The sequence below is a fragment of the Cycloclasticus sp. PY97N genome (assembly GCF_002443175.1).
GTDB classification, from domain to species: domain Bacteria; phylum Pseudomonadota; class Gammaproteobacteria; order Methylococcales; family Cycloclasticaceae; genus Cycloclasticus; species Cycloclasticus pugetii.
The window spans coordinates 57,672-115,342 of record NZ_CP023664.1; the positions used below are offsets into that span (position 1 = coordinate 57,672).

At 42.7% G+C, this 57,671-nt stretch carries 56 protein-coding genes (2 of these 56 cut by a window edge); 23 read left to right on the plus strand and 33 right to left on the minus strand.

Annotated elements, in window-relative coordinates; translation table 11 throughout:
- Positions 1–876, minus strand: the 5' portion of a protein-coding gene (locus CPC19_RS00300) for a type IV toxin-antitoxin system AbiEi family antitoxin (protein ID WP_016390425.1). Its footprint begins 54 nt before the window's first position; the window shows 876 of its 930 coding nt (coding positions 1–876); it begins with the start codon at positions 874–876; its stop codon lies beyond the left edge, outside the window.
- A 264-nt stretch (positions 877–1,140) separates the two neighbouring features.
- On the minus strand, positions 1,141–1,656 hold the full coding sequence (locus CPC19_RS00305) for an antirestriction protein ArdA (RefSeq protein ID WP_016390424.1): 516 nt from the start codon (positions 1,654–1,656) through the stop codon (positions 1,141–1,143).
- Positions 1,657–2,184: 528 nt separating this feature from the next.
- On the opposite strand from CPC19_RS00305, the gene CPC19_RS11865 reads away from it, so the two are divergent.
- Positions 2,185–2,361, plus strand: coding sequence for a hypothetical protein (locus CPC19_RS11865; RefSeq protein WP_016390423.1), 177 nt, complete (start codon positions 2,185–2,187; stop codon positions 2,359–2,361).
- A 155-nt stretch (positions 2,362–2,516) separates the two neighbouring features.
- On the opposite strand, the gene CPC19_RS00310 is transcribed toward CPC19_RS11865, so the two are convergent.
- The 8 genes from CPC19_RS00310 to CPC19_RS00345 are packed head-to-tail and all read right to left on the minus strand — an operon-like array spanning position 2,517 to position 12,384.
- Positions 2,517–4,124: a DUF2326 domain-containing protein gene (locus tag CPC19_RS00310; protein WP_016390422.1), complete on the minus strand. Its 1,608-nt coding sequence runs from the start codon at positions 4,122–4,124 to the stop codon at positions 2,517–2,519.
- Positions 4,114–4,338, minus strand: a complete 225-nt coding sequence (locus CPC19_RS12060) for an ABC-three component system middle component 7 (RefSeq protein ID WP_016390421.1) — start codon at positions 4,336–4,338, stop codon at positions 4,114–4,116. Before CPC19_RS12060 ends, CPC19_RS00310 begins: the two co-directional genes overlap by 11 nt.
- Positions 4,338–5,096: an ABC-three component system protein gene (locus CPC19_RS00320; protein ID WP_016390420.1), complete on the minus strand. Its 759-nt coding sequence runs from the start codon at positions 5,094–5,096 to the stop codon at positions 4,338–4,340. Before CPC19_RS00320 ends, CPC19_RS12060 begins: the two co-directional genes overlap by 1 nt.
- A 17-nt stretch (positions 5,097–5,113) precedes the next feature.
- Positions 5,114–6,742, minus strand: coding sequence for a type I restriction-modification system subunit M (locus tag CPC19_RS00325; RefSeq protein ID WP_016390419.1), 1,629 nt, complete (start codon positions 6,740–6,742; stop codon positions 5,114–5,116).
- Positions 6,739–7,878 (minus strand): AAA family ATPase, encoded by a 1,140-nt coding sequence (locus tag CPC19_RS00330; RefSeq protein WP_016390418.1) that lies wholly within the window; start codon positions 7,876–7,878, stop codon positions 6,739–6,741. Before CPC19_RS00330 ends, CPC19_RS00325 begins: the two co-directional genes overlap by 4 nt.
- On the minus strand, positions 7,875–9,155 hold the full coding sequence (locus CPC19_RS00335) for a restriction endonuclease subunit S (protein WP_016390417.1): 1,281 nt from the start codon (positions 9,153–9,155) through the stop codon (positions 7,875–7,877). Before CPC19_RS00335 ends, CPC19_RS00330 begins: the two co-directional genes overlap by 4 nt.
- On the minus strand, positions 9,148–12,165 hold the full coding sequence (locus CPC19_RS00340; protein ID WP_016390416.1) for a type I restriction endonuclease subunit R: 3,018 nt from the start codon (positions 12,163–12,165) through the stop codon (positions 9,148–9,150). Before CPC19_RS00340 ends, CPC19_RS00335 begins: the two co-directional genes overlap by 8 nt.
- A 45-nt stretch (positions 12,166–12,210) precedes the next feature.
- Entirely contained in the window at positions 12,211–12,384 is a 174-nt protein-coding gene (locus tag CPC19_RS00345; protein WP_035850715.1) for a helix-turn-helix domain-containing protein, read from the minus strand.
- A gap of 153 nt (positions 12,385–12,537) precedes the next feature.
- Here CPC19_RS00345 and CPC19_RS00350 point away from each other — a divergent pair, with 153 nt between their 5' ends.
- A complete protein-coding gene (locus tag CPC19_RS00350; RefSeq protein WP_016390414.1) occupies positions 12,538–13,071 on the plus strand; it encodes a hypothetical protein in 534 nt (177 codons plus the stop codon).
- A gap of 13 nt (positions 13,072–13,084) precedes the next feature.
- Here the strand turns inward: CPC19_RS00350 and CPC19_RS00355 are convergent, their stop codons facing one another.
- Both CPC19_RS00355 and mobC read right to left on the minus strand, forming a co-directional pair.
- Positions 13,085–14,437 carry a relaxase/mobilization nuclease domain-containing protein gene (locus tag CPC19_RS00355; protein ID WP_016390413.1) on the minus strand — a complete coding sequence of 451 codons (1,353 nt, stop codon included), beginning with the start codon at positions 14,435–14,437 and terminating at the stop codon, positions 13,085–13,087.
- Entirely contained in the window at positions 14,427–14,945 is a 519-nt protein-coding gene (mobC, locus tag CPC19_RS00360) for a plasmid mobilization relaxosome protein MobC (RefSeq protein WP_016390412.1), read from the minus strand. Before mobC ends, CPC19_RS00355 begins: the two co-directional genes overlap by 11 nt.
- 644 nt (positions 14,946–15,589) lie before the next feature.
- Between mobC and CPC19_RS00365 the strand changes: the two genes are divergently transcribed.
- The 3 genes from CPC19_RS00365 to CPC19_RS00375 all read left to right on the plus strand — a co-directional run bounded on the left by CPC19_RS00365 (position 15,590) and on the right by CPC19_RS00375 (position 18,137).
- A complete protein-coding gene (locus tag CPC19_RS00365; protein ID WP_016390411.1) occupies positions 15,590–15,775 on the plus strand; it encodes a hypothetical protein in 186 nt (61 codons plus the stop codon).
- A 349-nt stretch (positions 15,776–16,124) separates the two neighbouring features.
- Positions 16,125–17,414: a DUF6538 domain-containing protein gene (locus CPC19_RS00370; RefSeq protein ID WP_016390410.1), complete on the plus strand. Its 1,290-nt coding sequence runs from the start codon at positions 16,125–16,127 to the stop codon at positions 17,412–17,414.
- A 63-nt stretch (positions 17,415–17,477) separates the two neighbouring features.
- A complete protein-coding gene (locus CPC19_RS00375) occupies positions 17,478–18,137 on the plus strand; it encodes a hypothetical protein (RefSeq protein ID WP_016390409.1) in 660 nt (219 codons plus the stop codon).
- Positions 18,138–18,156: 19 nt separating this feature from the next.
- On the opposite strand, the gene CPC19_RS00380 is transcribed toward CPC19_RS00375, so the two are convergent.
- Both CPC19_RS00380 and CPC19_RS00385 read right to left on the minus strand, forming a co-directional pair.
- The gene (locus CPC19_RS00380; RefSeq protein ID WP_016390408.1) at positions 18,157–18,612 is read right to left on the minus strand and encodes a hypothetical protein; all 456 of its coding nucleotides are present in this window, start codon (positions 18,610–18,612) and stop codon (positions 18,157–18,159) included.
- A gap of 67 nt (positions 18,613–18,679) precedes the next feature.
- Positions 18,680–19,402: a hypothetical protein gene (locus tag CPC19_RS00385; RefSeq protein ID WP_016390407.1), complete on the minus strand. Its 723-nt coding sequence runs from the start codon at positions 19,400–19,402 to the stop codon at positions 18,680–18,682.
- 195 nt (positions 19,403–19,597) lie between these two features.
- Between CPC19_RS00385 and CPC19_RS00390 the strand changes: the two genes are divergently transcribed.
- The 5 genes from CPC19_RS00390 (at position 19,598) to CPC19_RS00410 (ending at position 23,187) form a co-directional block, all read left to right on the plus strand.
- The gene (locus tag CPC19_RS00390; protein ID WP_016390406.1) at positions 19,598–21,283 is read left to right on the plus strand and encodes a type IV secretory system conjugative DNA transfer family protein; all 1,686 of its coding nucleotides are present in this window, start codon (positions 19,598–19,600) and stop codon (positions 21,281–21,283) included.
- 182 nt (positions 21,284–21,465) lie between these two features.
- Positions 21,466–21,897, plus strand: coding sequence for a hypothetical protein (locus CPC19_RS00395; protein ID WP_016390405.1), 432 nt, complete (start codon positions 21,466–21,468; stop codon positions 21,895–21,897).
- Between the two features lie 4 nt (positions 21,898–21,901).
- Positions 21,902–22,297, plus strand: a complete 396-nt coding sequence (locus CPC19_RS00400; protein WP_016390404.1) for a hypothetical protein — start codon at positions 21,902–21,904, stop codon at positions 22,295–22,297.
- A gap of 12 nt (positions 22,298–22,309) precedes the next feature.
- The gene (locus tag CPC19_RS00405; protein ID WP_016390403.1) at positions 22,310–22,573 is read left to right on the plus strand and encodes a hypothetical protein; all 264 of its coding nucleotides are present in this window, start codon (positions 22,310–22,312) and stop codon (positions 22,571–22,573) included.
- A gap of 110 nt (positions 22,574–22,683) precedes the next feature.
- Entirely contained in the window at positions 22,684–23,187 is a 504-nt protein-coding gene (locus tag CPC19_RS00410; protein WP_016390402.1) for a DUF1643 domain-containing protein, read from the plus strand.
- 9 nt (positions 23,188–23,196) lie between these two features.
- On the opposite strand, the gene CPC19_RS00415 is transcribed toward CPC19_RS00410, so the two are convergent.
- The 7 genes from CPC19_RS00415 to CPC19_RS00445 form a co-directional block, all read right to left on the minus strand.
- Complete coding sequence (locus CPC19_RS00415; protein ID WP_016390401.1) at positions 23,197–24,468, minus strand: site-specific integrase; 1,272 nt, start codon at positions 24,466–24,468, stop codon at positions 23,197–23,199.
- A gap of 348 nt (positions 24,469–24,816) precedes the next feature.
- A complete protein-coding gene (rimI, locus tag CPC19_RS00420) occupies positions 24,817–25,317 on the minus strand; it encodes a ribosomal protein S18-alanine N-acetyltransferase (protein WP_016390400.1) in 501 nt (166 codons plus the stop codon).
- Entirely contained in the window at positions 25,317–25,985 is a 669-nt protein-coding gene (locus CPC19_RS00425) for a uracil-DNA glycosylase family protein (protein ID WP_016390399.1), read from the minus strand. The genes rimI and CPC19_RS00425 overlap by 1 nt, the downstream gene beginning before the upstream one ends.
- Entirely contained in the window at positions 25,982–26,716 is a 735-nt protein-coding gene (gene pssA / locus CPC19_RS00430) for a CDP-diacylglycerol--serine O-phosphatidyltransferase (protein ID WP_015005022.1), read from the minus strand. The genes CPC19_RS00425 and pssA overlap by 4 nt, the downstream gene beginning before the upstream one ends.
- A gap of 111 nt (positions 26,717–26,827) precedes the next feature.
- On the minus strand, positions 26,828–27,844 hold the full coding sequence (ilvC, locus tag CPC19_RS00435; protein ID WP_016390398.1) for a ketol-acid reductoisomerase: 1,017 nt from the start codon (positions 27,842–27,844) through the stop codon (positions 26,828–26,830).
- Positions 27,845–27,907: 63 nt separating this feature from the next.
- The gene (gene ilvN / locus CPC19_RS00440; protein ID WP_016390397.1) at positions 27,908–28,402 is read right to left on the minus strand and encodes an acetolactate synthase small subunit; all 495 of its coding nucleotides are present in this window, start codon (positions 28,400–28,402) and stop codon (positions 27,908–27,910) included.
- On the minus strand, positions 28,399–30,129 hold the full coding sequence (locus CPC19_RS00445) for an acetolactate synthase 3 large subunit (protein WP_015005019.1): 1,731 nt from the start codon (positions 30,127–30,129) through the stop codon (positions 28,399–28,401). Before CPC19_RS00445 ends, ilvN begins: the two co-directional genes overlap by 4 nt.
- A gap of 178 nt (positions 30,130–30,307) precedes the next feature.
- Here CPC19_RS00445 and CPC19_RS00450 point away from each other — a divergent pair, with 178 nt between their 5' ends.
- Positions 30,308–30,757, plus strand: coding sequence for a DUF4124 domain-containing protein (locus tag CPC19_RS00450; RefSeq protein WP_016390396.1), 450 nt, complete (start codon positions 30,308–30,310; stop codon positions 30,755–30,757).
- Positions 30,758–30,774: 17 nt separating this feature from the next.
- Here the strand turns inward: CPC19_RS00450 and CPC19_RS00455 are convergent, their stop codons facing one another.
- The 5 genes from CPC19_RS00455 to CPC19_RS00475 all read right to left on the minus strand — a co-directional run bounded on the left by CPC19_RS00455 (position 30,775) and on the right by CPC19_RS00475 (position 35,620).
- The gene (locus CPC19_RS00455; protein ID WP_015005017.1) at positions 30,775–31,404 is read right to left on the minus strand and encodes a thiol:disulfide interchange protein DsbA/DsbL; all 630 of its coding nucleotides are present in this window, start codon (positions 31,402–31,404) and stop codon (positions 30,775–30,777) included.
- A gap of 24 nt (positions 31,405–31,428) precedes the next feature.
- Positions 31,429–32,604: a c-type cytochrome biogenesis protein CcsB gene (gene ccsB / locus CPC19_RS00460; RefSeq protein WP_015005016.1), complete on the minus strand. Its 1,176-nt coding sequence runs from the start codon at positions 32,602–32,604 to the stop codon at positions 31,429–31,431.
- 9 nt (positions 32,605–32,613) lie between these two features.
- Complete coding sequence (locus CPC19_RS00465) at positions 32,614–34,602, minus strand: cytochrome c biogenesis protein ResB (protein WP_015005015.1); 1,989 nt, start codon at positions 34,600–34,602, stop codon at positions 32,614–32,616.
- An 88-nt stretch (positions 34,603–34,690) separates the two neighbouring features.
- Positions 34,691–35,302: a cytochrome c gene (locus CPC19_RS00470; RefSeq protein WP_015005014.1), complete on the minus strand. Its 612-nt coding sequence runs from the start codon at positions 35,300–35,302 to the stop codon at positions 34,691–34,693.
- A gap of 15 nt (positions 35,303–35,317) precedes the next feature.
- The gene (locus CPC19_RS00475; protein ID WP_015005013.1) at positions 35,318–35,620 is read right to left on the minus strand and encodes a cytochrome c; all 303 of its coding nucleotides are present in this window, start codon (positions 35,618–35,620) and stop codon (positions 35,318–35,320) included.
- Positions 35,621–35,777: 157 nt separating this feature from the next.
- On the opposite strand from CPC19_RS00475, the gene yihA reads away from it, so the two are divergent.
- Positions 35,778–36,380, plus strand: a complete 603-nt coding sequence (gene yihA / locus CPC19_RS00480; RefSeq protein ID WP_015005012.1) for a ribosome biogenesis GTP-binding protein YihA/YsxC — start codon at positions 35,778–35,780, stop codon at positions 36,378–36,380.
- Positions 36,381–36,608: 228 nt separating this feature from the next.
- Here the strand turns inward: yihA and polA are convergent, their stop codons facing one another.
- Positions 36,609–39,326 carry a DNA polymerase I gene (polA, locus tag CPC19_RS00485; protein WP_016390393.1) on the minus strand — a complete coding sequence of 906 codons (2,718 nt, stop codon included), beginning with the start codon at positions 39,324–39,326 and terminating at the stop codon, positions 36,609–36,611.
- A 145-nt stretch (positions 39,327–39,471) separates the two neighbouring features.
- Between polA and CPC19_RS00490 the strand changes: the two genes are divergently transcribed.
- From CPC19_RS00490 to CPC19_RS00525, 7 genes are all read left to right on the plus strand, one after another.
- Positions 39,472–40,149 (plus strand): TIGR00730 family Rossman fold protein, encoded by a 678-nt coding sequence (locus tag CPC19_RS00490; RefSeq protein ID WP_016390392.1) that lies wholly within the window; start codon positions 39,472–39,474, stop codon positions 40,147–40,149.
- A gap of 81 nt (positions 40,150–40,230) precedes the next feature.
- Positions 40,231–40,572, plus strand: a complete 342-nt coding sequence (locus CPC19_RS00495; protein ID WP_015005009.1) for a DUF2782 domain-containing protein — start codon at positions 40,231–40,233, stop codon at positions 40,570–40,572.
- 22 nt (positions 40,573–40,594) lie between these two features.
- Positions 40,595–41,539, plus strand: a complete 945-nt coding sequence (locus tag CPC19_RS00500; protein WP_016390391.1) for a homoserine kinase — start codon at positions 40,595–40,597, stop codon at positions 41,537–41,539.
- Positions 41,540–41,803: 264 nt separating this feature from the next.
- Complete coding sequence (locus CPC19_RS00510; RefSeq protein ID WP_016390389.1) at positions 41,804–42,316, plus strand: TRAP transporter small permease subunit; 513 nt, start codon at positions 41,804–41,806, stop codon at positions 42,314–42,316.
- On the plus strand, positions 42,306–43,682 hold the full coding sequence (locus tag CPC19_RS00515) for a TRAP transporter large permease subunit (protein WP_016390388.1): 1,377 nt from the start codon (positions 42,306–42,308) through the stop codon (positions 43,680–43,682). Before CPC19_RS00510 ends, CPC19_RS00515 begins: the two co-directional genes overlap by 11 nt.
- A gap of 94 nt (positions 43,683–43,776) precedes the next feature.
- Positions 43,777–45,912: a 5-histidylcysteine sulfoxide synthase gene (ovoA, locus tag CPC19_RS00520; protein WP_016390387.1), complete on the plus strand. Its 2,136-nt coding sequence runs from the start codon at positions 43,777–43,779 to the stop codon at positions 45,910–45,912.
- Positions 45,913–45,914: 2 nt separating this feature from the next.
- Positions 45,915–46,472, plus strand: coding sequence for an antibiotic biosynthesis monooxygenase (locus CPC19_RS00525; RefSeq protein WP_016390386.1), 558 nt, complete (start codon positions 45,915–45,917; stop codon positions 46,470–46,472).
- A 24-nt stretch (positions 46,473–46,496) separates the two neighbouring features.
- On the opposite strand, the gene CPC19_RS00530 is transcribed toward CPC19_RS00525, so the two are convergent.
- Positions 46,497–46,940 carry a group III truncated hemoglobin gene (locus CPC19_RS00530; RefSeq protein ID WP_016390385.1) on the minus strand — a complete coding sequence of 148 codons (444 nt, stop codon included), beginning with the start codon at positions 46,938–46,940 and terminating at the stop codon, positions 46,497–46,499.
- A 108-nt stretch (positions 46,941–47,048) separates the two neighbouring features.
- Positions 47,049–48,137, minus strand: coding sequence for a TRAP transporter substrate-binding protein (locus CPC19_RS00535; protein ID WP_016390384.1), 1,089 nt, complete (start codon positions 48,135–48,137; stop codon positions 47,049–47,051).
- A gap of 348 nt (positions 48,138–48,485) precedes the next feature.
- Here CPC19_RS00535 and CPC19_RS00540 point away from each other — a divergent pair, with 348 nt between their 5' ends.
- Both CPC19_RS00540 and CPC19_RS00545 read left to right on the plus strand, forming a co-directional pair.
- Positions 48,486–48,974, plus strand: a complete 489-nt coding sequence (locus CPC19_RS00540; protein WP_026362537.1) for a TIGR00645 family protein — start codon at positions 48,486–48,488, stop codon at positions 48,972–48,974.
- A gap of 17 nt (positions 48,975–48,991) precedes the next feature.
- Positions 48,992–50,032, plus strand: coding sequence for an aldo/keto reductase (locus CPC19_RS00545; RefSeq protein ID WP_016390383.1), 1,041 nt, complete (start codon positions 48,992–48,994; stop codon positions 50,030–50,032).
- Between the two features lie 51 nt (positions 50,033–50,083).
- Here the strand turns inward: CPC19_RS00545 and CPC19_RS00550 are convergent, their stop codons facing one another.
- Positions 50,084–50,356 carry a hypothetical protein gene (locus CPC19_RS00550; RefSeq protein WP_016390382.1) on the minus strand — a complete coding sequence of 91 codons (273 nt, stop codon included), beginning with the start codon at positions 50,354–50,356 and terminating at the stop codon, positions 50,084–50,086.
- A gap of 385 nt (positions 50,357–50,741) precedes the next feature.
- Between CPC19_RS00550 and CPC19_RS00555 the strand changes: the two genes are divergently transcribed.
- The gene (locus CPC19_RS00555) at positions 50,742–52,199 is read left to right on the plus strand and encodes an aldehyde dehydrogenase (protein WP_016390381.1); all 1,458 of its coding nucleotides are present in this window, start codon (positions 50,742–50,744) and stop codon (positions 52,197–52,199) included.
- Positions 52,200–52,250: 51 nt separating this feature from the next.
- On the opposite strand, the gene uvrD is transcribed toward CPC19_RS00555, so the two are convergent.
- Positions 52,251–54,416 carry a DNA helicase II gene (gene uvrD / locus CPC19_RS00560; protein WP_016390380.1) on the minus strand — a complete coding sequence of 722 codons (2,166 nt, stop codon included), beginning with the start codon at positions 54,414–54,416 and terminating at the stop codon, positions 52,251–52,253.
- A 136-nt stretch (positions 54,417–54,552) separates the two neighbouring features.
- On the opposite strand from uvrD, the gene CPC19_RS00565 reads away from it, so the two are divergent.
- Positions 54,553–55,170 (plus strand): bifunctional 2-polyprenyl-6-hydroxyphenol methylase/3-demethylubiquinol 3-O-methyltransferase UbiG, encoded by a 618-nt coding sequence (locus tag CPC19_RS00565; protein ID WP_016390379.1) that lies wholly within the window; start codon positions 54,553–54,555, stop codon positions 55,168–55,170.
- A gap of 22 nt (positions 55,171–55,192) precedes the next feature.
- On the opposite strand, the gene CPC19_RS00570 is transcribed toward CPC19_RS00565, so the two are convergent.
- Positions 55,193–56,023 carry a sterol desaturase family protein gene (locus CPC19_RS00570; protein WP_016390378.1) on the minus strand — a complete coding sequence of 277 codons (831 nt, stop codon included), beginning with the start codon at positions 56,021–56,023 and terminating at the stop codon, positions 55,193–55,195.
- Positions 56,024–56,158: 135 nt separating this feature from the next.
- Positions 56,159–57,671, minus strand: partial view of a phosphomethylpyrimidine synthase ThiC gene (gene thiC / locus CPC19_RS00575; RefSeq protein ID WP_016390377.1) — the 3' portion only. Its footprint extends 353 nt past the window's final position; only the last 1,513 of its 1,866 coding nucleotides appear in the window; its start codon lies beyond the right edge, outside the window — the gene reads right to left on this strand; its stop codon occupies positions 56,159–56,161.

Genomic DNA, 57,671 nt, shown 5'->3' on the forward strand with positions numbered 1-57,671 from the left:
ATCCAGTTTTCCGTTTTTGGCGACGACGCGCTTACCTGCTCCTAAGTTATAGTCCTTGACGTTTAGCTTGCTAAACCAAGGATAGGATTGGCGTTTAGCCAACCAGAAAAATAAGCGTTTAGCCTTGACGCTCCTACAAGCTTTTAAAAGCGTATCGAGCTTTCTAGGCGATAAATTCACTAAGCCTTGCATTAATTCATCAGCATGTTCAAAGCTAACCGCGTCTGGCAAATCTACCAGTAATTCCAACAACGCTTTTTCAGGGCATGAAAAATACACAGGGGGCAATTCCGCCTCCCATTCATGCTGCCTGATAAAGGTTTTGTCTTGTAACAGCCATTCTGGCCATAAGGTATTAGTGCTATGCCCCTCACATTCAACGGGCAGCGACAAACGCCCCAGCCATGATGGCAACTTGCCTTGTACATATAAATGAATATGCGGTGTGCTGCCTAACGACAAATACTGCGACAATCCTGATAATGACAATGCTGACAACCCACCAACGATGACCGAAGGCAGATTATCCGAGCTGTTCACATCCATACGCTGCATAGAGGCAACCACCCCTTCCCAGCTCAGTGAGCGGGAATACTGGCTATATACGCCAGTAGCCAGTAATAACAAGGTTTCTGTTTTTACTGCATTATCGATGGCATGGGCACTTAAGCCTTGTTCAGCCAGCCACTTTTTAGTCGCCAGCATGCCATAAGGTAGAAGCGCTTTAAGTGACTGTTTATAAGCCCCTTTTGCTACATCATCATGTGAAGTAGTGCTGTTAACCAAGCGTACAACCCTTTTTAGTTTACCATTAGCTTTATTTGCGGCGCTTAACGCCGTAAAAAACAATATATATAAACTAACACAATAAAACATGGTTTACCACCATTAAGTTTCACGGCGGTAAGCGCCGCAAAATACACAAAATATAAACCGAAACGGTTTAAAAAAAAGACGGTATCGGTATTGCTAATACCGATAGCCAGCATTATTTAAACTTTTGGGGCTCTGCTTGACGACAGCGGAGACAAGACAAGCGAAGTATGAGCGACACAGGCTGCAAGGCCTCTGAGCCCCAAAAGTGCGCCGTCAAAAGCAAGCTCCCGCCCCTTCAACAAGAAAGGGCAGAAGCTCGCCTGTTTAATGGTTCCAGAAAATATGTACTTCCTGATAGCCCGTTTCAATGGTGAATACATCGCCGCCTAGCTCCATGTCACGCCCCATTTTTTCATAGTCGATATAAAAAGCTAAATGTTCTGGGATCTGTGTGGTTTCTTCGGTTAGCTCTTCGGCATAGTCAGCCAGTGATGCATAACAACCACAATAATTGTCTTCAATCGCTTTTTGCGCATCGTCTATACTATCGCCAAAATGAGATAATAACTCGCCTGCAATCTCGCCATGTTCTTCAATAAAACAAGCCACTTCGTGTGCGCGCTCAATACCTTCATACTCAGAAACTGAATAACCCGCAAAGCCTTCATAATCATGAATGGCATATTCTTCGGCATCGTCTTCTGGGCTGTTGGCTAACAACTCGTTAATTTGCTCTTGAATATCGTCCAGCGCTTGCGTGGCATCAATCCAAACACCGTGTAACTTACCGTTGTTGTATGCGGCTAGGTCTGCAACATAAATTCTAATTTCTTCGCTCATTGTTTTGCTCCTTAATCTTAAAAAAACATCCCCTTTTGGGGTTGAAAACCCCAGAAAAAGAAGCGAGCTGGCGAGCGAAGATCACATGTTTTGGCGTAATCCAGACAGGGGGAACCACCCAGCCTGCACAAACCTGAACTTGAGAAGGTGCGGAAGGTTGGGGGATGTCTTGATGAAGACAAGTTATGTGATATTTTTACGTCTACCCAAAAGGGGAAACTAGAACACTAAATGCGAACACGAACGTGTTTTGCCTTTTTTCAGCGTAGCGAAACTCTTTATAAACAAAAGCAGCAGCGCTTTAGTGCTGATCCAAATAACCAATCAATCTTTACCACCAAATTTGAAAACGCGTGAACCCACGCGGCCTTTTTAGCATCCACATTAACGTGAATAGCGGTTTATTCCTGCAAGCATAAAATGCTTCTCCATTGCATTGCGACCACAGGTGCAGGCAACCACATATTCTCGACCACGCGGCTTTACAAAGGCCGTGGTTGTCACGGCCTCCAAATATAGGAGGTTACAATGAGATTAGTAACAAAATTTGAATTAGCAGCTAAAAGCACATATCAGCTTCACGGCTTACATAAAGAAGCTTTTATCGAGCTGATAAAAAGCAATGCACGTACGCTACAGCGCACTAATGCTTTGGCTTCACTGCAAAATATCGAGAATGAACTTGCTTTCAGATTAAAGCTATAACACAGATTTAACTACAAAATAAAACGGTATCTAAACTGCGTTTTTCATAGCTCGTTTTATTCATTCTGTTACAAACGTCCTTAGTCCTAGGACTAAGGACGAATTAACTTGACCTAAAGTCTAACAGGGGAGACCAGTACGGTTTTAGCTTAATACTATTTTCGCCAATCCTTTACATATAAAACGTTCTGATTAGACAGTTCTGTAACTTTTTTATCGCGCAATTTTTTCGTAGCATCTGAGCCATATTTTTGTATTTCATCAATAGCAATAAATGACTGCTTCTCAAATCCACCATAAATATCGACCATCCGCGCAACAACCTCATTTTCAACATTTTTAAACAGAACAGAGTCATGGATGATAAAAGGTAAAGAAGTAGTACCAAATATCGACAAATCAAATACAATTAGGTTCGAATACGCTTTACCTGTACCAGTATCTTCAATCGCTGAGAAATCATAGTTTTTTTGCTCCAATTTAAGGATTGGGCTTCTTCGTTTTTCGTTATATATCTTACTTACGAGCTTTCTAGCTTTATCATTTATAATGCTTTCCACAAACGATAATATTCTTGTTTTTTCTCCTGCAAGCGCTAATTTGGCTTCTTTAAGGCCGTTGTCAACTTGATCATCCGTTTCAAAAAAACGTATTTCAGCAGCGACAGCACCCCTGTCACTAGCTAAATTGTGGACTCTATCTACAATGATATCTGGCTTGTCCAAGCTAGCAAATGTTTGAGATAATTCGCCATCAAGATCTGAAAGAGAAGCGTCGATCTCGTCTAGCATTTCTGCTAACTCCCTTTCACTTTCTAATAGTTCTCTTTTTAATATTTTTGTTATTTTTGAGTGAAATTCCTCAACCTGAGAAACTCTATTTTGGTCTACCTCTGGGAAAAACCTAATCAACGAGCTGAAAGTTTTACTCTTAATATGTTTGTTGCTGTCTAGGTCAGAGCGAACTCGCACGAGACGTGTTGATATTTTAGCCCGTTCACGAAGCAGACCATCTTTTCTTGATTTAAGCTCGGAAACTTCACGGTTTACTATTTCAGATAAATTTACCGCATATTTAGCTAGATTATCCTTAATATCACGAATCTCTTGATCAATTTCGGAAACTCTATGAATATTCTCTTTGTACTGTTTTTTCGTAATCTTGGTTATAAGCTTTTGTTTAAACGCATTTCTAATTGCTGATTTTTCGTCGGTTAATTCTTTAACTTTTTTTGAAAGCAATTTTATTGAATCATAATGTTTATAAAGCTTTAAAAGATCATCTATACATTCAACTGCCTTTCGATTTTTATTATTATGGAGTGGCCTTTTTACGTCAAGATTTCCCTTATCCCAGACTCTTGAATATAAAGATACAATTGCTCTGAAAGTGAGGTCAATACCACCTAGTCCATACATTTTTTTTAATCGAGACCGGTAATCCTCAATAGATATTGGCTCTAATTCTTCGTAAGCGTCATCACAAATGTATACCAAATCAGAAGAGAAAGTCGCTCGCTTGAAATAATACGGCTGATCATCAAACCTAAAGCAAAAACAGTACTCATGCTCACCAAGCTCCTCAACAATATCCTTGTTATGTTCGAGAAGACTGTTGCCGCCGAAAACGAAATCGACAACCATTAGCAAAGATGATTTACCAATTGAGTTTGTTGCTTTTTCATCACCCAAAACTACATTTAGACCAGAATGAAAATTAATTTTATTCTCTCTAAACTTATCGCATACAACCTCAATCAACATAACGTACAAGCTCCCTCTTTACGTCTAACTCTATTCGTCCTAGCGAATAAAGAACATCAAGAGCCAAAATAAACTCTCCAATATCAACAAATTTTTTCAATCTTAAATCCAACAATTCCGAGACTGCGATCTCTTCTACGTCTTCAACTATGAGATGACATATTTTTCCGATTACTGAATCATCTAGCGAGGTGACTTTATTTGGAACTATCATTAAAAAACCTCGCAATTCTGAACATAAAAAGACGCCAGTATTTCTGTTGCCTCAGTCGATTTAGGCTTAGTTTTGACGTTCAACCAAGCCACAATGTTTTCATATATATCCTGCTGCGTAATACCCAAGCTCTTTTGCTTTATGTAATAAGCTTTAACTTGGCAGGATATCGCTTCAGACAGATCATCGTACTTCTGATCCAATGCAGACAGCGATTGTTTTACAAAAAAATAATAATCTCTAACATTGTTTTTTATTTTTCTTTTCGTGAGATTTGTAATCGTGGAATCTAACTTTTCATCAATAGTTTTAGGAGTAAAATCAATTTCAGCGTTTAGATCAACATCAGGATTACCATAAAGAGCAGTAATTACTTCGGATATTTGTTCTTCAATTTTGTATTCTTTCCAAATTTGCTCTTGGTTAGTTTGAGCAATAAGGCGCTTCTTAATTGCTAATAGGTGCCTATACTCTTCCGATGTTCTCGGTGTATCAAAACGCCCATGGCAAGTTTTGCAAAGAGGAATGATATTCTTCTCATCATTAACATCATCAGAAAGACGCTCTTCATCTTTCAATAATTTGATTTCTTCTAGCGTTGGATTAAGAGGATAAATATGAGCAAGCTCATAATCTTTATAGCTACGGCCTTTCTTCTTATAATAAAGCGATTCAACGCAAAGAGGACAAACCCTGCTGACCTGAGTCACAAGGGCTGTTTGCTGAGCTGCACTATAATTGATTCTTTTATTATTCACGGCGTGCCCCTAACTTACTATTCACCCATTGGTAAAAGAGGCAAGCTTAGCTCTTCTAAAAATTTATTATGTTTTTTAGTAGCCTCGACTATTTGCTTTTCAATTCCAACCAACGAAGTGTTTACATCTTTCAAAATTATCTTTTCTTCTGGCTTAGCAGTGCTCACATATCTTGAGATATTCAGGTTGAAGTCATTCTTCTCGATTTCTTCCATTGATACTCGGCGAGAGTAACGATCCTCTTCCTTGCGGTATTGATAGGTATCGATAATCTTATCGATATGTTCTGGTAACAATCGGTTTTGGCGTTTTCCTTTTTCAAAATGTTCTTCATCACTGGCGTTGATAAACAGCACGTCATCGGGCTTTTTGCACTTTTTCAACACAAGAATACAGACGGGTATACCCGTCGAGAAAAACAGGTTCGCAGGTAGACCAATTACCGTATCAATATTGTTGTCTTTTAAAAGCTTGGTACGGATACGGGCTTCTGCACCACCACGAAATAACACGCCGTGGGGTAGAATAATGGCCATGGTGCCTTCATCACCTAAAAAGTGAAAACCGTGCAATAAGAAAGCAAAATCTGCCGCTGACTTAGGCGCAAGCCCGTGGCTCTTGAAACGGAAATCTTCACCTAGCGCCTCAGTAGGCTCCCACCGATAGCTAAATGGCGGATTGGCAACAACGGCATCACATTGAAGTTTTTTAGCGGGGTTCATTTCATTGAGCACATCCCAGTCATTCAGTAATGAATCACCGTGATGAATTTCAAATTCAGAATCTTTAATCCCGTGCAAGAGCATGTTCATGCGAGCAAGGTTATAGGTGGTGATATTCTTTTCTTGCCCGTAAATTCGGCCAACATTACCACCAGCGTCTTTTAGCTTGTTACGCACGTTCAACAATAGCGAGCCGGAACCGCAAGCGAAATCCAGTACGTTATTAAGCTTTTTCTTCTTGCCTGTTGCGGGTTCCTGACTATCCAGCGATACGATCTCAGACAATATGGTTGAGATTTGTTGCGGCGTATAAAACTCACCAGCTTTTTTACCTGATCCTGCGGCGAATTGGCCTATCAAATACTCATAAGCATCGCCAAGGGTATCGCTGTCCGTTGAAAACCCTGAAATCCCTTCAGCGATTTTAGTAATGATGGTGCAAAGTTTAGCGTTTCTAAGACTGTAATTCTTACCTAGCTTTTCTGAATCCAGATTAATCTCTGAGAACAAGCCCTGAAAGCTGTTTTCAAAAGATTTGTTTTCAATGTATTTAAAGCCTTGCTGTAGGGTAAGCAGCAGGTCATCGTGCTGCGTTCTGGCAAGCTCTGCGATACTGCTCCACAAATGCGCTGGCTCAATCACATAATGCACTTTACGGCGCATTTGTTTCTCAAAGGCAGGAACGTCTTGTTCGTTTTGCTCGTACCACACACTTAACGGAGCGCGTTTATCACCACCGTCGAGCGCTGGGTAATCCGATCCAAGTTCTTTTTTTGCTGCCGCTTCATAATTGTCAGACAGGTAACGTAAGAATAGGAAGGAGAGCATATAATCACGAAAATCATCCGCGTTCATTGCGCCGCGAAGATTGTCGGCTATACTCCAAAGCGTGCTACCTAGTTTATTTAAATCTTGTTCGGTCATGTTTGGGCAGCCCCTTCTAAGTTGGCATCTATCTGTTCTGATTGCGAAGGAAATAGTTCTGGATCAAATCGATAGTCCTGCATAAATCCTGACAATATGGTTTTAAAATACTGTTTGTTTTCGGGCAACATTTCTGTCGGCTCGAATAATGAATAATTTCCGTGACTAAGCACATTTACCATGCGCGCATGGACAATTCCGTCTGGGTCGTTGGGTTCTTTCTTTATGCAAGCGGAAAAATTCTTAAACCCGTGGAATGTGGCGGTCTTTTCCAATAAGTTACGCAGAATATTAAAGTGGTATGTGTAAAGATTGTCAGACTCAGCCGCCTCATGCAGTTGCTTCAGCAAAGCAATATGATGAAAAAACGGCGTGTCTTTGGTGTATTGTAGGTTATAGCCATTAGTATCGGCATTAGCGCTCAAAAAATATGGGTGAAATTTTTTACGCTCTTCACTCAACTCATTCCACATTACATTAAAGAATAACGTGTGGTGCGATGAAATCACCGCCTTAATGTTACTTTGGTTTTTGAGTAACTGCGCCAAATGGCTGGCAACGGCAATAGCGTTGTTGTCATCTAGTGAAGATATGGGATCATCAATATACAGATATTTAACCCAGCTATACGCTTCTTGTTCATCAATGGCGAGCTGTGCCACTGCAAGAAAAAAGCACCAAATGAAGATGTTTTCTTCACCGCGCGAGATTTTTATGTGCTCTACGGTTTTGGCTGTATCGCCGTCCTTAATCTCTCTTTCAAACGTCACTGTCCAACTATCAGTATCGATTTTAAAATCGAAATCAGCATAGCGCTGCAATAATGGACGAATGCGGTTATCCATCTCTAACTCTTGTAAACCAGCGAAAAAGCGGGAGTCTGCATTTAGTTTCAACGCTCTTTGTGTGTCGTTGTCTAAATCATTATCCCAACTGAATAAATCCTCGGTAAAGGCGTTAAAATAAAGCGTGTCTGCGCTGTCGTTAGTTTTGCCTGCGTCCTTAAACCCCATAGACAGCCTAGTCTTTCCCGTTCCATTATAGGCAAATAGAAGCAGATATTTTTTCTCATCCAGCTTATTACGCATATGAGTTACCAGCGCATCCAGATTATCTAGTTTAGTAATCTGACTCATGCTCTCATCTCATCAACGGCAGGGAAAAGTTGCTGCATTAAGCCTTTTTTATGAGCATTTAATTCTTCAATCTTTTGCGATTGTGCTTTTATCAAGTCATCAACGGAAGAGAGAAAACTTCCAATAACTTTTTGCTCTTCCAAGGATGGAATATAAGTTTCTATATCTTCAATCTGCTGTGCTGACAGATTAGGAGGCTCGCTACCAGCAATACTTCGTTCAATATCACTAATCATTTTTTTTGTTTGAAGTAAATAATAAACAAATAAGCTATTTTGAATAGCGACTATTTTTCCAACACGTTGATTCAACAACGCACCATGAAAAACATCATCTACAGGGGCTATCTTCAATCGACCGCTCAAAATAGGTCGCGTTAAGGCAACTACATAATCCCCTTTATTTACCAAATACCTTTTATGTTTAGCTTTATGTTCAAGTGGAAGATATGAGGGGCTATTGTGATTCATTTCTTGGATGCCAACATCCGCAATTTTTAGCCACCTAGCACCATTATTAATTGAATCCTTACTTGAAAAAGCAAACCCTTGAAAAATAGAGAACACCTTTTTTAAAGGTTTACATTTCCAATCTCCGGCTTCCTCAAATTCGGGAAAACGCAATATGGGAACAGTTTCACCTTCAGAGGGGAAGAGATTTTGCAACAATCCCTTTTTATAGGATTGCAGTGCTTGGTGCTTTTGGGTATGCACGGTAATCAGCTCATCGAGAGAACGCAGACATTCGGCGATTTTTTGTTGCTCTTCAGGATCAGGTTTGAAAATCGTAAGAGGCTCCAGCTCTGCGTAATAAAGATTTTTTACATTTTGCCCTTCAACCACCTCAGCAAACTGTCGGTACATTCTTCTAAAATAGTATGTATAGAATAAGGGATTTTGCCCAGTTTCAAACACGCTTATCATTTCACCAATAGCAATATTCGCTACAGAAAGATAGCTACAGCACTTTCCAAATTCTTCAGGCCTTTCTCCAACACGAGGGACTAAAATCTCCCCTCCTTTGCTAAATTTTAATTTGTTTGGTTCGATGTTGGTTCTCGAATATGTTTCGGAAATAACACACCCAAACTTTGTATAGAGTTCTCCATACCTAACACAAGGGGTTGGAGCATCTTTCTCTAACGACCATTTAGGAGCACTCTTGCCGTAAGAAAAACTCCCCAGTTTTCCAATTGTTGTTTCTTCCCAATTCGGCTCATTGCGAAATTTAGGAAATCGCAGTTCTGGGGCTAGTCCTTGCTTTATGTTCTTACTCATACGCCGCCAACCCCGAGATCTCACGCCCTTGGGCGAGTTTATTGAGTAATGGCACCAGCTCTTCCATCAACGCCAACTCTGCCTGTGTTCGCGCTTTCCAGCCTAAATCTAATGGTTCTAGTAGTTCGCTAAGCAGTTCGCCATCAAAGATCATGCGATCCAAAATACTATTTACGAAGTCTTGCAAGGCCTCATGCTCAATACTATGTTTATCCGCTATGGCAGCGAGTTCTTGGGCGGATTTTTCGGATTTGAACTTTTGATACCCCTCTCGAATAGCTTTCTCATTCAAACTTTGGTCGGTCGGCAGGCTGTTGATGTAATCGACAATATCATCGCGCTCATCCATCAGATTGGCGCTGGAGCTGATCAAGTCGATCAGTTGTTGGCGACTCATTTTGTGCTTGCTGGGTTTGTCGTCATCCGTAGATTTGGCGATTAGACCCATGATGTAGTCGTAATCAATCACGGCAGAGGCGAACAGCACCAATTCAAACTCCAACTGTTGCACTGGATCATCTGGGTCATCACTGCCTTTGGCTTGTTGCGCTTTCAAGCGTTGCGCCGTTTCCAGATACATTCCACGAAAACCACGCAACTGCTCTTCGGGCAGTAAGGTATTGACGCCCGCTACCTGTTCTTCATTCAGGTCTGTATATTGATCGAGTTGGGTTTTTAAGCGCTGCACTTCTTTGAAGCGGCTTATAAATTCGCTTCTGGCGGCATCGCCTTTAAGGTTGTTTACATTCTCTGGAGTACAGGCCAGACCTTGAGAGTCCATGAATTTTTCAAGATCGTTCACGGCACTGTCTAACTTCTCGATAACCTGTGGCGCAGGATCAACCAGCCAGATTTCTTTGGCGCGGTCTTTATCTTGGCCTGAGAAACGGGCAATAGCAGTATTAACCGCGTCTTCCTGATAACGGAAATCCAAGACATTGCCGTATGGTTTCGTATCGTTGAGCACACGGTTAGTGCGTGAAAAGGCTTGTATTAAGCCATGGTATTTCAGGTTCTTATCCACATACAGAGTGTTGAGGTATTTGGAATCAAAACCCGTCAGTAACATATCCACCACGATGGTAATATCGATTTTGTTTTTATGCGGATAATCTTTGTTGGTGTATTTCTGGTCTTTAATGCGTTGCTGCACGTCCTGATAATACAGATCGAATTCACTTATGGTATGGTTTGTACCATATTGCGCGTTGTAATCAGCAATAATAGTTTTTAGTGCCGCCTTTTTTTCATCGGGCGCTTGCTGGTTGTCTTCTTTTTCTTGCGGCAAATCTTCCTGTATTTGCTGTACATCTTTATTGCCTTCGGCAGGCGGCGAGAATACGCAGGCGATATTTAAGGGTGTATAGCTATCATCTTCGGCTAGTTTTTCGGCCTGCACCTGTTTGAATAGCTGATAGTATTCAATAGCGTTGTTGATAGAGGCTGTAGCCAATACCGCGTTGAATCGCCTTTGGTTAGTAGCGGAATCATGCTTTTTAAGTATTTCGCCAACAACGGCTTCTGGCGATGGCAGCTTGGGTTTTGATTTTTTCTTTTTATCGCTCGTATCGTCTTTTGGCTTCTCACCGAAATAGTCGATATGGAAGCGCAGTACGTTGCGGTCGTCAATGGCGTTAGTGATGGTATAGGCGTGCAACTGCTTTTGGAAAATATCTTCGGTGGTTTTGTATGAACCGATTGTCCCATCAATTTTCTTATAGGTAGCGTTATCTTCAAAGATCGGCGTACCCGTAAAGCCGAATAACTGCGCTTTAGGGAAAAAGGCTTTAATAGCTTGATGGTTATCACCAAATTGAGAACGGTGGCATTCATCAAATATGAATACAATCCTTTGATCACGTAGCGGCTCAAGTCGCTCTTTATAGGTTTGTTTGCCGTTTTGTTTATGCTGCTGATTGCGCTTGCTGTTTTCGTCTAGCGCAAGGCCAAGTTTTTGTATGGTGGTAACGATGACTTTATCGGCGTAATCGTCCGACAACATACGGCGAACCAAGGCTTCGGTATTGGTGTTTTCTTCGACACAACCTTCTTGAAACTTATTAAATTCCTCACGGGTCTGACGATCAAGGTCTTTGCGGTCTACTACAAACAGGCATTTATCAATGTCTGGGTTGTCTTTCAACAGCGTAGAAGCTTTAAAAGACGTCAGCGTTTTACCGCTGCCTGTGGTGTGCCAGATATAACCGTTGCCGCGATTTTGATGAATACAATCGACTATCGCCTTTACTGCATAGATTTGGTAAGGGCGCATAATCATGAGCTTCTGCTCGCTGGCTACCAGCACCATATAGCGGCTGATCATTTGGCCTAAGGTACATTTTGCTAAAAAGTTATCGGCAAAATCGTCAAGATGGGTAATCTTGGTATTGTCTTCTTTGGCTAGCTGATAAATGGGCAGAAAACGCTCATCAGCGTTAAAGCTGAAGTGCTGATTGTGGTTATTGGCAAAATAAAGCGTGTTGTCGCGGTTGCTGACAATAAAGAGCTGCATAAAACAGAGCAGCGTATTGGCATAGCCATTACCAACGTCATTCTTATATTCGACAATTTGCTCCATGGCACGGCGTGGTGTGAGGCCAAGCGTTTTCAACTCTATCTGAACCACGGGGACGCCGTTTATCAGTAAGATAACGTCGTAACGATGATGGCTATTGTCGGTATTAATCCGTAATTGATTGATGACTTCGAATTCGTTTTTGCACCAGTCTTTGATATTGACCAAGGTGTATTGAAGCGGGGTTCCGTCTTCACGCTGAAAAGTATTGCGTTCACGCAGTGTTTTTGCTGCGGCAAAAACATCTGAATTAACGATTTCATCACGCAAGCGTGCAAATTCTGAATCAGTAAGACGAACGTGATTGAGAGCCTCGAACTTTTCGCGGAAATTTTGCTCAAGAGTCGCTTTATCACGTATGTCTTCGCGATAGTTATATTTGAGGTCTTGAAGCTTTGCGATTAAAGCATTTTCTATTTGTTGTTCTTTAGTCATGCAACTTCCCTAACATAGCGTTGTAGCTAATACTCATTCTGAAGCCTATTTATTTTTCTGCTCTTCAATCCATTTGAGGATATCTTCTCGTTTAAAGCGCCAGCTTCCTCCGACCTTAAAACCTGGCAATTTACCTTCTAAGGCTAGACGGTATGCGGTTTTTTCAGCCAATTTCAGATATTCCGCGACTTCTTTCAAGGTTAGTATTTCGTCAGACATAGCTTTACCCACCATAAGACTATTGGGGATAATATGAGAATATTGGGTAATGAGCAAGGTAAAGCTGATACTTTCGGATAGTTTTCTACACAGGGTTGTTTCAGCTGCAATTAGCAAATATAACTGGTTTATGAGCAGCAATTGGAGGTCAAATTGGAAGAAAATGAATTATTAAGTGAGATGCAAAAACTCGTACAAAAAACTGGAGGTAAACAAGCTGCAAGGCTTTTCTTATCCTCTGCGGGAGGAGCCGTTCCTATCGTTGGCTCTTGGATAACTAGCGTCAACAGCTACTGGGGCGAAGCCGAACAGGAAAAGTTTAATGTCAGTGTTTGTGAATGGGCGAGAAAAGCTGACCGAGATATAAAATCATTGTTAGATGAACTGGACAAACAGCTGAATACAACAACTAAAGCTCATTTAGCATTACTGATTGGCGAAATAACAGGAAAAGAAATATCCAGAGATCCAATATCTATTGTTTTGAACAGTGAAACAATTGGTGAACTACAGCCGTTTGTAAAAGAAGGATGGTTAGAACTTCGTAAAAATGGAAATATGACCAACTTAGGCGCAGGCAACAGAGTCGGAAACTCAATTGAAGATTTAAAACGGCCATGGGGTATGGGAACAGGTTTTTCCATTCAAATATTAGAGCCTTATTTCGATAACTCCCCCGACACCTAAAGCGAAAAAACCTCTAATCAGGTTCACGCCTTCTGCGGTTCTTGCGGGCTCTATTGATAGCTTGGCCATCTTTATCCCGCTTTGGCTTGTCTCGGCCTTTATCTAATGTTGAATCCTCAAAGCCTTGGCGCAATTTGTCGTGTTTTTGTTCAGCGCGTTGTTCTGCACGAATTTGCTGTATGGTTTTGGCCAGTTGTCTGCGCTCCTCAAGCTGGCGCTCTTTATTCTGGCGAATGTGTTTTTGCAGATCTGCGCGTTCGCGGTTGTGCTGGAATATCATTTTATGGCGAGATTCTGCATGTTCTGCCTTAACGGCATTTAGCTCTTTACGGCCAATCAGGCGTAGGCGCTCGGCTTTACCTGTTACTTTGTCGAAAAAGCCCATTACGCCTTTTCTGAACCGGCCACGCACTGTTTGCATAGTGGCTTCACGTTTCAGGCGGTGGCGCTCTTGCTGCTCACGCCGCTCTTGGCGTTGCTTCCGTATCAATGCAGCTTTCTGTTCTTCATAAGGCCTCATTTGGGCTTTATGCTGGTTTTTTAGCGAGTTTACCTTGCCCAGCATTTCTTTAGTGTAGATGTTACGAATACGCACATTGGTAAGCGCGATAGATGGCAATTCATCGGGTGAGCCCAAGCGCGTTTTAAGTTCTTTGGTTTTAATGCCGCCATGGCGGGAAAGCGAATAGACTTTCTCGGTATAGTCAACCACCACAAAACCGCGTTTGTCGCCTCTTGCGAGAAACAAGCCAGAATCTTTCAAAGCCTGCTTAAAGCTTTCGCCATTATCTGAGCTTTGCCATGACTTTTGGATTAGTGATTTAATCTCTTTTGGATCAACACCATGGCGTTTAAGCTTTTGCCATTCACTGTTGGCAAGCTGAAATGCGTCGCGCTCTGCTTTGTTTTGTAAACCTTGGGGCATTGCCCAGCCGTTATCCAAATAAAGCTCGCGGCTTATTTCTGTACATTTATTTTTGAAATGTGACATATTGATTGCACGCATATTGTCTACATCAATGCGCGACCAAACCACATGGCAATGCCGCCGTCCCTCTTTTTCATGGAACACCACTACACGTGGCTGATCCGTGAGCCCAAGCTTTTGCTCAAGCTTGGCAAAGGCGGCATCAAACTGACCTTGTTTCACATCCGCATCCTGCGGTGGATTAAAGGACACAGAAAACAAAGGCTGCTGGCATTGCGTACCTTTAGAGACCGCATCGATCTCTAATAAGGCCGCATGTAAAGACTGGCCAGCCAGCCCTCGTATTTCATATAACGTTACATGATCATTGTCTTGTGTGTTCGCAAGGTGGTTAGCCAGATTTCTGGCACCACTGCGTTGCGAGGCTTTAATGATCATTCCGTTGCATTCCACTGTCAGGATAAAGCGGCGCAGAGTCATCCTCTGCATATCCTAACGCCTTCATGACAGACTCACGGATCAGTGTCAGGTCTTCCAGCGCCTGCTGGAGCTCTGGCACTTCTATTGAGCCGTGTACGTTGAGCTGGCGTGCGATTTGGTTAAGGTTGTTACCAATCTTACCCACAGAGCCCAGAAGTTTCGCCAGCTCAGCTTTATCGCGCACAGGTCGCTTTGCGCGACGCGGAGGAGGAATATCAAAAATGGCATACTTGCAATAACTCCCCAAGGAGATGCCTGCATCTTCAGAGCGCTGCTCCAGTTCTTGACGTTCGTTAAAACTGAGCCGCAGAGAAAACGGTGCTTGCCGTTTTTTCTTGGGAGTTGATGCCTCGCCATTTTTTGCAAGAATGAGATGATTAGGATCACTTGCCGCATTGAAAATGCCGGACAAGTTATCAGGTGGCAAATTACTATTGCCGCCTAAATTATTGAATTCGTTTTTCATGGATTTCCCCTCCGCTATTTACGATGGGGATGCAACGGGGGTTATGTAATACAACCCCTTGCCCAGACCGTGTGGTACTACCACACACATCTGGCGTAATCGGCAACTTCAAGTTTATGGCAAATTCCTTACCATTCAGTTAACGCTAACCAATCGGGTTATACAGACTTAACCCTGCATTTAAAGGTAAAAACTACCCGTAAAAATTGCATCCCAAAATTAGGTTAGGGACATCCTATAAAGTAATAAAGGGGTGCGTAAATAGCTGAGCAGCAAGTAATTTTAATCAGCAATGACAGGCTAAGACAAGCCCAGACGGTACGTTAAAAATAATTTCAAGATTTAGTATGCAAGCCATATGGATTACAAATTTAATCTGCATAAAAATATACAGAACAACCTATGGTTAAGCGTTTTTTAACCAAAATATGATCTAATAGACATGTTGCAGTAGCCCGACTTTACAGGGGTTATATACCCCAAGTCAGGCTGCTTTTAGTAATCGGGGGTGCAACACGAGGGGGATGTCTGCTTCAGGCTTGACATGCCCCTTATTACACCTTCATTTATTACTCTATCACAGGAAGATTTAACAAAGCTTTAAGCGGTTAAATCGAGTGGCTAACAAGAAAAGGAGTAATACCATGTCACAACGTGTTTCTGACGAAGAACTGAAAAAAGCTTATGAGGTTGCGGCTAAAGTTGTCGCTATTCATGGAGAAACCTACCTGCCTATTTTTGAACGATTAGAGCGTGAATACGAAGCCAGAATGCAAACTAAGAAAGCTTTGGCTCGCGCGCAAGCCGTTGCCGAAAATGTGAGCATCTAAACTTACCCAAAGGCGAGTTTCTCGCTTGACGGTTTTTCATTGACTTAATTGGTCATGATCTTTACTTGTAACTCAAAATCGCTGGGATACTAAAACAGACACAAAACGGGATACATTTTAAAGTATCACTTGAGGGTTAAATACCAAGGCATTGAAATTGCTAATAAAACCAATTTCACACTTGCCACATAGGCAGACACCGTGTCCTCCATTTCCCTTAACAATATTTTAAATAATTATCCGGTAACATATTGTATAGGCACAATTTTGCTTTTTACTAAGCAGTGCCCCGTCTGTTGCATCCCCGATTTGAGTTACATTTTGGGATACAAATTGGGATACATGGACGATGACCGATTACTTGATGCAAAGAAATGGTGTGTATTATTACCGCCGCAGAGTGCCAGAATATGTGGCACATTTTGACCCTAGAAAATTTGTGCGCAGCTCGCTTCAAACGCGAGATCGCCGCGAGGCTATGCGCAAATCAATGATTCACAATGATTTTATTGAGGAATACTGGCGCAGCCTTGTTCTTCAGCATGGCGAAGCCAGCCCTAAAACCGACTATAAGCTTGCAGTAAAACGGGCAAGAACCTTTAACCTTAATTACCGTAGCGCTGTTGAAATCAGCGAAGCGCCCATTGATCGCATCGTTGGACGCATTACCCATGTAAGCAAAGAATTAGAGAGCACAGATACGGTAAAAGCTGTGCTTGGCGGCATAGACAAACCTAATGTTTTGCTAAAAGACTGTTTAAAGCAATATTGGGAAATCACAAAAATTCGGCTGGTTAACAAATCACCTATCCAGATCAGAAAATGGCGTAACCCCAGACTAGCTGGCTTTATGTTTTTTATTGATGTTCTCGGCAAAGATAAAGCGGTACAGGATTTACAGCGCTCTGACATCCTTAAATTCCACACGGCATTAAGAGACCGCATTGCCAAGCGAGAAATATTGGCCAATACAGCCAATAAGAACCTTGGTTATGTGAAAGACATACTTGCGACCATTGCCCTAGACAACGAAATAGATATAAATTTTCGCCGCCTCTTTGAGGAGCTTAAATTTAAAATGGAGAAAAATTCGCGTCAGCCTTTTGAGGCCAGCTATGTTCAAAATACTTTGCTCAAGGGCGATGCTCTTGCTGGGCTTAATGATGAAGCGAGAATGCTGATATTCGCGATGAGCGACACAGGCGCGCGCGAATCAGAGCTGATTGGGCTGCGCAAAGAGGATATTATCCTTACTGGAGAAATTCCGTTCATTTGGATTCAGCCTTATGAAGGCCATGCATTAAAAACACCACATTCTGATCGCAAGATCCCGCTTGTCGGTGCATCTTTGCATGCATTCCAAAACCAGCCACATGGCTTTCACCGCTATAGCAACTCAGATACTGCATCCACAGCGATTAACAAATATCTACGTGAGAACGAATTACGGCCAACGCCGAAACAAACACTTTATTCACTGCGGCACACCTTCAAAGACCGCTTGCGGGATATTGGAGCGCCAGAAGAAGTGATTGATGAGCTAATGGGGCATAAAAGCCGTGGCCCGAAATATGGTCGAGGGCACCTGCTAGAAAAGAAGCATGAATGGTTAGAGCGAATTGCATTTGATATTAGTTGACATAAAATTCAATAGTGTTTATGACAATAGATGCGTGAATTAAACAATTGATGGACTAAGTAGATGGGTATTAAAAAAACAAAGTTGGGAATAGCGGCAGGCGTGCTTTCTTTTAGCTTTTCTATGGCTGCTCAAAGCCAAGCTAAAGAACTGCCTTTGCCAGCATTTCCAGCTACTTTTGAAGATGCAGTATACAACGGTGAAAAAGGTTGTATTCCTAACGACCCTAAATATCGCTTTGCGGTAATGGAAAATGAAGGCATGACCAATGTTGGTCGTCACCCAATGCTTAGCATCCCAAGAGAAGGCGCTTACATTTTAGTGATGATGTATAACAAAGAGCTGCATTACGGCTATATGATGTCCAACAAGGCTGACGGCAAGCTTTGTGTTGTAAATAAAATCCATTACTTAGAATCTCAAGAAAAGGCTACGCTTTTAAACTTTAATAAAGTAACTGAAATTGACTTAATTAAAACAAACGAATGTACGTTTGAAGCACAGGTTCTTAATCTATGTGGCACATTTAAGCAGATCTCAGAACGGCTCACGAAAGCTGGATACCGTTATGATTGGCAAGCCAAAAACGAAGATGGCAATATTATCACTATGTTATCAGGTGCAGGGCAGAGTTGGATCTTAACTACTCATGCTCAAACAGGCGCGACAATTTTTACAGGTGCAGGAAAAGGAGAGTTTAAATTCTCTGAAGCGCCCAAATAATAAGTTAATGCACGTTAAATTAACGAGCAGCCGTTTTATTTAATTCGCCAACAACTAACTGGAGGTATGTGGTCACACGATCAACATAGAAATTAAGTACATTCTCGCTATTGTTATCGAAAGTATTCAGTAACTGCTCGTATTGTTTTCGCGTCATTTTAAAATCAAAATGCTTTTCACCGTGATCTTTATGTTTCAACCAAACGGATGTGCTAACGACTTGCGGTAACGCTAGATTGAAACAGCGGCCAACTTCAGGGTTAGTGAGTAATTCACTTTCAAGATCCTTCAAGAACGCTCTGGTAAATTGCTCATTGAGTTGGACGCGGAACCGTCCTAAGTCACTGGTGCTTGAATGTCCTGTTTCTTGCTTATGTAAGGCAAGGCAGCGATAACATTCAGTGCGTCCACATTCACAGTTATCTAAGTTTTCGTCAGAAAAACTTTCGCCACACCCAGAACAAATCGCTCTCATTTTCGTAGCCCACAAAATCTATTTAATTGAAAGTATAACGGGACTCATAAAAAAGACTCAATAGCGCTTATATGGCTTCTTCATAGAGTGAAAAAATAAGCAGCATACACAACACCATATTGCATTTAGCTTCGAATATCATTGACTCAAGCTTATTGCGTTTATCTTCTTCGACTTGCGATAGCATTTTTTCATGCATTTGTGCGTGAGTAACGCCTGTTGCATTACTTTCATGAATCGTCTGCGACATCATCACCGTTAACACCAGATAATAAAGCTTACAAAACGCATAATGCCTTGGGTATTGCGTCTTGCGAATACCATAGTTTTTCTCAGACAACCGGATCAGTAAATTCAAGATACGGTAACGGAAAAAATGATGAGTAGCCGTTTTTTCCTGACCTTGCTGGCCATTTACAGTGATTGCCCCCGTATCTCTGTAATTCTTAAAATCTTCATAGCTTATTTCTGAGCCATATTGGCTCAATATTTCACCTGATTTCTCTTTCAGTAATTCCAGCATTTGATTAAACACTGCGACATCTCCGAACTTGGTGAGGAAGTCGCCCATTTTGTTGTTGCTGGTTGGAAAGTGGCCATCTAATAACCAAACAACACGCTCACCTATATCGGTAAATATTTTTTGTACGGACTGGCGTGATATGCCGACTTGATCAGCGCATTTCTGAGCACTCATGCCCATTGTGTATCCAGCAACCACTTTAAAGACCGTTGCTTGCGGGATTTTTGACGCTTCATAAAACGGCTTCTTTTTATATCGCCTGACCATATTCCCGCTCTCAAAACTTCATTTTAAAAGCCCTAGATCATACCTGAATTTACAAGCGGGGCAATTTGCTTGGCAAGCTTCGGCGAAGCGCTGGCATGCTGTCACCGCTTGGTTATTATCGTCTTAGCTTTGCAAAGCCTTCAAAAATTATTTTAACCAGTTAGCTCCTGACACTTCAGGGGCATGGAGGCTTATATGATCCGTAGAGAAGATCTATCCAAAATTCTAAAACCTGTCAGTTGGGCTGTGTTTTGGGGCTTATCAGCCAGCGCTTGTGTTTATCATCGCGCTGAGCTGCCAATACTTGCTGAATTAACAGCGGCTTTTTGTGCCTATCGTAGCTGGAAGAATATTTCAGAATCATGGCCTTTATGGCTGCATGGCCGTTATCAGTATCTACTTTTAAAAGCAGCGGAAACGCCATCTGAAAAGTTTGGTAAAGCTGGCTTTGCCAGTGAAAAAGATATCGAAACGGCTGGCCTGTTTGATCCTAATAATGGCGTGCCTATTGGCTGCTTTAATGGTCGCCCGATGTTTTACCCATTTACGCATGCCTTATGCGTAGCGCCTGCTGGCTCAGGCAAGTCGATTTCAATTGCTTTACCGTCAAAGCTGCACGGTTATCGCGTAAGCGATGAGGCAGGCCACAGCGAGGCAGCATCTGTAGTTGTAACGGACATTAAAGGTGAAATTGCCGCTATGACTGCGCGTATGAGCGAAACGCAGCACAAACACAAAGTGTTTTACCTTAACCCAGATCAGCTATTTGGTTTCCCCAATAGCTGCTTTAACCCGCTGCAAATGGTGATTGATGATATGGCGTACCCGCCAATGAATCAAAACGCCTTAGCAGACGCGCAAGAGTTAGTGCATCAGCTCCTGCCTGAGCCTGCTGAAGGCGATAAGAACAAGTTCTTTCGTAGTGGCTCTCGCAATATGATTTTAACCGCAATGCTGTTTCTGGCGGCTGAAAATCCAGCGTGCTGCACCTTGCCAGAATTGTTTCGCACTGTCAGTAGCGCCAAGCGTTTAAAAGAGCTGCTTGAAGAAGCGGCAAACTCTACTGCGCTATCTGGTGATATTGCGCTACTTGCTTCTGGCCTGCTGGATGCAGAAGAAGATTACTTCGCTGATTTTCTAACGGGTGCACTTCAAGTGTTAATGCCGTTTAGCCCTTCTACACCGCTGGCGCAGTCAGTGAGTAAGAGTGACTTTACCTTTGAGGCGCTAAAACAGGAAAAAACCAGCGTATACATTATGTCGCGCTACGACCGCCGCGCAGCCTATGCGCCATGGATTGGGCTTGTAACCAAAGCGGCAATCAAGTCATTGATCCGCACTGAAGGCAATGTGCCTGTGCATTTTCTGCTGGATGAAGCTACAAACATTCCCTTGCCAGGTCTTGCGAATGACTTAACCGCTTTGCGCGGCTATGGCCTGCGCTGCCAGTTCATCTGTCAGGCAAAAAGTGAAGTGTCACGCATCTACGGTAAGGAAGCGACACAGACCTTTTATTCGCAAACTGATCTCAAGCAATTTTTTGGTGTTTCATCGCTTGAAGAAGCAAAAGAAATATCAGACATGCTGGGCAACCACACCATTAAAACCCATAGCTTTGGTACGTCAGCAACCAGTCCTGACGCAGATCTAAAAGACTCAATTGCTGAAACCACCCGCGCCTTAATGCGCCCAGAAGAAGTGCTGCGCATGCCCAATACAGATCAAATCATTTTGGTCGGTGGCGTAGCGCCAATATACGCAGAACGGCTGCCATACAACCTAGTGAAGTCATGGCATGCCGCGCTTGATGAAAATCCGCTTGAAGGTGGAAAGCTACCCCCTAATACGCAAATGAATATTCGCTACAAGGAGGTGCACTAATGCAAAAGCTGACCGTGCGCTTTCGAAAGAAAAAGCGCTACCGATTTTCGCTCTCGTGGTTTTTGGGATCGATATTGAAGCTACTGCTTTGGATATGGGCGCTCAGAGTGACCGTTATACCGAGCATTTTTATTTACCTGCTGTATCAGTGCAGCACTTAGCAGACATAAAGGAGAACAACCATGTTTAACGTATTACTCGAAAAATGTGCAGATTGGCTACTACCCATCATCGGCGGATGCCTTGTTTGGTATAGCGTGCATTATTTTGCATTAACGCCGCGCATTATCACTATTGATAGCAAACGTTTTTATGTGCAGGACAGCTCGCTTCCAAACCAAGTAAACAACTGTTTGCGCGAACGTTTAGGGCGGCAAGTATTGCAAACTGGATTAATGGAAGCGGCTTTATACACCGCAACCCTGAAACATTTGGCAAAGCCATATCAAGACGTTTTAGCCAATGCCTATGTAGCTTTGGATGAAACTTGCGGCGTGAGCTACGCAAGGCGCAAAGCCCTAGAAAAAAAGCGTAGCGAGGCTGAAGCGATCAACACCATTAGAAATGTAACTGAAAAAATTAAATTCTGGCGCAAGCTACTAACGGGGAAATAACACCATGCAAAAAATAATTTATAGAAAAGACGACATTATTGTGAGCACAGCACTGTTTAAAACAGCGCGCCGCACCTATCGCATTAGCGATATTGAAAAAATCGCTATCAAGCGGCCTCTGCTGTGGTTCTCGCTGCCCATAGCACTTGGTAGCTTTGCGTTACTGAGTAACTTTCAAAGCTACCTCTATGTGCATGAGCGCTGGTTTTGTATGGCAGGCTTTATATTGGTGCCTTTAATCGGCTGGTTTATCGCCACTTTGAATGTGACATCCAGAGCTTACACCAATGACTTAGCGGCCATTGGCTGGATGCCGACATTATCGGCAGCCAGAAACGCGCTGGATACGGTTATTTTTAAAACGAAGTACAGGGCTGATGTGATCAGCCATGAAGAATAAAGGGGAATAATCATGGTTAGAGAATATTTATCAACTAAGGATCTATGCCAGCGTTTTCGCTGTTCGTCACGCACCATTTTTCGGCGCATGACGCGTGAAGAAAACCCATTCCCGCAACCGCTTATCAGGCAAGCAGGCAGCTTTAACTTATGGTGCGCGGATGCTGTGACAGAATGGGAAGCGTTGGAAATAGAACGATCCGAGAATAGCCGCTGGGGCGGCATTAACGCCAGCCCACCAGTAGCCGTTGAAAAACTAGCTCGGCGCTGGCATTAAAATAGCTCAAAAAAACGGGTGCAATTGCAGCACCCGTTTTTTTAACTAGGCCTTAAAGTTAATGATGAATTAATTGAATTTAGATACTCTAAAGAGAAAAAGGGTATTTCATGTACAATTTATATGTATCAAACGATCAAGATACTGCGCGTTTTATTTTAGGCAAGGAAGGTAAGCGTAAGCTATTTGTTATTGGCTTAAATCCGAGTACAGCAAACAAAGAAAAATCAGACACAACCGTCGCAAAAGTGGAGAAAGTTGCAAAGCTAAATAGCTTTGATGGATTTGTCATGGCAAATCTATACCCTCATAGATCGACAGACCCAAGCAACCTTCCTATTTCAGTTGATAAAGGCCTGATTAAAAGAAATATTGAAGAAATTAGAAAACAAGCAAGTCTAGATAGCTTTCCCGTATTCTGGGCAGCATGGGGTGGAAACATTGTCACAAGAGAATATCTGACAGCGGCCTTCCATCAGATCGATGCTCTTGTTCGTGAGTTAAACGGGACATGGGTCAATTATGGAGAGCTCCTAAAAGGCGGCCATCCTCGTCATCCTTCACGATTGTCCTACTCATGGAGCTTCCAAAATTTTGACCCAAACCTGTATTAAGATAAAAAACTAAAAAGCTCTTTTCCTGAACGCCACAATCTTATCAGGCTCGTACACAGGGCTTCGCGGTCTATCATCCACTAGCGCAAATAGCTTTTCACACCACGCCTCATAAGCTTCGGCTTGTTCTGCCAAATAATCATAATGATCATAAACCCGCGCCACCTGACTACCCACTGCATGGCCAAGCATGACTTCGGCCACATGAAAGCTGGTGATCGTCGAAAAGCGTGAGCGCGCGGTGCGGCGCAGATCGTGCATTGAAAAATGCGCCATTTCATAGCCTTCATAGCGGCGAAGGTGCTGCATAATGTTATATGGCAGCGCTAAAGGCGCACGAATGCCCATCATTTCGTCTGAACCATCATTGGTAAAGGCATACTGACTATCAGAGCTAAGCGCAAAAGCCTGCTTCAAATAAGCCGCTATTGACGGGGTGATGGGGCGCAGCAATGGCTTACAGCTTTTCTTACCCAGCTTGTGATTTTCCGGCGGGATCGTCCAGATACCGGCCTTAAAATCAAAATGCTGTTTCTCAGCCTGCCGCAGCTCACCATTACGGCAGCCGTATATCAGGCAGAGTTTTACAAATAGCTTGTTCTTTGGCGTGATGCGGGAGTTATTGACCGCCAGCCAAAGCATTTTGATTTCATCATCATGCAAACAGCGGTCAGTTGAGCGCTTCTGGATCTGTAGGTCTTCTTTTGCGTAGATGTCAGACAGCGGGTTGATTGGCACCAGCTTGCGTTTCATCGCGAATTTATATAGCTGCTTAGCGTTCACCAAAATACGCTCAGAGATTGCAGGCTTGGTTTTAGCGAGGGCTTCTAAAATTTCCAGCCATGCGTGTAATGTGATTTTCTCCGCTGGCAATTTCCCTAGCTTTGGAAACACATGAATTTCAAAGCTGCGCTTGATTTCTGTGTGGCCTTTTTTGTTATGAATGCAATATGCCTCATACCACAAGTCGAACAGCCCTGTGAGCGATTCAGCTGCGATAATGGCTTGTTTCTCAAGCAAGCGCACCACTTTGGGATCATGCCCCTGCTCAAGCTGTTTTTTGAGACGCTGCGCTTCTGTTCTGGCCTCCTTTAAGCTCATCAGTGGGTATGAACCTAAATCTACGCGGCCAGCTTTACCAAAATACTGGTAACGCAGCGTATAGGTAATTTTGCCTTTTGGAGACAACCGAGCGCTCAGACCGTCACGATCTGTTTTCTCTGCGGCTTTGTCTCTCAGCTTTCTATTGTTGGCTTTTAGCCATGTTTCAGTCAGTGCCACCTTTCAGTCCTTAGCCCGCTTTGCGGATCTGTTTGTACAAATTTTTTAAGGAAGGTTTGTACAACGAAATTTGTACGAGAATTTGTACAAATTTCTTCTGACTGAGGATGACATAGACTGTCTTGAGATGGTGATAGGACAACCAAAGACGCGTTATAACATTTTGTTTTTAATAGAAAATGTGTCTTTTGTTGTCTTAACTTGGCTTAGGTAACTTTATTCGGGTGGGAGATAATGGCAAACGTTCGCCGTTTTTTAAATTCGCTAGACATGCTGATTAACTACTTAAAATAATGATTTGGCATTATACGGCAAGCGATTGTTAGCTAATAATGCCAAAGGAGCTTTTTACGCAGAATCTGATGTTAAATCCAAAGATAAGACCAAGGCATCTTCTTTACCATCGGCTGTTGGGTAATAATTTTTACGTTTGCCAATTTTTTTAAAACCGGCGGTTTTATAGAGTTGAACGGCTGCTGTATTGGAGGGTCTTACTTCTAAGAAAACACTGTTTGCATTTTTTTTCTTCGCGATAATCAGCACTTCTTTTAGAAATTGTCGACCTAATCCTTTGCCTTGGTAGGCAGGGTCCAAGCATATATTTAAGATATGCGCTTCGCCAACTGCGACTGATAAAATAACATAGCCTACGAACTGACCGTCTTTAATAAAGGCCCAATTTGAATAGCCAATTTTTAAACAATCTTTGAAGATGCCTTCACTCCAAGGGTAGCTATACATTTGCCGCTCAATTGTCAGAACTTTGGGAATATCGTTTGTTTTTAATGGGCGTAAATAATCCACTTGAGGGCCAGTTAAACTCAGCAACGATTTTAATTTAGTTAACATCAAGCCTTGCTAACCAGCGTTCTTGCCAGTTGTAGATCGTCCCAAGCTTGCCTTTTGGCTGAAGGTGTTTTTAATAAATCGCGTGGGTGACAACTGACCACTATTGGTGTGGGCACATCATCAACCTTATGCACTGTTCCTGTTAGGTGGCTTAACGATTCGTTTGATTTTAGTAAGCTTTGTGCTGCCTTTTCACCCAATACAAAGACAAGCTGTGGTTTTACCAATTCTATTTGACGAATCAAGTAAGCTCGGCACGATAATAACTCGACCTTTTCCGCTTCAACATTAGCTGAACGACACTTAACACTGTTTGTTAAATGAACTGTCGATTTTTTAACCCCGACCGCCAATAACATTTCTGATAATAAGTGAGCCACGTCACCAGTTAATGGCCGCCCTTCTCTATCATCTTGTTGTGTTGGAAAGTCACCAACGATGAGCCAGTCGGCGTGCATTGGGCCATCGCTAAACACTAGCTGGTTCCTAACAGCTGAAGCCTCACAACGTTGGCAGTTTGACGCTATTTCGTAAAGCTCTTGAAGGGTGTTTGCTGTAACGTCGTCACTGACTTCTTCGGCGATTACTTGTTCTTGCCTGCTCCTCTCTTGCCAAACTTGAACGCCCATCAGATCCAAGTAGGCTAGCTGCCTATTGGATGTTGTCATTCAGTTTTATCGCGTTGTGTTCGGCGCAATAAGCGCATCGTTAGTACTAGTCCAGATAAGGCATACACTAAACACATAATAAATAATATTAACGGAGGCGCAGCATAGATTAAGGCTAAAACCAGCATAACAATCACGGCAACGACAAAAGGCACCTTGCCCGTAAAATTAAGCTCTTTGAAACTATGGTAACGAATGTTACTAACCATTAATAAACCCGCACATAAGGTGACTGTTAGTAAGCCTGCCGTCGCCGCGGTGCCTGTTAATTGGTAGTCTTCCATTAACCACACATAGCCGGCCACTAGGGCAGCGGCAGCTGGGCTGGCTAACCCTTGAAAGTAGCGTTTATCAGCAATGTTATGCTGAACATTAAAGCGTGCTAAACGTAATGCACCACACGTTGCATATACAAAGGCTACCATCCAACCAAACTTGCCTAAGGACGACAGCCCCCACGAATAAGCAACTGCTGCAGGTGCCACACCAAATGAAACCAAGTCAGCCAAGCTATCGTATTGTGCACCAAACTCGCTTTGAGTATTGGTCATGCGTGCAACACGGCCATCAAGGCCATCCAGCACCATGGCAATAAAAATAGCAATAACAGCTATTTCAAAATGGCCATTAACTGCGCCTGTAATCGCATAAAAGCCAGCAAACAAGGCGCTGGTTGTAAATAGGTTTGGCAGTAAATACAGCCCTTTGGATGGAGGGGGTGTTTGTTTCATCAAGTACTAACTCCGTTGGTTGTATTTTTAGTATAGCCTAGCATCATCTATATAATGACAAAAAAAAGCGGCCGTTAAAACGGCCGCTTTTGTAGTCTTTAAAAAAACGACCTAGTTTTTAGTTTTATCAACTAAAGCATTGGCAGTAATCCATGGCATCATTTCACGTAATTTTCCGCCAACTTGCTCAATTTGGTGTGCCGCATTATTTCTGCGGTTTGCTGTCATTGATGGGTAGTTAGTCGCCCCTTCAACAATAAACTGTTTAGCATACTCACCATTTTGAATGTTTCTTAACGTTTCACGCATTGCTTCACGAGATTCGTCATTGATCACTTTCTTACCGGTTACATACTCACCATACTCAGCATTGTTTGAGATCGAGTAGTTCATGTTTGCAATGCCACCTTCGTACATTAAATCCACAATAAGTTTTAACTCATGCAAACATTCAAAGTACGCCATTTCTGGTGCATAGCCGGCTTCAACCAATGTTTCAAAACCCATTTTAACAAGTTCAACCGTACCACCACATAAAACAGCTTGCTCACCGAATAGGTCAGTTTCTGTTTCATCTTTAAAGGTTGTTTCGATAATACCTGTACGACCGCCGCCAATTGCTGATGCGTATGACAAGGCGATATTTTTAGCTTTGCCAGATGCATCTTGGAAAACAGCAATCAAATCGGGAATACCACCACCGTTTTTAAATTCGTTACGTACGGTATGTCCAGGCGCTTTAGGTGCAATCATAATCACATCTAAGTCAGCACGTGGTACCACTTGGTTATAATGAATAGCAAAACCGTGTGCAAATGCTAATGCAGCACCTTGCTTAATATTTGGCTCAATTTCTTCTTTATATAACTGAGATTGAAATTCGTCCGGAGTCAAAATCATTACTAAGTCAGCAGATGCTACCGCTTCAGCCACTTCTTTAACCGCTAGGCCAGCTTCTTGTGCTTTAGCCACTGAACTTGAGCTAGCTCTTAAACCAACAACAACATTAACGCCAGAATCTTTTAGGTTATTTGCATGCGCATGGCCTTGTGAACCATAACCAATAACAGCTACTGTCATTCCTTTAATGATTGAAAGGTCCGCGTCTTTATCGTAGTAAATATTCATCTTTTTCCTTAATTTTATTAAAATTTAACCGTCCTGCCTGCGCAAGACGCCGCACTTAACTTGTTACAGCGTTAACGATCTCTCACCACGAGACAAACCGATGACACCGGTCCGAACAACATCAATAACTTCATTTTCCAATGAAGACAAGAAATCATCCAACCAAGCTTTTTCGCCTGATAATTCAACAATCAAATAGCCATCCGTTTCATCGGTAATACGGGCTGATGAATCGGTGCCTAAACTGTCAATTTTTTGCAACATGGCATCATTCTTTTTCACCTTCAGCAAAACTAGCTCGCGTTCTAATGAAAAGGACTCTGATAAATCAATTAACTTCACCACATCAATTAATTTATTCAGTTGCTTTTTAATTTGCTCAATTGTCTCATCATTGCCAACGGTTACCAATGTTAGTCGAGACAAGGTAGGGTCTTGAGTCGGTGCAACCGTTAAGGACTCAATGTTGTAAGCTCTAGCAGAAAACAAGCCTGAAACACGCGACAAGGCACCGGCTTCATTTTCCAATAAGACTGAAATAATATGCTGACGACTCATGCCAATATCCTTTTATACTTTGAGTTTGGCGCCATTACCATATCATTATGAGCTTTACCTGCCTCAATCATTGGATATACGTTTTCTTCTGTATCTGTTAAAAAGTCTAGAAAAACCGTACGATCTTTCATCGCAAAGGCTTCCCTTAGCGCCGGCTCTACATCTTCTTTTTTAGTCACTTGAATACCCACATGACCATACGCTTCTGCTAACTTTTTAAAGTCTGGTAATGCCTCAAGGTAAGAATGCGAATAACGACTTTTATAAGTGAACTCTTGCCACTGACGCACCATGCCTAGATAACCATTGTTTAAGTTAATCACTTTCACGGGAGTATCGTATTGCAACATGGTCGATAACTCTTGCAGGCACATTTGTATGCTTCCTTCGCCGGTTACACAAGCAACATCAGCCTCTGGGTTAGCAAACTTTACACCCATCGCCGCCGGCAAACCAAAACCCATTGTTCCTAAGCCACCAGAATTGATCCAACGACGAGGTTTATCAAACGGGTAAAATTGTGCGGCAAACATTTGGTGCTGGCCCACGTCCGATGTTACAAAGGCTTCACCGTTCGTTACCTTATACAGTTGCTCGATAACATATTGTGGTTTGATAGTGCCGCTGTTCTTATCGTATGCCATGCAATCTACTGCACGCCATTCGTCTATTTGTCGCCACCAATCAGCAATACGCTCACGATCAAAGGTTTCACCTAAACTCTCTATTTGTGCAAGCATATCTAATACAACAGGTTTTACCTGTCCAACAATAGGCACATCAACCGTAATGGTTTTAGAAATAGAGGCGGGATCCACATCAATATGAATAATTTTGGCATTTGGGCAAAACTCGGCAATTTTACCTGTTACCCGATCGTCAAACCGAGCGCCGATAGCAATAATTAAATCACTATCATGCATTGCCATATTCGCTTCGTAAGTACCATGCATACCCAGCATTCCTATAGACTGCGGGTCTGTGCCTGGAAAGGCCCCTAAGCCCATTAAGGTCTGAGTAACAGGGAAATTCAACGTCTTACAAAGCCGTCTAAATTCTTCGCTAGCTTCACCTAAAATAACGCCACCACCACTGTATATTACAGGGCGTTTAGCTGCTTTAATCAGTTCAATTGCTTTTCTTGTTTGACCAATATTGCCACTAATTATTGGTTTATAAGAACGCATGACTACTTCTTCAGGATATTGGTAAGGCACCTTAATATCAGGGTCTGTTATATCTTTAGGGATATCAACCACAACAGGGCCTGGGCGACCTGACATAGCCAAATAAAACGCCTTTTTCATCGTTTCAGCAATATCGGCAACATCCTTTACCAAGAAATTATGTTTTACGCACGGGCGAGTAATACCGACTGTATCAACTTCTTGAAAAGCATCGGTACCAATAACTGCTCGAGGCACTTGCCCAGTGATCACCACCAGAGGAATTGAGTCCATATAGGCTGTAGCAATGCCGGTTACTGCATTTGTCGCACCGGGACCAGAGGTAACAAGTACCACACCAGGCTTACCTGACGAGCGCGCATAACCATCGGCCGCATGAGTAGCACCTTGCTCATGGCGGACCAACACGTGTTTCACATCTTCTTGCTTAAAAATAGCATCATATATATGTAATACGCACCCACCAGGGTACCCAAACACGTATTCCACACCCTCATCTTTTAAGGATTGGATGACGATTTCACCGCCACTTAGCTCCACAATGATTCTCCAAAATTCAACTGATTTGATTCGATCTAAAATAAATTCGATTACAACATGAAATCGAACTGGACAAAATACTAACTTTTGTGCATTTGGTCAAGCTCTTTCATTAGTCACACAGTGCTATATACTTAACCAAAAGACACTAATCCTACATAATCATAAGGACTTCCCTATGTATCGCGCTTTGATGTTTTGTTCTTGCTTACTTTTTGCTCAATTTGCTTATTCGGCCATTTACCAGTGGGTTGACCACCAAGGTAATACTCACTATAGCCAGCACCCGCCAGCTGACAAATCCATTTCGACTCAAAACATTACTGTCACGAAAAAACCTGTCGCCGATGCTAAAAAAAACCAACAATCAATTCAAGATAGTGCCAATGAAATAGCCAAATCTAATGCTGAACGTCAAGCTGCTCATGACAAACTGCAACAACAGGCTGAGGAAAACAAGCGCCTCCAGGAAAGCTGCGAGGCCAGCAAAAAGAGCCTTATTGAATTAGATTACGGCGGTAACCGTTTGTACAAAGACACTGAAGGGAACTATTCTCGCTTCACTGACGAAGATAAAAACAAACAGCGCGAACAACTTAACGACTTTATCAACAAGAACTGTCGCTAAATCACCGCACTGTGAATTTATTTTGTTTTTCTTTCCTTAGCCAACAGGTAATCCATAATCTTCAACATGTTCTGGTAACTCTTCGCCATTGACCCTGTGATAAGGTATTTACCTTCAACCACTATAGCCGGTACGCCTGTTACGCCATAACGGTCAACCATATCCTTCGCTCTTGCTACTTTTGTATTTACAATAAAGGAATGGTAGGTCTTTTTAAATAACGCCTCATCTATTCCATACTTCGTATAAAAGTTAGCCAGTTGATTGACTGTATTAATGACTGCCTTTTCTGCATGCATAGCATGAAATAACGCACCATGTGACTCATCTAATACGCCTAAGATATCGGCTGCGAAGTAGGCTCGTGCATGTCGCTCCCACTGTTCATTGAAAACCGCAGGCAAGCGAGCAAAATTTACGTCGGCAGGAAGGCTTGCTACCCAAGGATCTAATGTAGGCTCAAAGTGGTAACAATGCGGACAGCCATACCAAAAGATTTCCAATACTTCGAGGCGGCTTGAATCATCTGTGGGTTGAGCAGGTTTAATCAGCTGATAATCAACACCTTCTTTAAACTCAACGTCTGCGGCAAAAGAAGAACCTGCTGATATAAAAAAAATACTCAATAAGACCAATAGTTTATTCATTATTCTCTCCTAAAATTGATAACGCTAAAGTTCGCCGTATGAATGCAAACCAGACAAGAACATATTGACACCCAAAAAGGCAAACAAGGTAACAAACAAACCAACAATGGCCCATGCAGCCATCGGTTTTCCACGCCAACCTTTTGTTAACCTCATATGTAACCAAGCTGCATAATTCAACCAAACAATTAAGGCCCAAGTTTCTTTAGGGTCCCAAGACCAATAACCACCCCATGCTTCAGCCGCCCATAACGCGCCTAAAATGGTCGCCAAGGTAAAAAATGCAAACCCTAGAGCGATGGATTTATACATAAGGTCATCAAGAATATCTAACGCAGGCAAGGCCATTGCAATACTATTCGAGTTAAGTCGTTCCGCTCTGACACGAATTAAATAGGCAGTTGCTACCATAGCAGCTAAGGCAAACGCACCGTAACCAACGAAGTTGGCTGGCACATGAATTTTCATCCAATAGCTCTGTAAGGCCGGCACTAATGGTTGAATATCGGCGGCATCTCTATCAAACGCATACCAAAGCAAAAAGGCAACCGCTGCACTAATAATTAGCAGTACAAACCCGCCTAACATGCGTGTCTGATAACGACGCTCGTAAAACAAATACAACAAGGCCGTAATAATTGAAAATAAAATAAACACTTCATACAAATTGCTCACTGGGATATGCCCAACATCTAAGCCGATAAGGTATGACTCTCTCCAACGAACCATTAACCCAACCAAACCCATTGTTGTTGCCGACCAGGTCATCGCGCTGGCAACTTTCCCTATAAAGTCTGAACGTGCAAAAAACGCAATAAAGTAAGTAACCGTTGCAAGCACATACAGTGCGCTCATCCACATAATAGCTGATTGACTTGATACCAAAAACCGCAAAAAGAAATCCGTCTCCACATCAGTCAGCCCGTTTGTGTAGCGACTAATGCCAAAAATACTGAGTAAAAAAACTGCCAGTGACAGCCCCCTAATTTCTTTCCAATGCCAACCTAAGGCAACTAAACTGATACCGGTTGAAAATAAAATAACCTGCTCATATACATCCATTAACGAGGCATAGCTCGCATAGGCATATCCGCTGCCAAGCAACACCATAATCGCCCACACCCAATCAACTATACCGAGCCCTTTCCAAAAAGATTGCTGATCTAATTCTTGTTGCAACGCTGCATGTGTACTGTTCATATCGTTACCTTAACCTGTTAAAACACGATCAAACTGTGCTTGGATCTGTTTATATTGTTTCGAAAAGTCTAATTTATTTCTAATCGCATGACCGGCCAAAACAAACCTTAGCCCGCCATCTTTTTCTTCCAGTCGTGCCCATAACCGCTGCTGAGGGGCATAAAACATTAAGAACACCCCTAATATCAGCATCGCACAGCCCGGGTAAACTAAGTTCTTCCCTGGTGCCTTCGCAATTTGCAAGCCACTCGCTTGCAAATGAACAAAGCTAGCAAGTTGAAAATAGACTGGTGAGCCATAACGGCCAATTGCACTCATTGCCGCCGAGGCAGCATCAAAAAACTCAGCCTTTTTTTCATCTATACCTAAGCTGACATCTACGCCTTCATTCAACAATACATCAACATATACTGCGCCCAACATTTGTTGAAGCACCCTAACGTAAAGTTTGGTGACTTCTTCACGTTTATCAGCTGGTACATTTTTCTCAACATTATCGATCACGCCATCCATTCCATTTTCAATAAATAGCCCTACCAATTTAATCATCGCTTCGTTTAATTGCGCAGCATCAGTAGACGGTAAGGTCGAACCGGCAAAATTTTGCTCTGTTACTATTCTACGCAACAACTCTTCATTACCAAGCGCATGCAGATAATTCATAAACCGTTTTATACTGCCTTTATCGTCTGCGGGAATATACAAATACCTAAACTCCTCAGCCGGTGAACTACGCACCCCACTTAAATAATAATATGCACCTTCTTTTTCTACTGGCACCATATAGTTTAAATACTCTTTCGCTTCGCCCGTTTTGTCACGCATTTTAAACTGTACGCTAGGGCCTGCATTTTCAAACTTTTTATCCGCCTCAGCCGATGGATTGATATTAAATAATCGAAAATCAGATGGTTCTAGAATCCACCTCTCACCAGATAAATTTATTGGTACTTCCGCACCAACCTTAGTGTCCACCTTTTTACCTACATTACTTTCGCCGTTTAGTGGCCAAGCAAGCATTTCTAGTTTAGAGCCACCATCAGAAAAACTGGCCTGATAAATAGAATACCCATCGTAGATTAACGGATGATTAACGGAAATAGTTTGCTCTAAGGGTTGATCCAAGCGCTCGTCATAAATCACCAAATCACTTTCAAATGATTTCGGCTGACCGCTTTCATAATGCTCTATTCTAAAATCTTTAACTTCCACCGTGAAGGGCAGCTCTTGCACCAAGTAACCGTCTTTATAGTTAAGAAACAAGACATCTGTTTGACGACCTTCTGGTATCGAAACACTGCCTCTAAAAGACTGATTATTAATACCTAAGCGACTGACCTCAGGCACCTCATTGGCTACAATGTTTTGAGTTTCAGGTATGATTTGACCCAACATTTCTCGTGCTTTCAAGACTGCATTACCATCTATCAAGCCGCCAATACAGATAAGCACAATAGCTACGTGCGTTAAAATATAGCCCAGTCTGCTAGCCCCACCTTTCATACCAGCAATCAAGGTATAAGACTCACCCTCTTTCAGCCGAGCACTATAGCCATTATGTGAGAATATCTTTTGCGTAACATGCTGCACATCAGCCATCGGTTGAGGTAACGTCCAACTATAGGTGTTTGAATAATTCTCCAAGGTTTTAAGTTGGATGTTTTGCCTATATTCACGCATTTCGCGCAACATATTTGGCGCGTTTTTATAAATACAAGTACTGGTAGACAGCACCAGAAAAAGCAAAATAAATAAAAACCAACTGGACGAATAAACATCATAGAGCCCAAGTTGATTAAACACATCAAACCAAAAGGGTCCAAATTTTATTATATAGTCTGTGTATGACTGGTTTTGCTGTAAAACCGTCCCAATAATGGCCGCTATAGATAGCGCCACTAAAAGGGTTATCGCCAAGTTCATCGACCCCATAAACTTCAACAACAAGGCTGAGGTTCTAACTGACGAAGTACTTGTCGCTGGTTGTGGATTTTTCATAAGAAATTTTAGGCTGCGCTTGCGCAAGCACTAAGCTAATAGCAAAAAGGGGCAGCAAACTGCCCCTTTTTGCAGAAAAAACGTTCGTTTAGTGCAAACCAGAAATATATGATGAAACTGCTTCAATTTCTTTATTGTTCATCCGACCAGCAATGTCACGCATCATTGCTTGATGATCGTTATTTCGTGTTTCTGCTTTGAAATCCTTCAGCGCTTTAGATAAATAAGCTGCGTGCTGACCGCCAATACGTGGGAAACGCGCTGGCGCACTACCTGCCCCATTAGGGCCATGACATGCAATACAAGCCGGTAAACCATTATCAACCTTTCCAGCACGGTATATCTTTTCGCCCAGCTTAATTTTATCTGCGCTAGCCGCCTCAACCGTTGACGGCACGCTGGCAAAGTAAGCCGCTAAATTTTCAATATCAACATCTGTCAAACCGGCAACCATTGGCGCCATTGTTGGGTCATTTCGTTTTTTACTTCGAAAGTCGTGCAGTTCTTTTTCAATATAATAAGCATGCTGCCCCGCTAACTTTGGCCACATCGGATTGGAGCTGATGCCATTTTGACCGTGGCAAGCCGCGCAAACTGCTGCACTCGCCTTGCCGGCTTCAATATCACCAACGGCAAAAGCATTCGTTGATACTAAGGCAGTAAAAAAACAAACCAATAATATGTTCAATTTCATCATCATTCCAAGCCTACTTATTTATTTAATTCCAGCATAATATGCCGCAAGATTCGCCACGTCATCGTCAGTTAAAGCACTAACCATCGCCTGCATTGAAGGGTCTTTGCGCACGCCTGAACGAAAGTTGTTTATTTGCTTTACCAAGTACTGTTCTTTTTGACCCGCTAAATTAGGGTAAATACCCATAGGACTAATGCCAGCCACACCATGGCAAGCCGCACATTGCGCTGATTTTGCTTTACCTGCTGCCGCATCACCCGCCCATGATTGACCAGTAATTGATAGCAGTAAAACGGCTATCGCCAGTAACACCTTATTCATCTTTATTTCTCCAATATATTTAGCTTAACGCTAGACTAGCGCGTAATTTTACAATAAATTTAATTGAATTTAGTATTTTTCTAAGTGATTTGTTGTTATCCCCACTGCAAATTGCTTGCTCCGGTACAATAAACAAATTTATCGCTTGGCTTGTAACATGAACCCTCTTTATCACCGCGCAGAATACTTACTAAACGCTCCCAACCTCAAAACAACTCCTAAAGGGGTTGAATATGAGGTGGCCTTTGCTGGTAGATCTAATGCTGGAAAATCCAGCGCCATCAACACATTGACCAACCAAAAAAGCCTCGCCAGAACCAGCAAAACGCCCGGCAGAACTCAACAACTTGTCTATTTTAAGCTTGATGATCAGCGCTGTCTTGTTGATTTACCCGGCTATGGCTTCGCTAAAGTCCCGCCTAAAATTCAGCAACAGTGGCAAACTGAGCTTGAGCGCTACCTAGAAAAAAGGCAGGCACTGCACGGTCTGGTTTTACTCGTCGATATCCGCCGCTCTTTAGGTGAGTACGATAGGCAAATGATTGACTATGCTACTCATCTAAATTTGGACGTCTTTGTAGCCCTAACCAAGGCCGACAAACTTAATCGAAATAACGCTAAAAACACTTTATTTGCCGTTCAAAAACAACTTAAAGATTCACCTGGAAATGTACAAGTTGAGCTATTTTCTTCGCTAAAAAAAGAAGGTGTCGAACAACTACATAACTGGTTGGATGAGCACCTTAATGTACAAAAATAATAGGCAAAAAAAAGCTCTAGAACCATACAAATAGCCTAGAGCCTTATAAAACCCCGGTTATTGCTAACCGGAAACTTGCTCAAGGGGAGGGGAAGTTTATGAGCAAGTATATCTTTACAGATACAACTAAATAGACTGCGCGTTTTAAAAAAAGTTCAACATTAAGTATTTTTTCAACACGCGCCTATCCTTCAAAGCTCTGTTCAGTTACAGCAAACATATCACCGATCAATGCGCTTCATCCCAGTTCTTACCCATACCAACATCCACGACTAATGGCACATCCAAAGATGCTGCCCCACTCATTTTTTGTTGAATAATGCTCGCGGCCTGATCTAAATAACTGTTTTCGACTTCAAACACTAATTCATCATGCACCTGCATCACCATTCGCACAGCAGGTTTATCAACTTGCAACCAATTATCCACCGATAACATGGCTAACTTAATAATATCTGCCGCTGTTCCTTGCATGGGCGCATTAATAGCTGTTCTTTCGGCATACTGCCTACGTTGCCCATTCTTAGCCAGAATATCAGGCAGGTATAAACGTCGACCGAATAACGTTTCAATATACCCTTGCTCACGCGCCAGCTCACGTGTTTCGTCCATATATTGTTTTACGCCTGGATACCTTTCAAAATACAAATTGATATAGCCTTGAGCAGCGCCGCGATCAATATCTAACTGTTTCGCTAAACCAAACGCAGACATGCCATAAATTAAGCCGAAATTAATCGCCTTAGCCGAACGGCGCTGATGAGTCTCAACTTGATCAACGGGCACACCAAACACTTCTGCTGCTGTTGCCTTATGCACATCTAAACCCTCTTTAAAGGCTTGCAAAAGACCCGTGTCCTGCGATAAATGCGCCATAATCCGCAACTCAATTTGTGAATAATCAGCTGCCATGACAGTAAAGCCTTCCTCTGCAATAAATGCTTGGCGAATCCTTCGACCTTCTTCACTGCGTACCGGAATATTCTGTAAATTCGGATCAGATGAAGATAATCGTCCCGTTGCCGCAACCGCTTGGTGATAGGAAGTATGCACACGCCCAGTTACTGGGTTAATTTGTTTTGGTAATTTATCGGTATAGGTTGAGCGTAACTTACTCAAACTACGGTGCTCAAGAATCAAGCGCGGCAAGGGAAAGTCAACGGCTAAATCTTGCAAAACGCTCTCCGCCGTCGAAGGTTGACCCTTGGGTGTTTTCTTTAAGACTGGCAAGCCTAATTTATCGTACAGAATCTCTTGAATTTGCTTTGGCGACCCCAGATTAAATGCTTGGCCCGCAGCCTCATGGGCCTGCGTTTCCAAGGCTTTAATGCTGGCTGTTAATTCGCCACTTTGCTGGCTTAACATTTGCTCATCAACCAACACCCCTGTTTGCTCCATTCTGGCTAACACAGGCACCAGTGGCATTTCTATCGTTTCATAGACCGTTGCCAAACTGTCTATTTTCTTTAACTGAGGAAAAATATGCTGATGTAAACGTAACGTAATATCAGCATCTTCCGCTGCGTAAGGTGCTGCCAGCTCAATAGACACTTGATCAAAACATATTTGTTTTGCGCCTTTACCCGCCACATCTTCGTAATGAATAGTTTCTTGCCCCAAGTATTTTTCAGCCAAAGCATCCATATTGTGCCGCGATGCAGTGCTATTTAAAACGTAAGACTGAAGCATAGTATCGTGATAAATTCCCGCCAAGCTAATACCGTGATTAGCAAGCACGTTCGCATCATATTTAAGATTTTGACCGACCTTACGAGCACTTTCTGACTCTAATAAGGGTTTTAATTGATCCAACACCCATTGCCTAGACAGTTGTTGTGGCGCACCGGGATAGCTATGAGCCAACGGAACATAGGCCGCATGACCTGCTTCAATAGCAAATGAAACACCCACGACCAATGCTTTCGTATAGTCTAAATGTGTTGTTTCGGTATCAAAGGCAAACAACTCTGCCTCTGTCAGCTTTGCCAACCATTGGTTAAATGTTGCTTCATCTAGAATCGTTTCTACGGTTAATTCAGTTTTTGCCGGTAACGGTTTCTCATCCACCTGTTCGCTGGCAACGGTCGACGCCTTTGTTCCACCCAACTGTTTTAACCATGAATTAAACTCATAATGGCTTACCATCTCCTTTAAGGTTTCTGTATCCGGCTGCGTTCTTATTAAATCCGCCGGAGCCTTATCTAACGGTACATCACATTTAATCGTTACGAGCTCTTTTGATAACGGAATCGCATCAAGGTGATCACGCAAACTCTCACCCACTTTGCCTTTTACTTCATCAGCCTTTGCGATAATTTCATCCAGTGAACCGTATGCATTGAGCCACTTTGCAGCCGTTTTTGGTCCCACTTTAGGCACACCCGGAATATTGTCGGAGGTATCGCCCATCAAGGCTAAATAATCAATAATCATGTCAGGCGGCACACCAAACTTTTCCTTCACGCCTTCTTCGTCCAGCCATTGGTTATTCATGGTGTTAATTAACGACGTTTTATTGGTGACCAGCTGCGCAATGTCTTTATCGCCTGTTGAAATAACAACATTAAGATCTTCCTCTTCGGCCTGCTTAGCCAATGTACCAATCACATCATCCGCCTCAACACCTGGCTCCATAACTAAAGGTAGCCCCATTGCTTTTATTAACTGATGTAATGGCTTAATTTGCTCTCGCAACTCGTCAGGCATTGACGCCCTGTTGGCTTTATACTCAGGATACATATCATTACGAAACGTTTTTCCTGGGGCATCAAATATGACTCCAAAATATGCCTCTGGGTACGTCTCAACCAGTTTTTTAAGCATGTTTGTTACGCCTAAAATGGCGTTGGTGTATTCACCTTTTGAGTTTGTTAATAATGGCAGTGCATGATAGGCACGAAATAAGTAAGAAGAGCCATCTACCAATACCAATGTTTTTTCAGCCATGAACCTATCCAATATTTATATACGCAAGATTATACCCAAGGGTATCGAGCAAAGAACATAAGTTTCACTCAGGCAACATCGATCCTTTAATTTAGCCTTATACTGCGCAAACCGATTACCATGTTATAAAAAACAGGAGCAGCAGATGAGCGATCAAAAACGCGAAGCATGGAAAATTTTTCAAATTATTGCCGAATTCGTCGATGGTTTTGAACAGCTCTCACACATTAAGCCTGCCGTCAGTGTCTACGGTTCTGCACGGCTCAATGAAGATCACCCTGATTACCAACGCGCCGAAGCCATTTCCCTTGCCTTATCCAACGCCGGCTTTTCTGTTATTAGCGGTGGTGGCCCTGGCATTATGGAAGCTGCCAATAAAGGCGCCTTTAAAGGGCCGTCTTCAAGCATAGGGCTTAATATTCTGTTACCACATGAACAACAGTCCAACCCTTACCAAGACGTCAGCTTAAATTTCAGACATTTTTTTGCCCGTAAAGTCATGTTTGTCAAATACGCCACCGCTTACGTTGTCTTACCGGGTGGCTACGGCACCTTAGACGAACTGGCTGAAATTTTAACCTTGGTTCAAACAGGCAAGACTCGAAAGATACCCATTATTCTCGTTAATAAAGAATTCTGGAACGGCCTAATTGATTGGTTTTCAAACACCTTAGTGGCAACAGGAACCCTTAAAAAAGAAGACCTCGATCTATTTCAGCTTTGTGAAACACCCGAGGAGGTGCTAACAGCTATTTTTGACTTCTACGAGCAGCGTGGATTTGCGCCTTCTGCCGAAGAAGAAGAAATACTGCTAGAGCTTTAAAACCGCTAAAACAAAGCCAAATTGTAAAAACTCACCAGTTAGTGTCATAATTGGAGAAACACTTTATTCCAAAGGAAAATCATGCGCCGCTGCTTACCCATTATTCTAGCCCTACTACTGATGTATTTATCAAACGCTACGGCAGAAGATGCAAGGCCGACTGTTGTTCCTGAGCCGCCCGAACTGCCTTCACAAATTGTCAGCGGTGAGAATATGTCACCTGACATTACAATCACCCGTAAAGAGAAAGAAACGATTACTGAGTACAGTGTTAACGGCAATGTTTACATGGTAAAAATTTCACCTAAAAACGCACCGGCTTATTATATGGTGGATACCGACGGTGATGGCAATTTGGAAACGCGCCGTTCAGACTTAGAAAAAGGCATGAACATTCCCCAATGGTTACTGTTTAGCTGGTAGTTCCAAAGCGGTTTTCTAAGTTATGTCTGTCTATACGGTCGTTGAGCGCGCCCAGCTGGTCGCTCATTTAAAACATTACGATTTGGGCCACCTTGTTAGCTTTCAAGGTATTAGTTCCGGTATTGAAAACACCAACTATTTTGTAACAACCACCCGCGGCCAATATGTATTAACGCTGTTTGAGGAATTAAAAGCAGAAGAGTTACCCTACTTTTTAACGATCATGGCTTTTGTCTCAGCCAAGGATGTCCCTAGTGCACAACCGATCCTCAATAAAGCAGGCAATTACCTATCTACCTTAAATGGTAAACCGGCAGCCATGGTAGAAAAGTTAGCCGGCACTGATGTTGACAGCCCCAATTCGACCCAATGCGCCGTTATTGGTCAGGCAATGGCAAATTTACACTTAGCCAGCTTAGAACTAGACATTTATCGCGACAATAGTCGAGGCGCTCACTGGCGACAACAAGCGGCAGAATTACTGTTACCATTAGTTGACCAAGATTCCGCTGAACTTATCAACAGCGAATTGGCTTTTCAGGCCCCCTATGACACATTAGGTCTACCTAAAAGCGTTATCCATGCCGATTTGTTTAGAGACAACGCCTTATTTTCTGGCGACCAGCTATCCGGCATTATTGACTTTTATTATGCCTGTAATGACTATTTTACTTACGATATAGCCGTTGCTGTAAATGACTGGTGCATCAACACTAATGGCTCCTTAGACAACACTCGCTTTAAAGCCTTTATGTCTGCTTACCAAGCTATTAGACCGCTGACAGAAGACGAAGTTAGACACTGGCCTATTGTAATACGTGCAGCTGCTTTTAGATTTTGGTTATCGCGCTTAAGAGACGTGCACTTTCCAAAAGAAGGCGAAATGACTCACCTAAAGGACCCTGATGCCATGAAACAAATTTTATTAGCCCGTCGGGAGCTTCCTAACAACTACTGTTTAGAATAATTATTAATCCGACCTGACGCTAAGTAAACAAGCAACCTTATTTTTTGAACAAGGCCTAACACTCCTCATTTGTTTCTTTGCAAACTCTACATGACCATATTTTTTCTTTTTTAAGCCTGCTAGAAACTTATCCAGCTTGGCCGTCTTCTGCAAAAGCCTCGCTAAACCCTCATCCTTTATTGTCCAACCTAATTTAACGCATAAGCCTGTATTCAGTTGACAACACATTGTAATATAGCCTCTTCGTTATGAAACTCAAACCACATGTTCAATACGCTGATCTGTCTTATAGACTCTATTAACAGGGTTATTTTTAATACCGTTTCTTGGTTCGTTGCTTTGATGGTTGTCGTTATGTTTGGCATTGTGACCTTACGTTACGGCTTCAACATCGGCTCGATCGCCGCACAAGAGTCCATAACCTACCTGCATGGCTTAGTATTTATGTTGGCCATTGCACATACACTTAAAATAAATGGTCATGTACGTGTAGATATTTTCTATCAACGCCTAGGGCCGAAAGGTCGCGCTATCGTCAATTTGCTGGGCTCAGTGTTTTTATTGCTCCCCGTAAGTATCTTTATCGCACATGCCAGCTGGGACTACGTATCTACTTCGTGGGCTTACTTTGAAGGCTCTAGAGAAGCAGGTGGACTAGACGGTGTCTTCTTACTTAAATCGTTAATTCCACTGATGGCTTTTTTACTGTTCTTGCAAGGCTTATCGGAAATCATGAAATCAATTTGCACCTTACGCGAGGCTAATCATGGACGGTAGTATTGCCTTATGGATGTTTGCCGTTGTCTTTCTTGTTTTACTAATGGGCTACCCCGTTGCCATTAGTTTGGCAGGAACCGCTTTAATTTTTGCCTTTGCCGGTGATTACTTTGGCACCTTTGACACTGCTTTTTTAGCCGCCTTACCGAATCGATTATTTGGCATTATAGAAAACGACACATTAATTGCCGTTCCCTTATTTGTATTTATGGGCGTGATGCTAGAAAAGGCTAAAATTGCCGAAAGCCTGCTTGAAAACATGTCTAAGCTATTTGGCACCCTACCGGGCGGTTTAGGTTTCTCGGTTGTATTAGTTGGTATGTTAATGGCTGCAAGCACCGGTATTGTCGGGGCCACCGTTGTAACCATGGGGTTATTGTCTTTACCGACCATGCTAAAACGTCAATATGACCCGGCGCTGGCGTGCGGCACCATTTGTGCCTCTGGCACACTGGGTCAAATTATCCCCCCTTCCATTGTATTAGTGCTACTTGGCGATGTTATTTCGTCTGCCTATCAGCAAGCTCAACTCGATATGGGCATTTTTTCGCCAGACACTGTTTCCGTTGGTGACCTGTTTGCTGGCGCCCTAATTCCAGGTATTTTATTAGTGGCTTTGTATTTAATATACTTAGCTGGCCTGGCTTTTTTTAAACCATCCAACTGCCCGGCTTTACCCCGCCAACAGGTCGATAAATCACTTTATTTAGGCTTAATAACCGGCCTAATGCCGCCCTTGGTCTTAATTATCGCCGTCTTGGGTTCTATTATTGCCGGCATCGCAACACCAACCGAGGCCGCTTCTGTTGGTGCGGTAGGCGCAACTTTTCTCGCTTATTTAAAAAAACAACTTAGCCTTGCCCAATTAAAAGCTGTAACACAGGACACCACTCAGGTTACCAGTATGGTGTTTTTTATATTGATTGGCGCTTCGCTATTTTCGTTAGTTTTTAGAGGTTTTGGCGGAGATGAACTGATAGAAGAATTACTGTCTGACTTACCAGGTGGGGTATTCGGCGCTATGCTGGTGGTCATGCTGGTTATGTTTTTTTTAGGCTTCGTGTTAGATTTTATTGAAATAACCTTTGTTGTCGTACCCATTGTTGCACCTATTTTACTAGCAATGGATATCAACCCAGTTTGGCTGGGTATTATGATTGCGTTAAACCTACAAACTTCGTTCCTTACACCACCTTTTGGATTTGCATTATTTTACTTACGCGGTGTTGCACCGGCGGCTATTAAAACCAGTCAAATATACCGAGGCGTTCTACCATTTATATTAATACAACTAGTCCTATTAGCCTTATTAGCTGTTTGGCCAGAGCTAACGACCTGGCTCCCCAGCATCATTTACAATAATTGACTTTAATCACCTATTAACAAATCTTATGTGTAATACCTTTGCTTTTTTCAAAGCCAGTAATAGACTAAAAGGAATGTAACCAACGAGGGGAAACATGTCATCCGTAGCAGAAGAAATTAATCATGACGTAAAAATAACTAAAACAGTTTTGCTGAACACAGGGTCCGTTGAACAAAAAAGAGAAGAAATTCGCGACTACCTACACAAAACATTTCAGCTAGAAGAACAGTTATACAGCACACTAAAACATGATGAGGCTTTTTATTTAAGGCCTGAATCTCTCCGCCACCCTCTTGTTTTTTATTACGGCCATACTGCTACTTTTTTCATCAATAAACTCAGCCTTGCCTCGCTGATCCAACGGCGTGTTAACCCGCGCTTTGAATCAATCTTCGCCGTCGGTGTGGATGAAATGTCGTGGGATGACTTGAATGAGGCCAATTACGATTGGCCTATCATTAGCGAGGTACAGACGTACCGACAAACCGTCTTAACACTGATTGATTCACTTATAAGCACCCTACCGCTCGAACTTCCGATCACTTGGGAAAGCCCGTTTTGGCCTATTCTTATGGGCATTGAGCACCAACGTATCCATATTGAAACCTCTTCCGCCATTATTCGCCAAATGCCGCTTGAACATTTGCAGCAACATAGTACTTGGAATGTTTGCCCTCATGTAGGAGAAGCCCCTAGTAATGAACTGCTTAATGTTGAAAGTGGGCGCATTAAACTTGGTAAAGATAAAAACCACAAAACCTATGGCTGGGATAACGAATACGGTGAAAAAGTTGTCGATATTGAGGAGTTTTCCGCCAGTAAGTACCTTGTTTCTAATGCTGAGTTTCTCAGCTTCATAAAAGACAACGGCTATCACCAAAAAAGATTTTGGACCGAAGAAGGCTGGAACTGGGTGCAATATAAAAAACCCGAACACCCGCTTTTTTGGATACAAAAAGATGATCGCTACCTTCTTCGCACCTTATTAGAAGAGCAAGAAATGCCTTGGAACTGGCCAGCAGAGGTCAATTACTTAGAAGCAAAAGCGTTTTGTAACTGGCTTAGCGAAAAGAAAGGAAAACCTATTCGCCTACCCACCGAGGAGCAATGGCAACACTTACACCAGCTTCACAATATTCCTGACCAACCAGAGTGGGAACAAGCACCCGGCAACATTAATCTGGAACATTGGGCATCTGCCTGCCCAGTTGATCACTTTGCCTTTGGCGAATTTCACGACTTAATCGGCAACGCATGGCAATGGACAGAAACACCCATCAGTGGCTTTGATGGCTTTGAAGTTCACCCGTTATATGACGATTTTTCCACCCCCACCTTTGACACACAACACAATTTAATTAAAGGCGGCTGTTGGATTTCAACCGGCAACGAGGCCACCAAACACGCACGCTATGCCTTTAGGCGCCACTTTTATCAACATGCGGGATTCCGCTATGTAGAATCAACACAACCTATGGAAAAACCATCTGCTATGTACGAAACCGATACCGCTGTCTCTCAGTATTGCCACTTTCATTACGGCCCGACTTACTTTGATGTAAAAGACCTTTCTGCTCATTGTGTTCAATTATGTTTGGAGCAACTGCAAGATAAACCCACCACTCGCGCACTTGATTTAGGTTGCGCCGTTGGCAGGGCTTCTTTTGAACTGGCACAACATTTTGATGCGGTCACTGGCATCGACTTTTCTGCGCGCTTTATCCGCATTGCTCATCAAATGCAGCAAAAAGGCAAAATTCATTATGAGCTAATCGAAGAAGGTGAAATAGTCTCCTATCATGAACAAACTTTAGAGCACATTGGCCTTAGCAACAATCGCGACAATATTGAGTTTTTTCAAGGTGATGCTACCAACCTAAAACCACAATTTACCAATTATGACTTAGTACTGGCCATTAACCTTATTGACCGTTTACGCACACCCGCCGTTTTCCTAAATGATATTCGCCACAGAATTAACGTCGGCGGCCTATTGGCCATTGCTTCACCATACACATGGCTGGAAGAGTTCACGCCTAAAGAAAACTGGTTAGGCGGCATTCGTAAAGATGGCGAGCCGTATTCCACCTTAGAAGGCTTAAAAGATCACTTAGGTGAGCATTTTAAATTAGTTAACGACCCCACCGATGTGCCCTTTGTTATTCGCGATACCAGTCGAAAATTTCAGCACAGCTTTAGTCAGCTGAGTATTTGGCAACGTACTAGTTAATAATGGCTGACACAGACAATACCGCCGTTACCGTTTCAATTGCACGCAAGGTAAAAAAAGGCGCAGAACAACAGTATGAAGACTGGCTACACCGGCTTTCTGAGGTGGCCACTAAATTTCCCGGGCACCAAGGTGTGCACATCCTAAAGCCATCTGCACAAACAGGCGGTGATTATGTGCTTATTGTTGGTTTTAATTCCTATGCACACCAAAAAAAATGGGAAGAGTCTGAACAAAGGCAGCGCTTTTTAGATGAGCTTGATGAAAAAGGGCTTATTGAAGGCAGTACAAAAATAAAGAAAGTTTCTGGGTTAGAATTTTGGTTTACCTTGCCAGAAGTGCCCAGTAGCGCCGCACCTAACCGGCACAAAATGGCCCTAGTGCTAATGGTCGTGGTATTTTCTTTATTAGTAACCATTAACCAAGTATTTGCGCCTTGGCTGTCAACCTTAACGCCCATACTAAAACTTGCCATTATGGTGGTGGGACAAGTCTTACTGATGACCTACCTTGTTATGCCAGCAGTCACACGCTTGCTTAAAAACTGGTTATATCGCTAAGGAGGTTAACGCCCTAAACGAGCACTAAGACTCTTGATGTTGCTGCAAATCAGTACGAATCCACTCTGCCATTTTAGTAGCACGGACAAGCCAAATGTCTGCGTACTTCTTTGGCAAGTGCTCATATAAATTACGCGAGAATAACGCCACCCAATCATCAACCAGGCTTGGTGGAATTTTTAAATAGCGGTGTACAGCATGGGGGTTATAAATATCTTCACGATAACGCTCACCGCCTAAATCAATCCACCAAAAATGGCCTATTCGTTGTTTAAGCTCGTCCCAATCTTTCACCTCAGAAAAATAACCACCAAGCGTTGGATGCACTTTGATGAGGTCATAAAAACTGCTAACCACCTGCTGAATGGTTTCTTTACCAAGCGTCAAATGCAACTCTCGATAAGCCCTATCAGCATTTATCTCCCCTGCTCGTTTATCAGACTCTTTATTTTCAGACGAATCATTCATAATCATTAGCCTTTTTCGTTAAAACATTACTCAAACAGTGCATTAAAAAATGCGGCGCAAGTTTTTAAAATTAGTTTCATTCTTTCAGCTCAGTTGATGTATGAAACGTTAAGCTCCTAACCCCCTAGCCCGCATGTATGCATACTCTGACACATCCGACCATTTAATCGCTTGCTGCTGAAAGCTACTATACGAGGCATAAACTTTTTGTGAGAACGCATCTCTATCTACAATGTCCTGTACCACTTCATTGGATAGCCAGTGAAGTTTTTTCAGCACATCATCCGGTAGGGCTTTAACACTGACTTGATGCTTATTTACTAAGGTGTCTAATGCTGCATTATTTTTTGCGCTAAATTCTGAAATCATGTCCATACTAGCGTCTTTACATGCGTGTTTTACAATGGCTTGCAAATCTTTCGGTAACGACTCAAAGGTCTGTTTATTAACAAATGTTTCTAGCGTTGAGCCAGGCTCATGCCAACCAGGGTAATAATAGTTTTTTGCTGCTTTATACAAACCAAAGGCTAAGTCGTTATAAGGCCCAATCCATTCGGTAGCATCAATAGCACCTGATTGCAGTGAGGTAAAGATTTCACCGCCTGGCATACTGACGGGCGTTCCACCTGCACGGCTTAACACTTCGCCACCTAGACCAGGAATACGCATTTTTAAACCTTTCAAGTCATCCACAGAGTTAATATCTTTACGAAACCAGCCGGCCATTTGAACACCTGTATTACCCGTTGCCATAGGCACTAGGTTAAATCGGTCGTACAGCTCCTCCCATAACGCAAGGCCGCCGCCGTAATACAACCAACCGTTAACTTCCTGTGCTGTCATTCCAAAAGGGATGGCGGAAAAGAATTGCGCCGTTTCACTCTTGCCTTTCCAATAATACGGCGCACCGTGACCCATTTCTACAGTGCCACGAGACACTGCGTCAAAGGCTTCAAAAGCAGGGACCAGTTCGTTGGCACCATACACTTTGATACGAATACGCCCCCCAGACATTTCCTCTATGGTTTTTGCTAAATAATTAGCATTTGTGCCTAATACGGGAAAGTTTTTGGGCCATGTTGTTACCATTTTCCATTTAAATTCTGGCTTGGCAGCTAAGGCCTTTCCACCCACAGCGAGTGACGTGGCTGCGACCATACCGCTGCCAAATGATTTCAGTACATCACGACGTTTCATTTATATGTTCTCCATTGACTCTTTAATGCAGCTCGCGACTGCTTTTTATTGATTAACTGCCAAGATATTCATCTTAATAACAATAGCACCCTGTTTTGCCATCTATCATTTAACAAGCGTTTTCTTGAATATAAACACCAAATCTGCCCAGTGTAAGATATTTTAGTGTAATGAGGCCTTGCTCGCTAAAAAACGCACAAAATAATGGCGCTTTTAACCCCCTAAAATTGAACCCACTAGCTATCTATATTACCGACAATACACCATAGAGAGAAGTGTTAAAAACTAGACTTAATCCATGTATACTAACTTTTTTATCACTGATCCCAATTCAATCTTATGCAGCGTATTGAACAACGCCTAGAAAAAATACTTTATGCCTCAAGGTGGCTACTCGCCCCTATCTACCTTGGTTTAAGCCTTGCTCTGATTTTATTATCTATCAAATTTTTTCAAGAAGCTTTTCACTTTTTCCCCATTATTTTATCCACTACAGAATCGGACATGGTGCTGGTGATTCTTTCGCTAGTTGATATGTCTTTGGTGGGTGGGCTAATTATTATGGTGATGCTCAGTGGTTACGAAAACTTTGTTTCGCGAATTGATATTGAAGAAGGTGCCGAAAAGCTGTCTTGGCTTGGCAAATTAGATTCTGGCTCGTTGAAACAAAAGGTAGCCGCCTCAATCGTCGCAATTTCTTCAATCCATTTACTTCAAAAGTTTATGAATGCCGAGCATATCGCCAACGATAAACTGATGTGGTACGTTATTCTGCATATTACTTTCGTCCTATCAGCCATTGGCATGGCTTGGGTCGATAAGATGAATAGACATTAAAAAAACAGGACCTCACTATGCAATACAGACAACTGGGTAGAACCGATCTTAACGTTAGTTTAATTGGCCTTGGCACCATGACGTGGGGCCGTCAAAACACGCAAGAAGAAGGGTTTGAGCAAATGGATTATGCTCTCACTCAGGGCATCAATTTTTTTGATACCGCTGAAATGTATGCTGTTCCACCAACACCTGACACCTACGGCAAAACTGAAACTATTATTGGTAACTGGTTTGCCTCACGTAAAAATCGCGACAAGGTGATCCTTGCGTCAAAAATTGCCGGGCCAGGTATGGAGTGGGTACGTGAGGGCAACAACTTTATTGACCGTAAAAATATTCTATTAGCCGTTGAAGACAGTTTAAAACGTTTACAAACCGACTACATCGACCTTTATCAACTGCATTGGCCAAACCGCGGTTCTTACCACTTTGGTCAAATTTGGGACTACGCTCCTAACTTTGACAAACAAGCGGTTGAAGACAACTTCATTGAAGTTCTTGAAACCATGGATGAGCTTATTAAGGCAGGCAAAATTCGCCATGTGGGTCTATCAAATGAAACTGCTTGGGGCACCTCTAAATGGCTAGAGTTGTCTGAAAAACATCAGTTGCCACGTATGGTATCGATTCAAAATGAATACTCATTAATGGCTAGGCACTTTGAGCCAGACCTTAGTGAAATTAGTCTACATGAAGATTGCAGCTTACTCGCTTGGTCGCCTTTAACCCGTGGTTTAATCAGCGGAAAATACCTTAACGGCGCTATGCCTGAAGGCACCCGTTTAGCTATTGATTCGCGTGTTGAACATCGTGCTAACGCACAAACAGATGCCACTATTGAAGCCTATATCGCGCTAGCTAAAAAACATCAGCTTGATGTTTGCCAAATGGCGTTAGCCTTTGTTAATCAGCAACCTTTTGTTAGCTCTAATTTAATTGGTGCTACCAGTATGCAGCAATTAAAAAGCAATATTGCGTCTATTGGCCTAACGCTATCTGATGAAGTTAACGAGGGAATTAAAACCATTAGAAGACAATACCCTATGCCTTTTTAGGCCATATCTACGTCTCAAAACGACCTTTTATGCCAGTGCCCAACCAACGGGTTATTGCCCAACTTCATGATAAGGGTGCTGGCTAACAAAGTGTTGAAGCACTAACTTGAGCTTGGCACTTTGCACAAGGTTACCGCACGCTTCTGCCTCATGGATATCGTCTAAGATAATCTCTTTAATTGCTGGAACGCCAGCTTCAGTTTCAAGCAAGTAATGCCCTAGCTCTAACGCTACAATGTTTGGCACATGTTCATGCTCTGCGATAGCCTCTATTTCTTCATTGGTGAGACCACTCAATTCGACACAATCTTCATATGTAAGCATGATTAACTCCTTTTTCTATATTCATTCCATACCCACTAATGTAGACAAATAATCCTAATTTTCTCTCAAGAAAAACACCCTTAAAGTGCTAACAATCATGTATTTCTTGATCTCAATCATATATTCCACATAAATCCCATCTATTGAGCATTGGGCGCGTCGTTCAACACACAAAAATAACGGTCTAGCTCTAGGTTTACGGGCAAGCCCTTGTTATGTCATGTATTCGTCAGCTTAATCTTAAGATTGTTCTTGCATAAGCACTAAGCCTTTGCGAGCATACAAACACATGAATATCGATTAGCTATCTTTTTCTCGAAATTCATTTGTAGTCATTGAAAAAAACATTCATAATTAAATGCTTATATAATAACAACGGAACACTATGAAAACCCAACTTATCATCAATAATGAGGCCGTAGACGCCTCAAATGGCGCAACATTTGAACGCCTAAATTCACTCACTGGCAACGTTGTTTCTCAAGGTGCTGCTGCAACCATTGACGATGCAAACAAAGCAGCTGAAACCGCTGCTATTGCTTTTAAGACTTGGTCAGAAACTGGCCCAACCGAGCGTCGCGCTTTATTACTCAAAGCAGCCGACATCCTAGAAAGCAAAACGAATGATATTATTCAAGCCATGGCGGCCGAAGTGGGCGCATCCGCCTTATGGTCTGGCTTTAACGTAATGATGGCAGCGGGTTTATTCCGTGAAGCCGCAGGCTTAACAACCCAAGTACAGGGTGAAACAATCCCAACGGATAAGCCTGACACACTGTCTATGACATTCCGCCAACCCGTTGGTGTTGTGTTAAGTATGGCACCTTGGAATGGCCCTGTAGCGTTAGCAGCTAGAGCCATTGCTTACCCTATTGCATTTGGTAATACGGTTGTCTTTCGCGCTTCTGAAGTCAGCCCAAAAACGCATCTATTGGTTTGCGAAGCGCTGTTTGAGGCAGGTTTACCAGCAGGTGTTTTAAACGTTATCACACATGCTTCTGAAGACGCACCTCAAATCACTGAAGCATTGATTGCACACCCAGCCATCCGCCGCATTAACTTCACAGGCTCTACTCGTGTCGGCAGCATTATTGCCCAGCAAGCAGCAAAGCATTTAAAACGCTGTTTGCTTGAGTTAGGCGGAAAGTCTCCGCTAGTGATTCTAGACGATGCCAATATTGACGAAGCGGTTAGAGCGGCTGTGTTTGGTTGCTTCTTATATCAAGGTCAAATTTGCATGACAACAGGCCGTATCATCGTAGATGAAAAAGTGGCTGATGAATTTATAGAAAAATTTGCTGCCGCTACCGCACAACTGACCATGGGCAATCCAGCGGAACCCGGCAACGAAATGTGCATTGTTGGCCCACTGATTGACTCGTCCTCCGGTGAGCGCTTAAACAGTATTGTTAAAGATGCAACAGACAAAGGCGCCAACGTTGTTTCTGGCGGAACAGCAGAGGGCGCATCGATGCCTGCCACTATTTTAGATAATGTTACTGCTGACATGCGCGCCTATCACGAGGAGTCTTTTGGTCCGGTTATTTCTATTATTCGCGTTAAAGACGATGAACAAGCACTGTTTGTTGCAAATGATACGGAATACGGTTTATCGGCCTCTGTCTTCAGCCGCGACTTCCCAAGAGCGATGAAAATGGCAAAACATATTGAATCGGGCATTTGTCACATTAACAGCGCAACTGTTAATGGCGAAGCTCAAGCGCCGTACGGCGGTACTAAAGCAACCGGTTATGGACGCTTCGATGGCCGTGCAGTGATTGATGAGTTTACCGAATTACGCTGGGTTACAGTTGCACCAAACCACGTGCACTACCCATTTTAAATTAATAGCTATTCCCCCAGCTTATTGAACATAAGCTGGGGCGTTTTAAGGCTAAACTTTATCTAATTTCGCATAGGCAAGCATTAGCCATTTACTACCCGCTGAAGAAAAATTAACCTGCACTCGCGCTTGCGCACCACTGCCTTCAATATTCAACACCACACCTTCGCCGAATTTTGCATGCACGACATGCTCGCCCATTTTAAAACCAACGGCTGATTCATCACTAAAACTAGCTTGTTGATTGCTTACTACGGGGCGTGTTACACGAGTGCCTAAACGAACCTCCTGCATTAACTCAGCAGGAATTTCCCTAATGAAACGAGACGGCATCGGATAGCTTTCTTGCCCATGTAAACGACGCGATTCTGCAGAGGTCAAATACAACTTCTCCTTTGCTCGTGTAATACCAACATAGGCTAGCCGTCGCTCTTCTTCTAGTTTCGCTGCATCATCAACCGAGCGCTGACTAGGAAACAAGCCTTCTTCCATACCAACCATAAAGACCAGTGGAAACTCCAAGCCTTTTGCCGAATGCAGGGTCATCAATTGAACGCAGTCTTCAAATTTATCACCTTGAGCTTCACCAGCCTCTAAAGCAGCATGTGCTAAAAATGAGTCTAACTCACTCAACTCTTCAGCTTCATCGGCCTCATAGGCAAATTGACGCGCTGCATTGCTAAGCTCTTCTAAGTTTTCTACTCGTGCTTCGCCCTTCTCGCCTTTTTCTTTTTTATGATGCTCAATCAAACCAGAACGGCTAATTACCTGTTCAACTTTTTCATGTAAGCTCATCGACGCCATATCAACAACCAGTTGACGAATCAAGGCTAAAAAGCCCGTCAATGCATTTAATGCTCGACCAGTTAACGCCGCTTCCTCACATAACTCATTTGCTGCCTGCCAAAGGCTTATGCTTTTCCCACGAGCTTGCTCACGAATAATATCTAGCGTACGCGTACCTAGCCCGCGTGTTGGCGTATTAACAATGCGCTCAAATGCCGCATCATTATCGTGATGAGTCGCCAGTTGCATATAGGCTAATGCATTTTTAATTTCTAACCGTTCGAAGAAACGATAACCACCATACACACGGTAAGGAATACCGGCAGCCATTAGATACTCTTCAAATAAGCGCGACTGAGCATTGGAGCGATATAAAATAGCGGCTTCTTCACGACTGTGCCCATTCGTCACCCAGTCTTTAATTCTATCAACAACAAAGCGCGCTTCATCCTGATCGTTATAGCCCGAATACAAAGAGATTAACTCGCCTTCCTCACCATCGGTCCATAACTCTTTACCCATCCGCCCATCGTTATTAACAATAATGGCATTGGCTGCTTTTAGGATGGTACTGGTGGAACGGTAATTTTGCTCTAAACGCACCACCTTATGTTCAGCATAATCTTTTTGAAAACGATGAATATTCTCAATCTTTGCACCACGCCAACCATAAATAGATTGATCGTCATCACCCACTACATATAAGTTTTCAGATTCTTCTGTGAGTAGCCGTAACCAAGCATATTGAATGGTATTGGTATCTTGAAACTCATCGACTAACACATGTTTAAAACGCTGCTGATAATGTGCTCTTACCGCATCGTTATCACGTAATAACTCATGTGCTCTAAGTAATAATTCAGCAAAATCGACCAGCCCAGAGCGCTGACAAACTTGTTCATATTCTGCATAAATCTCTAACATTTTTTGCTCAAAATGATCACTCGACGGCGCAATATGTTTCGCTCGTTTACCTTCGTCTTTTTGTGCATTGATAAACCATTGGACTTGGCGAGGTGGCCAGCGTGAATCATCCACATTCATTGATTTAAGCAAACGCTTAATCATCCGAAATTGATCATCTGAATCTAGCACCTGAAACGCATCTGGTAAGCCCAGTTCTTGAGCATGCATTCTTAATAAACGATGGGCGATCCCATGAAAGGTGCCAATCCACATGCCACCAACCGGTGTTTTTAGCATCGATTGCACACGCTCACGCATTTCACCTGCCGCTTTATTAGTAAACGTTACCGCCAAAATACTATACGGCGAAACACCTTCAACCTGCATCAGCCAGGCAACTCGATGCACCAGCACACGCGTTTTACCACTGCCTGCCCCTGCTAAAATAAGTGCGGCCTTTTCTGGGCCACTCACTGCATCTCGCTGAGCATCGTTAAGCCCATCTAATATATGTGTAATATCCATGTGAATATTTTATACTGACCCGACACCAGTTTCATTGAAACAGACAAAAAATAACAACCTTTCATAAACCAACGCCCCGTTCGTTATTTAAGTTGCCTCGATTGACAAATGACAGCAAAAACTTTGGAATAAACAAATGGACGACATCAGCGCTAAAGAAACCACAACCATAAAGCATTATGAACATAATGCAGACGCTTTTTGGAGTGGCACAAAAGATCATGATGTTTCGCAAAACATTAAGGCCTTCTTAGCCGCTCTTCCAAAAGACAAAACCCTTAATATACTTGATTTTGGCTGTGGTCCCGGCAGAGATTTAAAACACTTTAAATCCTTAGGGCACGTTCCAATAGGCCTAGATGGCTCGCCAACCTTTTGCAAAATGGCCACACAGTACAGCGGCTGCCCAACACTTAATCAAACCTTTGCCACGATGACGTTGCCCTTTGAACATTTTGATGGAGTTTTCGCCAATGCATCAATGTTTCATGTGCCAAGCTCACAACTTTTAAATGTATTGAATAAGTTGCATCAGTGCTTACGCCCAAATGGCATTCTATTTACGTCTAATCCACGCGGTAACGCTGAAGGCTGGCAAGGTCAGCGTTACGGGCATTACCAAGAGCTAGAGGACAGTAAAGCTTTTTTGGAGCAAGCCGGGTTCGAGATATTAACGCACTACTATCGCCCCGAAGGGAAACCACAAGAACAACAACCTTGGCTGGCTATTGTTAGCCGACAAATCCCTCGCTAAGCCAAACAAGCACTTATTCAAATTACTTTTTAAGACTGCTTTCTCTTTGTTCATATAAGGCTGAATTAAAGGGTTGTTTTAACTGCCCAATAAATTGATCCCACCGCGTTTGATCAAATCTATCGCCTAAACCAAACCGTATCTTTTGAGGATCATCTCGCAAACAAAAGCTAGCAAAAACCCTATCCCAAATGGATAACACACTGGCGTAATTGGAATCTGTTTCGTTTTGCAAGTGCGAGTGGTGAACCCAATGAACATGAGGCGTAACAATAATGACACGTAATAATCTATCCAGCGTAGCTGGAACAGCAACATTACTATGATGAATTAAAATAATCGGTAACGCTATCAACTCATAAATTAGCAACTGCTCTACGCTTAAGCCAATGATTGGCAACACCAATAAACGCAGAGCGCTTGAAAATATTATCTCTACGCTATGAAACCGCAGCGCTGAACTGGCATCCATTGCCGCATCCGAATGGTGGACAGCATGAAATCGCCATAAAAAGGGAATTGCATGATTGAGTCTATGCCAGCAATATTGCCAGCAATCGAATAACAACAGAGCAATTAATAACTCAAGGTAGGGGTTTAATGTCAGCCAATTTAATAGGCCAAACGAATGGCCCACTGCCCATGTTGTGACTGACAACACCAAACCCGTGAACAAAACACTCGCTATAGCCGCATTTAAAACACCTAATAAAATATTAGCCGCATCATGCCTCAACCGTGGTTTGACAGCATCATAAAATCGAAACATCGGCGCTAGCATTTCTAGCATTACCAGCGTTGCTAATACCAGAGCAACAAGAACCGGCTTAGCAGCAAGATCCATTTCAGCCATGACTCAGCCTCAAGCGATTAATCAACTTACTCTGGTTAGGCCAGCTAATAACAACGCCAGCCTAAACATTTAGCTCCTTCAAAAAGCTAGCCGAATTTTGATTGCTCAGGATCTCTGCGCTATTATGAGAAGATGTTAAACCTTCTTATATAGCTCGGCACCTTTGCTTTTAAACTCGCCTGCTTTTTCAGCCATCCCTTCAGCCAACGCATCTTGAGCATCTATGCCTTTATTCGCTGCATAATCGCGCACATCTTGGCTAATTTTCATCGAGCAAAAGTGTGGCCCGCACATGGAGCAGAAGTGGGCAACTTTGGCAGAGTCTTTAGGTAAGGTTTCGTCGTGATATTCACGTGCTCTGTCCGGGTCTAAACCAAGATTAAACTGATCTTCCCAACGAAATTCAAATCGCGCTTTTGATAAGGCATTATCTCGTATTTGTGCACCGGGGTGACCTTTGGCTAAATCCGCCGCATGTGCAGCAATTTTATAGGTAATAATCCCCACTCGAACATCTTCTTTATTCGGCAAACCCAGATGCTCTTTAGGCGTAACATAACAGAGCATCGCACAACCAAACCAGCCAATCATCGCAGCACCAATGCCCGATGTAATATGGTCATAGCCCGGTGCAATATCGGTTGTTAAAGGGCCGAGGGTATAAAAAGGCGCCTCATCACAGCACTCTAGCTGCTTATCCATGTTTTCCTTGATCATATGCATAGGAACGTGACCAGGACCTTCGATCATTGTTTGCACATCGTGCTTCCAAGCTATTTTCGTCAGTTCACCTAACGTTTCTAGTTCACCAAACTGAGCTTCGTCGTTTGCATCGGCCAAGGAGCCAGGGCGCAACCCATCGCCCAATGAAAATGACACATCATACGCTTTCATGATTTCGCAGATATCTTCAAAATGCGTATATAAAAAGTTTTCTTTATGGTGTGCTAAACACCATTTCGCCATAATAGAACCACCGCGTGACACAATGCCGGTCGTCCGCTTAGCTGTCATCGGTACATAACGTAGTAAAACGCCTGCGTGGATTGTAAAGTAATCAACGCCTTGTTCTGCTTGTTCAATCAAAGTATCGCGGAAAATTTCCCACGTTAAATCTTCTGCTTTACCGTTTACTTTTTCAAGGGCTTGATAAATCGGCACCGTACCAATCGGCACAGGGGAATTACGCAAAATCCACTCACGTGTTTCATGTATATTTTTACCGGTTGATAAGTCCATGATGGTATCCGCGCCCCATCGAATGCCCCATACCATCTTATCAACTTCTTCTTCAATCGAAGAAGTCACCGCTGAATTACCTAAATTACCGTTAATTTTAACCAAGAAGTTACGGCCTATAATCATTGGCTCTACTTCAGGGTGGTTAATATTCGCTGGAATAATCGCTCTGCCACGTGCAACTTCGTCACGCACAAATTCTGCTGTGATCTGCTCAGGGATACTTGCGCCGAAGGATTCGCCGGGGTGTTGCTCTGCGTTAATTTCAGAACGCTTCATGTTTTCACGAATCGCTATGTATTCCATTTCAGGCGTGATAATGCCTTTTTTCGCATAATGCATTTGGCTAACGTTTGCGCCCGCTTTCGCTCGTCGAGGTGCTTGGATATGCTCAAAACGTAAGCTTGCT

Excerpts from the sequence above, each read along its gene's own strand:
- ovoA (WP_016390387.1), top strand. The coding sequence starts at position 43,777 with ATGTCATCCGTAGCAGAAGAAATTAATCATGACGTAAAAATAACTAAA.
- uvrD (WP_016390380.1), bottom strand. The coding sequence starts at position 54,416 with ATGGATATTACACATATATTAGATGGGCTTAACGATGCTCAGCGAGAT.
- CPC19_RS00550 (WP_016390382.1), bottom strand. The coding sequence starts at position 50,356 with ATGCTTACATATGAAGATTGTGTCGAATTGAGTGGTCTCACCAATGAA.
- ilvC (WP_016390398.1), bottom strand. The coding sequence starts at position 27,844 with ATGAATATTTACTACGATAAAGACGCGGACCTTTCAATCATTAAAGGA.
- CPC19_RS00475 (WP_015005013.1), bottom strand. The coding sequence starts at position 35,620 with ATGAATAAGGTGTTACTGGCGATAGCCGTTTTACTGCTATCAATTACT.
- CPC19_RS00375 (WP_016390409.1), top strand. The coding sequence starts at position 17,478 with ATGGGTATTAAAAAAACAAAGTTGGGAATAGCGGCAGGCGTGCTTTCT.
- CPC19_RS00335 (WP_016390417.1), bottom strand. The coding sequence starts at position 9,155 with ATGAGTAAGAACATAAAGCAAGGACTAGCCCCAGAACTGCGATTTCCT.
- CPC19_RS00450 (WP_016390396.1), top strand. The coding sequence starts at position 30,308 with ATGTATCGCGCTTTGATGTTTTGTTCTTGCTTACTTTTTGCTCAATTT.
- CPC19_RS00385 (WP_016390407.1), bottom strand. The coding sequence starts at position 19,402 with ATGGTCAGGCGATATAAAAAGAAGCCGTTTTATGAAGCGTCAAAAATC.
- CPC19_RS00345 (WP_035850715.1), bottom strand. The coding sequence starts at position 12,384 with ATGTCTGACGAAATACTAACCTTGAAAGAAGTCGCGGAATATCTGAAA.
- CPC19_RS00425 (WP_016390399.1), bottom strand. The coding sequence starts at position 25,985 with ATGACAACATCCAATAGGCAGCTAGCCTACTTGGATCTGATGGGCGTT.
- CPC19_RS00330 (WP_016390418.1), bottom strand. The coding sequence starts at position 7,878 with ATGAGTCAGATTACTAAACTAGATAATCTGGATGCGCTGGTAACTCAT.
- CPC19_RS00500 (WP_016390391.1), top strand. The coding sequence starts at position 40,595 with ATGTCTGTCTATACGGTCGTTGAGCGCGCCCAGCTGGTCGCTCATTTA.
- mobC (WP_016390412.1), bottom strand. The coding sequence starts at position 14,945 with ATGAAAAACGAATTCAATAATTTAGGCGGCAATAGTAATTTGCCACCT.
- CPC19_RS00365 (WP_016390411.1), top strand. The coding sequence starts at position 15,590 with ATGTCACAACGTGTTTCTGACGAAGAACTGAAAAAAGCTTATGAGGTT.
- CPC19_RS00400 (WP_016390404.1), top strand. The coding sequence starts at position 21,902 with ATGCAAAAAATAATTTATAGAAAAGACGACATTATTGTGAGCACAGCA.
- CPC19_RS00570 (WP_016390378.1), bottom strand. The coding sequence starts at position 56,023 with ATGGCTGAAATGGATCTTGCTGCTAAGCCGGTTCTTGTTGCTCTGGTA.
- CPC19_RS00515 (WP_016390388.1), top strand. The coding sequence starts at position 42,306 with ATGGACGGTAGTATTGCCTTATGGATGTTTGCCGTTGTCTTTCTTGTT.
- CPC19_RS00495 (WP_015005009.1), top strand. The coding sequence starts at position 40,231 with ATGCGCCGCTGCTTACCCATTATTCTAGCCCTACTACTGATGTATTTA.
- CPC19_RS00355 (WP_016390413.1), bottom strand. The coding sequence starts at position 14,437 with ATGATCATTAAAGCCTCGCAACGCAGTGGTGCCAGAAATCTGGCTAAC.
- CPC19_RS00395 (WP_016390405.1), top strand. The coding sequence starts at position 21,466 with ATGTTTAACGTATTACTCGAAAAATGTGCAGATTGGCTACTACCCATC.
- CPC19_RS00390 (WP_016390406.1), top strand. The coding sequence starts at position 19,598 with ATGATCCGTAGAGAAGATCTATCCAAAATTCTAAAACCTGTCAGTTGG.
- CPC19_RS00405 (WP_016390403.1), top strand. The coding sequence starts at position 22,310 with ATGGTTAGAGAATATTTATCAACTAAGGATCTATGCCAGCGTTTTCGC.
- rimI (WP_016390400.1), bottom strand. The coding sequence starts at position 25,317 with ATGTTAACTAAATTAAAATCGTTGCTGAGTTTAACTGGCCCTCAAGTG.
- CPC19_RS00380 (WP_016390408.1), bottom strand. The coding sequence starts at position 18,612 with ATGAGAGCGATTTGTTCTGGGTGTGGCGAAAGTTTTTCTGACGAAAAC.
- CPC19_RS00465 (WP_015005015.1), bottom strand. The coding sequence starts at position 34,602 with ATGAAAAATCCACAACCAGCGACAAGTACTTCGTCAGTTAGAACCTCA.
- CPC19_RS00310 (WP_016390422.1), bottom strand. The coding sequence starts at position 4,124 with ATGTTGATTGAGGTTGTATGCGATAAGTTTAGAGAGAATAAAATTAAT.
- ilvN (WP_016390397.1), bottom strand. The coding sequence starts at position 28,402 with ATGAGTCGTCAGCATATTATTTCAGTCTTATTGGAAAATGAAGCCGGT.
- yihA (WP_015005012.1), top strand. The coding sequence starts at position 35,778 with ATGAACCCTCTTTATCACCGCGCAGAATACTTACTAAACGCTCCCAAC.
- CPC19_RS00340 (WP_016390416.1), bottom strand. The coding sequence starts at position 12,165 with ATGACTAAAGAACAACAAATAGAAAATGCTTTAATCGCAAAGCTTCAA.
- CPC19_RS00470 (WP_015005014.1), bottom strand. The coding sequence starts at position 35,302 with ATGATGATGAAATTGAACATATTATTGGTTTGTTTTTTTACTGCCTTA.
- polA (WP_016390393.1), bottom strand. The coding sequence starts at position 39,326 with ATGGCTGAAAAAACATTGGTATTGGTAGATGGCTCTTCTTACTTATTT.
- pssA (WP_015005022.1), bottom strand. The coding sequence starts at position 26,716 with ATGAAACAAACACCCCCTCCATCCAAAGGGCTGTATTTACTGCCAAAC.
- CPC19_RS11865 (WP_016390423.1), top strand. The coding sequence starts at position 2,185 with ATGAGATTAGTAACAAAATTTGAATTAGCAGCTAAAAGCACATATCAG.
- CPC19_RS00545 (WP_016390383.1), top strand. The coding sequence starts at position 48,992 with ATGCAATACAGACAACTGGGTAGAACCGATCTTAACGTTAGTTTAATT.
- CPC19_RS00555 (WP_016390381.1), top strand. The coding sequence starts at position 50,742 with ATGAAAACCCAACTTATCATCAATAATGAGGCCGTAGACGCCTCAAAT.
- CPC19_RS00325 (WP_016390419.1), bottom strand. The coding sequence starts at position 6,742 with ATGACCGAACAAGATTTAAATAAACTAGGTAGCACGCTTTGGAGTATA.
- CPC19_RS00305 (WP_016390424.1), bottom strand. The coding sequence starts at position 1,656 with ATGAGCGAAGAAATTAGAATTTATGTTGCAGACCTAGCCGCATACAAC.
- CPC19_RS00455 (WP_015005017.1), bottom strand. The coding sequence starts at position 31,404 with ATGAATAAACTATTGGTCTTATTGAGTATTTTTTTTATATCAGCAGGT.
- CPC19_RS00370 (WP_016390410.1), top strand. The coding sequence starts at position 16,125 with ATGACCGATTACTTGATGCAAAGAAATGGTGTGTATTATTACCGCCGC.
- CPC19_RS12060 (WP_016390421.1), bottom strand. The coding sequence starts at position 4,338 with ATGATAGTTCCAAATAAAGTCACCTCGCTAGATGATTCAGTAATCGGA.
- CPC19_RS00510 (WP_016390389.1), top strand. The coding sequence starts at position 41,804 with ATGTTCAATACGCTGATCTGTCTTATAGACTCTATTAACAGGGTTATT.
- CPC19_RS00410 (WP_016390402.1), top strand. The coding sequence starts at position 22,684 with ATGTACAATTTATATGTATCAAACGATCAAGATACTGCGCGTTTTATT.
- CPC19_RS00525 (WP_016390386.1), top strand. The coding sequence starts at position 45,915 with ATGGCTGACACAGACAATACCGCCGTTACCGTTTCAATTGCACGCAAG.
- ccsB (WP_015005016.1), bottom strand. The coding sequence starts at position 32,604 with ATGAACAGTACACATGCAGCGTTGCAACAAGAATTAGATCAGCAATCT.
- CPC19_RS00530 (WP_016390385.1), bottom strand. The coding sequence starts at position 46,940 with ATGAATGATTCGTCTGAAAATAAAGAGTCTGATAAACGAGCAGGGGAG.
- CPC19_RS00535 (WP_016390384.1), bottom strand. The coding sequence starts at position 48,137 with ATGAAACGTCGTGATGTACTGAAATCATTTGGCAGCGGTATGGTCGCA.
- CPC19_RS00565 (WP_016390379.1), top strand. The coding sequence starts at position 54,553 with ATGGACGACATCAGCGCTAAAGAAACCACAACCATAAAGCATTATGAA.
- CPC19_RS00490 (WP_016390392.1), top strand. The coding sequence starts at position 39,472 with ATGAGCGATCAAAAACGCGAAGCATGGAAAATTTTTCAAATTATTGCC.